The organism is Kiloniella litopenaei (assembly GCF_000982415.1).
Classification (GTDB): domain Bacteria; phylum Pseudomonadota; class Alphaproteobacteria; order Kiloniellales; family Kiloniellaceae; genus Kiloniella; species Kiloniella litopenaei.
The window spans coordinates 1-57,671 of the sequence record NZ_LANI01000031.1; the positions used below are offsets into that span (position 1 = coordinate 1).

Below are 57,671 nucleotides of genomic sequence, written 5' to 3' on the forward strand. Positions count from 1 at the left end.
CCCTGATTTGTACCGGGACAAAAAGACGATAAATATCGCCGTCACCCTGTTCAAACGCTTCTCCTTTTTCAACAAGACCAACGGCTTTTTCCAGTACTTCATTTTTGTTTTCATCATCAACAAGTGGTTTTCCGAGTAACTCAGGGTCACTATGAGCCACCCACTGGCCATTGTTAGAAACAAGATTAACCGTGCCTGTTTCAAAAGGTGTCAATTTGTTAAAAGAAGCCGCCATGTCGTTCAAATTCATGTCGACGCCAACAACACCTAAAAAATTGTTATTATTATCCAGTATCGGATAAACAAATGACGTCAAGGTTACGATATTACCTTCGATATCATAACCAATGGGATCAACGATAACCGGTTGCTTCGTTCGTTTGGGAAGATAATACCAGTCTGTTTCCGGGCTGGTTTGGTCTTCGTCATAAGCTGTAATAATAGAAGGTAAAACACCCTTACCAAAATTATAATAGTATGTCAGATATCGTCCACTGGGGTTATCACCCGTAACATAGTCACTGTCCTTGCCATCCAGTGCATTTTTCTCATATCCCGCCCAGGCACCGGCCAGTACAGGGTTCGTAGACAACGTTTGCCTTAAAACTTCGTCATAGGCAGCTCGATCCGTTATTCCTTTTTCCCTTAAACTAATAAAGCTCTGGGTTAGTGTATGCGCAACTGTCATACCAATATCCAGTTGCCGCTGTACTTCTTTTGCTTCCATTTGACCGATTGCTCTTGCTTGATCAAGTGTCAGGTTCCGAACTGTATTTTCCGTTGTTCTAGCCATGAAAAAAATACTAACGACCAAGCAAAAAACGACAATCAATGCGCTATATAGCGTTAATTTTGCACTCAGAGATAACTTATTCAGCATATGGTTGGTTCCATTATCAAAAGGCAGGACATCAAACGCCGCCAAAACAAGAAAAAGATAAAATTTTCCCAATACTTCAATTAAAGAGCGATTTTTGAAAAATATATTCTTAGTATTAAAAAGCCGTAAATTATATTATTTATTTTTACTGTAAATTTGACGTAAATACTGAAATTAACTTCGGAAGTGGAATGGTTTCTGAATAGAGACTATTAATTTTTTCAATGTAATTATTTTTTTGCTCAATCGTTTTTAGGGATTTAAATTAACTCCTATCCTTCAAAATCCCAGGTGCGAAATGAGTAAAAAAATTCCGGATACCAAGAAAAATGGTATTAGTCGTCTTATCGACCTAATGCGTGACTTGCGAGACCCTGACGGCGGGTGCCCTTGGGATATCGAGCAAAACTTTCGTTCAATAGCTCCCTATACAATTGAAGAAGCCTATGAAGTAGCTGATGCAATTGAGAGAAATGATCACGCTTCGCTAAAAGACGAGCTTGGGGACCTTTTATTACAGGTCGTCTATCATTCCCAAATTGCAAAAGATGAAAACCTTTTTGATTTTGAAGATGTCGCCCAAGCAATAACCGAAAAAATGATCAGTCGTCATCCTCATGTTTATGGCGATATAAACCACAATGATATCGAAGAACAAAAACTGGCCTGGGAGGATTTGAAAACAAAAGAACGAGAAAAAAAGCAGGGTAAAAAAGAAACAAGCGTTCTAGATGGCATTACCCACGGATTACCCGCAGCAACACGTGCTATAAAGCTTCAAAAAAGAGCCGCAAAAGTCGGATTTGATTGGCCGGATATCAATCCGGTTATTGAAAAAATACATGAAGAAATCGAAGAATTGAAAGACGTTTTATCTTCAAAAGAGATAACCGACATTGACCGAGCAGAAGACGAACTTGGAGATGTACTTTTTTCTGTTGTCAACCTGGCAAGACATTTGGAAATAGACCCAGAACAAGCCCTTAGACGGACCAACCAAAAATTTGAAAATCGATTTCGTTATGTAGAGAAAACAATTAAAAGTCGTGGCTTAGATATTAACGAAACATCACTGGAATATATGGAAAACATATGGATAGAAAGTAAGAAAGTTTAGAATTCACCAAATTGATCAATTCTTAAAATATACTTTAATCAAGCGCCCTGTCTTTCTATATCATCCATCGATAATTCATGTATCTGGTATTTCTTGTTATTGTACCTATCATGATAATAAGCGGCATCATAGTCATATACAGATAAACTTAGAATAACCTTACCGCTTTTAGCTTCGTCGTATAACGGCAAGATAAACCGCCAAGAATATAACTCTTCTATAGGATGTTCTAAGTGCGCAGTTACACATAAAGCTCTTTGAATTTTGAATGCCTGATCCCAATGATTTCGTATCTTACAAGCCAGATCTTTCTCGTAAACCTCTGATAGCATAGAATTTTTTAAATGAGTGGGATGTGAGATGTTAACCATCTCACCAGCAAGACGACAAACATAATCACCTTTTTGAGGATCATATACAAACATGGCTAAAGATGAGAGAGATTTGGGGAACTTAAAAACATCCAAATCCTTCATAGAGGGTAAAGTTCCCTTAAATAAGTAATAATCGCTCCACCAGCCCAAAACACCTTTACTGATCGGGCATTTTAGAGCTTTGAACAATGCCTTGTTATTTTTTGATGTATCAGACAAGTAAGACAAACCACATTAAAATCGGTAGCGAAATAATAGATAGGGTTGTAGAGATAACAACCAAACTGGCAACTTCTTCTGGTTCTCTTTCATATAGCTGGGAAAAGAGATAGCAAAAAACAGCAACAGGCAATGCGCACTGTAAAATAACCACCCCCGCTGCGGTTCCTTCCAAACCCAATAGCCAGACTATGCTCAAACCAACAAGAAAACCGCCCCCCAGCCTAAAAATTGCCAGGGCAAAACTTCTGCCGAGATTAACAACCTTCAAGCTCGCCAAAGAGACACCCAAAGTAATGAGCATCAAAGGAATGGTTAAATCCCCGATAAGTTTTGTCGTATTTAAAATCCATTCAGGGACGCCAAGATCCGCAACCAATACAATTGTCGCAATAATTGTAGCGGGAATGATCGGCATCCCGACAAGCGATTTAGCAGAGAATTCACCAGATACAAAAGCAACACCAATGGTCAGCTGTATAACAACATAAACCGCAAAGAACCCAATCGCTAATGCAAGCCCCTCTTCGCCAAAAGCCAACAAACAAAGTGGCAAGCCAATATTACCAACGTTCGGCCATGTTAGTGATTGCAAATAAGTACGTTGTGAGAGGCCCATAAGCGCCAGAAAAATACTACCTGCGACGGCAAAAACAATATTAGCCAGGGTTGCAGCCCCCCCAATCGCAAGAAGGGCATCCATAGAAAGGTCAACAGTCGCTAATGTATAAAACACTAACGCAGGGGTGCTGAAATAGGTCACGAGGAAAGTCACCATAGGCGTATCAAATTTACGCCCGGCTTTTGCCCAGATAAAACCTATCGCAATACAAATTAAGACGGGAGAGATAATCCCAAGAATTTCAGCTATCATATTTTTTGGAATCTTATTACGAATGGAACTACACAATTCCAATAAAATCCAACCATGTCAAAGAAAAGCCGGATTTCACACCCGGCTTTAATATAAATGCTACTCAATTATGAAAACAGCGTTCTTGAATCACGGGGAGCCTGATCCCTCTCGTTCATACCATAATCCCGAATAACAGAAGCGACTCTTAACCTGTAGTCAGAAAAAACACCTGCTCTCCCTTTCATTTGGGTTTGACGATGATCTGATAAATTACGCCACTGCTTAATCGCTGACTCATTTTGCCAGAATGATAGTGAAAGTATTTTGTCCTCATCCACCAAAGACTGGAAACGTTCAATTGAAATAAATCCATCAATTTCACTTAGCTTTTCTTTCAAATCTGCTGCCAAAGAGAGGTAATAATCTTTTTGCCCTTTCGCAGGGATCACTTCAAAAATCACAGCAATCATGACGCAACAAAATCAGCATGTGGCAAAGAAGCATTTTTTAAGAAAAGACGATCTTCTTTAAGGATAAATTTCTCCTTTTGAGCAAACTCATAATTTTCTTTTCCAAGCGGGTGAGCCATTAATCTCGCACGATATGTTTCATACGCGGCCATACTCTCAATATTATAGATTCCATAGGCCGTTGTTGTAGAACCTTCATGTGGAGAAAAATAGCCAACAAGGTCAGCTCCGCATTCTGGAATAACCTGTCCCCAGTTTTGGGCATAAGTATCAAATAGATCTTTTTTGTACGGATCAATTTGGTAGGTAATAATACACGTAATCATTTTAACCTCTTATCATTAAGACAAGAGAGTATTACCACCTTCTAGTGTTAAAACGTTTCGCTTCAGGACGAAGTGTGCTTATGGATTATAGCTAAAAATCGCGATTAAGGCCTGATCAATCTGTGATGAATTTCATTCCACAGCTCTTCATTTGATGCCAGTAACAATCCCTGTTTATTGTAGGCACTATAATTATAGGCTGTACGATCAAGACAGGCCCCATACCCACCCGCTTCACGATGAATGATCTCACCCGGCAGATGATCCCAGGGCATTAGTCGGGTAAAAAGAGCAAATTGGGTTTTAGCTGTTGCCAAGCGTTCATAATCAGCCCCGGCGCAGCGCAGTGTTTTTACTGTATTAAGCTTTGATCTATTTTTTTCTAATGATTTTCTTATAACCGGGTCCTGATCTTCTGAACCATGAAGCGTTCCTACACTCTGATCCAAGGAATTAATAGCACCGGTTATATTCAACTTTTTACCATTCAAAAAAGCACCCTCGCCGCTTCGGGCTTCGAGCATATCTTTATGAACCGGACCAAATATCCAACCAGCTACCGTCTTCCCTTGATAAAGTAAAGCCAACATCGTTTTAAAAATACCCCGACCACGTGCAAAATTATTTGTACCGTCGATGGGGTCTATAACCCATGTTAGCTCACGCTCATCCAACTTTTGTAACAAACCTGGGCTGCGTGCGACTTTTTCCTCGCCTATTACCTGGCTGCCAGGAAATAAATTAACGAGACGCTTTTCAATTAGTTCTTCGGTTTCAGTATCCGCAATTGTAACCGTTTCTCCACCTTCTTTATACGAAACGTCACCTTCGGATAAATTCTGAAACCTTGGAAGAATTGTCTGTTCAGCAACTTCATTAAGAAGCACTGCCACTTTGTCTAAATTTGAAAACATTACGCGCCTAACAGACTGGTTCTAAAAGAAATAACGCATATTATTGATAGCTTGAGACAATAATATCAATACGGTCCAGATGCCGTGTTTTTTCTTCATCCGTTAGAAACGATCCTTCGATAGAGTTACGACATAACACCGCGATATCATCTTTGCTCAATTCCAAGGCTTCAGTAACTGACATAAAGTTCGCCGTCATATAACCGCCAAAATAAGCAGGATCATCAGAATTGACCGTGACTTTCAAACCAGCCGCCATCATTTTCCTAAGCGGGTGCTCTTTCATATCGGTCACACCACAAAGTTTAAGATTTGAAAGCGGACATACTGTAAAAGCAATCCCAGATTTTGCCAATTCCTGAGTTAAATCAGCATCCTCTATTGTTCGGTTACCGTGATCTAGGCGATCAATCATTAAAAGCTCAATAGCCTCGCGAACATATTCAGCAGGTCCCTCTTCCCCTGCATGAGCCACCAATTTGAGATCTAAATCACGAGCCGCATTAAAAACCCGCTCAAACTTTGAGGGAGGATGCCCCATTTCACTGGAATCAAGGCCAACCCCAATAATGCGCCCATCAAACCATGGTTTAGCTTCTTCAAGTGTTGCGAAAGCTTCTTCTTCGCTCAAATGACGCAGGAAAGACATAATAAGTTCAGAGCTAACACCCAACTTTTCCTGACCATCATCCAGGGCACGTAAAATACCATTTGTCACAGTAGAAAATGCGACACCACGGCTTGTATGACCTTGAGGGTCATAAAAAACCTCAACGTGAACGACACCTTCTTTGGCGATCTTTTCCAAATAAGCAAAGGTTAGGTCATAAAAATCCTGTTCCATTTGAAGAACATTCATTCCCTGATAATAGATATCCAGAAAATCTTGTAAGTTAGAAAAATTATAAGCATCTTTTATTTCATCAACGGACTGATAGGGCAGTTTAATATTATTCCTTGTTGCCAATTTCATCATCATTTCAGGCTCCAACGAACCTTCGAGGTGAAGATGCAGCTCGGCTTTTGGTAAAGCATTGATAAAATTTTTGAGATCACCCATATATTTCTTCCAAGTAATTTTTTATATAATGCGTTAACTCTAATGCCTTATCCCTTCTTTGAAAATAGAGCGATAGAGATTTTTCTATCTTTCCTTTAAAGCCATTATTCCGTTTATGAAAAACTGAGATTTCTTATGGAAACACAAACAACTATCTGTGATTGGGCTGAAAAAACCTTTGGCCCCGTTAAGAATGCTAACGATCTCCTTAAAAGAGCGATGTTAGAAACAACAGAACTATCAGAAGCTATTGCAGAAAATAATATCAAGGAAATAGGGAAAGAGACTGCAGACGTCGTTATCTTACTATACCGCCTACTGGATCAATACGGGTTGGACATGAACAAGGAAATTAACGAAAAAATGGCAATAAATCGCGCCCGAAAGTGGAAATCAAAAGGCGACGGTACCGGAAGTCACATTAAATAATTCAATGCCCCAACAAACTTTCTATTTTCAAAATTATTTTAAGACGGGACAACTTGAGCATAAAAAAAAGGGAGCCAAACGGCTCCCTTTCTTGATAGCAAACGGATGTTTGGCTGGCTTAGAAGCCCATGCCACCCATGCCGCCCATACCACCCATGCCGCCCATGTCAGGCATTGCAGGAGCAGCTGATTTGTCTTCTGGCTGATCAGCAACCATAGCTTCTGTTGTAATCATCAGACCTGAAACAGAACCGGCATCCTGAAGAGCTGTACGAACAACTTTAACCGGATCGATGATACCAGCAGCAAAGAGATCTTTGTATTCACCAGTCTGTGCATCGAAACCAAAGCCAGCTTCGTTTTTCTCTGTGATTTTACCGACAACGATGGAACCTTCGTAACCAGCGTTTTCAGCGATCTGACGGATCGGAGCTTCAAGTGCACGACGAACAACGTTGATACCAACGTTCTGGTCGTTGTTTTCACCTTCAAGATCTTTAAGAGCAGCAACAGCAGAAAGAAGTGCAGTACCACCACCGGATACGATACCTTCTTCAACAGCAGCGCGAGTAGCGTTCATAGCATCTTCAACGCGATCTTTACGCTCTTTAACTTCTACTTCAGTAGCACCACCAACGCGCAGAACAGCTACACCGCCAGCAAGCTTGGCGAGACGCTCTTGAAGTTTTTCACGATCGTAGTCAGAAGAAGTTTCTTCAGCCTGAGCACGGATCTGAGCGCAACGACCTTCGATCTGATCGCGGTCACCAGCACCGTCAACAACAACAGTCTCTTCTTTAGAGATGTTAACGCGCTTAGCAGTACCGAGCATGTCAAGAGTAACGTTCTCAAGCTTGATGCCAAGATCTTCAGAAACAACAGTACCACCAGTAAGGATAGCAATGTCTTCCAGCATAGCTTTACGACGATCACCGAAACCAGGAGCTTTAACAGCAGCGATTTTCAGACCACCGCGAAGTTTGTTCACAACGAGAGTTGCAAGCGCTTCGCCTTCAACATCTTCAGCAATGATCAGAAGCGGACGACCGGACTGAACAGCAGCTTCGAGAAGTGGAAGCATTGGCTGAAGGTTAGTCAGTTTAGCTTCGTGAAGAAGAATGTATGGAGCTTCCAGATCAGCAACCATTTTCTCTGCGTTTGTTACGAAGTATGGAGAAAGGTAACCGCGGTCAAACTGCATACCCTCAACAACGTCGAGTTCAGTTGCAAGTGACTTGGCTTCTTCAACAGTGATAACGCCTTCTTTACCAACACGCTCCATAGCTTCAGCAATCATGTTGCCGATTTCAGCTTCGCCGTTAGCAGAGATTGTACCAACCTGAGCAACTTCTTCAGTTGTAGAGATCTGTTTCGCAGAAGCTTTAAGAGCTTCAACAGCTGTTGAAACAGCCAGATCCATACCACGCTTAACGTCCATTGGGTTCATACCAGCAGCAACAGCTTTTGCGCCTTCACGAACTAGCCCCTGTGTCAGAACAGTCGCAGTTGTTGTACCATCACCAGCTACATCGTTGGTTTTGGAAGCAACTTCGCGAACCATCTGTGCGCCCATGTTTTCAAACTTATCAGAAAGTTCGATTTCTTTCGCAACAGAAACACCATCTTTAGTGATGCGTGGCGCACCAAAAGATTTGTCCAGAACAACGTTACGACCTTTTGGGCCGAGAGTAACTTTTACAGCATTTGCAAGTACATCTACGCCACGCAGCATTTTATCGCGAGCGTCAGTACCAAATTTTACGTCTTTAGCAGCCATAATTCATAATTTCCTTTAATTCAGGGACCAGTAATATTGAAGCTTGTTTAAAGCTAATATTATTGAAGAATGCCCATAATGTCGGACTCACGCATGATCAGCAGAGTTTTGCCGTCAAGCTTCACTTCGGTGCCGGACCACTTGCCATAAAGAACAGTGTCGCCTTCTTTAACATCGAGAGGAACAACTTTGCCATCATCGGAACGAGCGCCACTACCTACGGCAGTAACTTTACCCTGCATTGGTTTTTCTTTGGCAGTGTCGGGAATGATGATACCACCAGCAGTTTTTTCTTCCTGGTCAAGCGGCTCAATAACAACACGATCGTGAAGAGGTTTGAAGCTCATAGATCAACTCCATCAGAGTATATTAATACAAAAAATATCGGGCACTAAAGGTGAGAGATTTTCCTATTGTTAGCACTCTCACCAATTGAGTGCTAAAAGCCATATAGATTGCAGGTACTAGGATGTCAACCAGTGGAGAAAAATAATTGGGATAATTTTATACTTCCGGCTCTTCTTCCAGTGGATTTATGGCAAACTTGCTTATGAATTTATCAGCATCGGCTTGAAGAATAGAAAGAGAAACCCAAACCCCCTCTTCATGGTGGTCCTGTTCAAGAACTTTGGCATTGTCGTGCAACCAAGACAATGCAGCACCATTTTCATAGGGAATTTCAAATTCATAGACAAGGTTTTGGGCGTCAAGAAGCTGTTCCACCATATGAAGGAACTCGGAACATCCTTCCCCGGTAATTGCAGAACAAAGAAGCGTTGTATCCTGATGACCCGATTGTATTTCCAAAGAAGATTTTATTTCATCAGAAAGTAAATCAGATTTATTCCAGACTTCGATCATATTTTTTTGAATATCCGGGTCCAGTTCCAGATCATTCAAAACAGCCTTCACATCATCTTTTTGAGCTTCGGTATCCTCATGCGAAACATCTCTGACGTGAACCAGGACGTTTGCCTCTCGCACCTCTTCTAGCGTTGCACGGAAAGACGCAATCAGATCTGTCGGCAATTCAGAAATAAACCCAACAGTATCTGATAGGATGATCTCACGCCCGGATGGCAAATTAACCCGCCGCATGGTCGGATCCAAAGTTGCGAACAACAGATCTTCGGCAAAAACTTTTGATTCAGTTAGCCGATTGAAAAGTGTTGATTTTCCCGCATTCGTATATCCAACCAAAGAAACGATTGGAAATGGTACTTTACGACGTGCTGAGCGATGAAGCTCACGCGTTTTTTTGACCATTTCGAGGTCGCTTTTCAGACGAACGATCTTTTCATCAATCAAGCGCCGGTCAATCTCAATCTGCCGCTCACCTGGGCCACCCATGAACCCTGCACCACCACGTTGACGCTCAAGGTGCGTCCATGACCGTACCAATCTAGAACGCTGGTAACTTAGCTGCGCAAGATCAACTTGTAATTTTCCTTCTTTGGTGCGCGCGCGTTCACCAAAAATCTCAAGGATAAGTCCTGTACGGTCAATAACTTTAGCTTCCCAACCCTTTTCTAGGTTACGCTGTTGCACAGGCGTCAAAGCAGTATCGACAATCACAACCTCAACTTCATTTTCGTGTATGTAGTCGTGATACTTGTCGATAATACCCGAACCAAACAAAGTAGATGGCTTTGGTCGCGCCACTGTAATCACTTCGTGGCGAATAATTTCCAGATCAATGGCCAAAGCCAAGCCATACGCTTCTTCCAACCGAGCTTCGGAAGAACGCGTTGACTGAGAACCTTTTTTCAATTCCGGGTGAAGTACAATGGCGCGGACCTGCTTTTTACGGTCCACGCCATCATCAATAATTTTTGAGCCCATATAAATCAGCAAAACCCGTCAAGGTTATTATGCTGCTCCGCCTTCGTCATCTTTACCTGGATCAAACAACTGAACTGGCGTCGCAGGCATAATTGTAGAAATTGCGTGTTTGTATACGAGTTGTGCATGTGCATCACGGCGAAGCAATACAGAGAAATTATCAAACCAAGAGATAATGCCTTGTAGCTTTACACCATTTACCAGAAAGACCGTTACCGGGACTTTGTTTTTGCGAATCGTATTCAGGAATACATCCTGTACATTCTGTGATTTTTCCGCGGCCATCGCGTTTAATCCCCTTATTAGTTTTTATTGCGTGTTTTTATTGGTTGGTATCGTTAGCTTTTGGGGTTATGTCCAAAAATCGGACAATTGAGATTCTTTATCACTATGCTGAGGAAATACAACCCCCCTTCAACAAAGGACTTAAAAATCTGTCATCTTTTTGACGACAAAAAGGTTTGCATTTCGCTGCAAGATCTAAAATGCAGCGCAGGTTTACAGTCGATAAATTCATCATTCTTAGGGGGTTCTGGACGAATTAACACCGGATAGCAGGTACTATTATGAGCACATTGAAGATCAATATCCGTATCTCCGACAAACCACACATGTTTATCAGAAATAATACCGCTATCCATTAAAGCCAAATCCATAACCATAGGATCAGGCTTGTCTTTTTCAGCATCATTTGCACCGATTATGTTCTGGAAAAAAATATCCCACCCCAGCTTTGATACTTCCTTGCGAAGGATATATCCTTTTTTATTGCTTACAATGGAAAGATAAATCCCTTTAGAGACCAAGAACTCCAGAAGTTCTTTTGCATGGGGCAAAGGAGTTAAAACATCAAGATGACGTGCCTCATAGGTATCATAAAAAACCCTGGTTGCAGCTTCCGTTTTATCACCGAAAATTTTTGGAAAACTCTCCCGCGCCGATGCACGCACCCTGTCTTTCGCTTCTTCAAGGGTCCAGGGAATCATGCCCATTTCCTCAAACGTTACGGACAAGGCATGATGGATCGAAATCCAGCTATCAATAAGTGTATTATCCCAATCAAATACGATGGCTTTGGGCAGAGAAGATGTCATATGTTTTCAATATCTCAAATCAAGTAATATAATTCAGGAGGGAAGCCCCCTAGAAAAACTCTAGCTTAACAGCAAACAGCTTTTCGATCTTTTTCACGGCTTCCGCAGCTGAGAAAATCACAACAAGATCATGGGATCTGACGATAGTTCCCCCTCTTGGAATAATAACCTCACCATCCCTGACAATCGCCCCGACAATAACACCGGGCGGAAGCTTTGCTTCGCGAATAGGCACTCCGACAAGGCTTGATGTCTCAAGTGCCTCAGCTTCAATAACTTCACCGAGACCATCTGCAATTGTGTGTACGGAACGGATACGGCCCCTTCTAACATGTTGCAAGATATTAGACACCGTGATGCTACGAGGATTAACAACAGTATCAATACCCAGGGTACTGATAAGCGGCGCATAGGATGTTGTATTGATCAAGGTAACGGCGCGCTTACAACCGTGCCGTTTTGCCAGTAAAGAGGTAAGTATATTCACCTCATCATCATTGGTTACGGCCACAATTGTTTCTGTGGTTGATATATTCGCTTCGTTCAAAATCTCTGCATCAAGAGAATCACCATGAATTACCACAGTTCGTTTCAATGATTTAGCAACAAATTCCGCCCGTTTTTTATCAAGTTCGATAAGCTTAAGTTTAACTTGCGGGTGGTTTTCTTCTACAGACTTTGCAAGGTAAAGCCCAATATTACCACCGCCAATAATAACGACTCTTCTAGCTTCGGATTCAGAGTGCCCAAAGGCATCCATCGCCCTGCTCAAATGGTCATGATCCAGGACAAGATACACATCATCGTCAGGCCGGAGTTCGTCATCAGGTGTTGGAACAAAGCCTTTACCCTGTCGAAAAATCCCGACAACCACAACATTCAAGGTTGGAAAAAGCTCTGTCAATTGGCGCAGAGGTGTATGAACTATCGGCGTATTTTCTGTACAGTGTACGCCAATCAGACTCACTTTACCGTCGGCCAGAGGATAAACATCAAACGCTCCCGGAATTTGAAGACGTTTTTCAATAGCGGCAGCAACTTCAATTTCGGGTGAAATGATCACATCAATAGGCATATGATCACGCGTAAAAAGATCTGACCACATCGGGTCCAGATAATTTTGCTCACGAATACGCGCGATCTTGGTTGGCACATCAAACATCGAATGACAGATCTGACATGCAACCATGTTGACTTCGTCGGCATGCGTAACAGCAATAATCATATCTGCTTCGGATGCGCCGGCTTTTTCGAGAACATTTGGGTGCGAGGCAAAACCAACAACACCCTTAACGTCCAGTGAATCTGTGATTTTATTTACCAGACCAGGATCACGGTCAATAACAGTGATATCGGCATTCTCACTTGCAAGATAGCGGGCAATATTAAATCCCACCTGACCAGCACCACATATAACTACTTTCATGACAGGATCCTAAATCCGTATTTTTTAATTTCGGTCTGTTGAAATACCAAGGGTTCTCAACTTGCGATGTAAAGCTGATCGTTCCATACCAATAAATGTAGAGGTTTTCGAGATATTTCCGCCAAATCTCATAATTTGAGCCTCAAGATACCTTTTTTCGAACAATTCTCGCGCATCCCTTAAGGACAGAGACATCAAATCTTCTTGCCCGGCAGAGCCAGATGAAACAGACGGAGATATAGATCCGATATCAGGTGGCATCATTTCGGCCGAGATTACTTCATCCCCCTCACCTGGTGCCATAATTAATAGCCAGTCAATAACATTGCGAAGCTGTCGAACATTACCCGGCCATTCATACGCCTGAAGGGATGCCATTGCATCTTGTGCCAAAGGGCGAGCAGGAATACCGTTGGTTTTAGCTGATAAATCCATAAAGTATTCTATCAAATCCGGGATATCATCCCGGCGATCAACCAATGCAGGAACGACAAGAGGGACAACATTCAAACGATAAAAGAGATCTTCCCTAAACTCACCAGCCGCAATCAAGGCCTGTAGATCTTTATTGGTAGAGGCAATAACCCTAACATCAACTTCTACCTCTACATCTCCACCGACTCTGGTAAAGGATTGCTCTTGCAAAACACGAACTATTTTCCCCTGTGTTTCAAGGGGCATGTCTGCAACTTCATCAAGTAAAAGGGTTCCACCGTGTGCTTGTTCAAATGTACCAATCCGTATAGATGTTTCCCCATCCTCATCTTTACTTTCAGTACCAAACAACTCACTTTCCAAACGATCTGGATGCATCGTCGCACAGTTCAGTGCTACAAACGCCCCATTGCTTCTGGTGGATTGCTGGTGAAGTTGACGGGCGACAACTTCTTTTCCTGCCCCCGCAGGCCCAGTTATCAAAACACGGCTTCCGGTTGGGGCGACCTTATCCAATGCTTGCTGAAGCTGAACCACCGGGGCAGAATTACCAATCAAAGACGACTGAACAGCAGCACTTACTTTCAAACGCTCATTTTCTCGTCGTAATTCTGATAACTCTATTGCCCTGTTGATAATCAAAAGCAGGCGATCTGATTTAAACGGCTTTTCAACAAAATCAAACGCACCAATTTTGATCGCACTTACCGCAGTTTCGATTGTTCCATGTCCAGACATCATGACAACAGGTAAATCGTTATAATCGTGTTTAATAGCCTCTAATATTCCAATACCATCAAGCTCAGAGTTATTCAGCCATATATCAAGTACAACCAGACTGGGACGTCGGGCATGAATTGTCGCAAGGGCCTCTTGACTGTTGGCGGCCTCTCGAACGATATAGCCCTCGTCTTCCAGAATACCACTTAGTGCCATTCTGATATCAGCTTCGTCATCAATAATGAGAATTTCGCGGGTCATCTAATCAATCTGCTTAAATTTGTTAAAATATTCTATTAACCGTTAATCGGGAATACCAAGTGCACACGGGCACCAATTATTTCACCAGTTTGATCCAAATTATCTTCGAGAACAAGAGAGCCGCCATGATCTTCCATAATTTTCTTAACAATCGCCAGCCCTAAACCTGTTCCTTTTTCTCGGTTCGTTACATATGGCTCTGTAAGTTTTTCACGATTTCCCGCGGGTAATCCCTTTCCTGTATCTTGGATAATAACCGAGATTTCTGTTTCTGACTTTTCAAGAAACACCTTAATTATTGCAGCGGTATCCTTATTGCCTTGCTCAAGCTTTCCTTCGATTGATTCCCCAGCGTTTAACAACAGGTTCGTCAAGACACGATTGATTTGTTCAGGATCACAGGAAAGTTTTATATTCTCATCAGGAACAATGGTTTCAAACTTAATCCCTTGTTGGGCTGTATCCTGTAAAAAAACGGCTTCCTTTATAAGCTTGTTCAAATCCGTTTCTTTCATTTTTGGAACAGGCATTCTCGCAAAAGAAGAAAACTCATTTACCATTGTTCCAATATCCGTTACGTGCCGGATGATCGTGTCGATACAAAGCTCAAATGTCTTGGTATCCCCCTCAATCTCTTTGAGATACTTTCGCTTTAGTCGTTCAGCAGAAAGTTGAATGGGTGTTAGCGGGTTTTTTATTTCATGAGCAATACGTCTGGCAACATCTGACCACGCAGCTTTACGTTGGGCCGAAACCAATTCAGTAATGTCATCAAAGGTAATAACAAAGCCAATAATTTCAAAATCATCGCCAAGCTCTGCGACTGTTCGTAACAACAATGTACGTTGGACACCATTTTCCTGTGTGTAGGGTATGTGCTTTTCGACAGGGCGAAGTGGTCTGGATTTAGCTTCCTCAACAAACTCGGCGACTTCTGGCATTACCTTAGAAATGTGTTGCCCCCGAAGCTCTTGAAATTGCTCTGCAAAAAAAGATGATGCTGACCTGTTGGGCAATGTAATTTCTGCTTTCGCATTTAAACCAATTACACCAGCGGTAACACCCCCCAAGACAGCTTCGATAAATCTTGTACGTTCGTCCAATTGCGCATTCGTACTCATTAATTCTTGTTGTTGACGCTGCAATTCCCCCGTCATCAAGTTGAAGGTGCGAGACAAGCGCCCAATTTCATCGTCTGATTTATTGGAAATAACCCGTGTCTCCAGATCACCTTCGCGCACCTTTTCTGCCGCAGCAATTAAATTCCCAATAGGCCCCGTAAGGTTATTTGAAAAAGTCAAACCAACCCAAACTGATGCCAACAAAATCATTAAAGCAACAATTGCAAAGATCATTGCGAAGGTAAGCACAAAACCAGATCGTTGCCCTTCCAGATCAGTGTAAAGCGCAACGGCACTTTTTGCGCGATCTATATGTTTCAAGATATTTGGGTCAATGGGACGGCCAACAATAAGGAATGATCCATCAAATCCGCCGAGATACACAAGCGCCCGGACGCGATCATTATTTTCCCCAGACAGGATAACGACCTCACCAGTAATCGCATTATTTATTGCAAAATCAGGTATTTCAGGCGCAAAGTTAAGCAAAAAACTAAAGGCCGCTTTTCCCTGAACCTGCCCTGATTGATCAAAAACAACAGCCTCGGTCAAATTGAGGCGGTTAGCTCTGTCAGTCAAAAAAGCATCAAACTGATCTTCATTCTGTATCAATAAATTCAAGGATTGCCCAAGGTCGTTTGAAATAGACAAAGCATCTGCAACAATACCTTGCTGATGCTCATTGAGATAGGATTCAGCAACTGCGTATGATTCCTTAACCGCCGTACTCACTTTCTCATTAAACCAACCCTTTAAGCCAAATTCAAAGAAACCGACAGAAACCACAGCAACAATGATGGTAGGCGTTACGGCAACTAAACTGAACAATCCCACCAATCGGGAATGCAATTTCGCCCCTGCAAGCCCACGCTTTCGCTCTAGCCACAACAAAACAAGTCGTCTGACAACAATCGCCAACAGCGCCATTAACAGGATAAAATCAGCCGTCAACAAAAACAAAATAAGCTGGGGATCATTGGCTTGGGAAAGATCACCTGAAAGAGCAGAGAATGTTGTAATACCGCTAATACTTGCAGCAACCAGCAAAATAATCGCCAATTTTCTCTCTAGACCAACACGTTTGGCCCAAAGAGACGCATTTAACCAAAACCCATTATTCTCTGGTCCATTACTCGTTGTCCCACTATTCGCTGGCCCACTATTCATTGACATTGTCTCTTTTTGAAGTGCAGAACTCCGATCACTTTGTGTCTGTTCAATCATGCCTTACCGCCCTTGATCACTGACACTTCAAGTTCCTTTATCTTTTTCCGCAAAGTATTTCTATTCAATCCCAAAAGTTTGGACGCTTGAATTTGATTACCATTTGTTGAAGCTAAAGATAGCTCGATCAGAGGTTTTTCAATCTCTTTTAAAATGCGATCATACAGTCCAGTCGCAGGCAGTTCAGGGAAATGAGCCGCAAAATATTCACTGAGATGCCGTTCCACGGCCTCACCCAAGGATTCATTCAGCGCCGGAACAACAGGAGAACTGACCATGTTTTCTTCTGTACTCGTCCCCATGGAAATAAGGTTGAGTTCATGTTCGACGATATCCTGTGAAATAACATCCTGGCTATAGAGAACAGTTAATCGCCGAACAACGTTTTCCAATTCGCGAATATTTCCCGACCAGTAATTATTTCTTAAAGAGGCCATAGCCCCCTGATCAATGACCTTTCCTGGTAAACCTTCTTGTTCGCATAGTCGAAGAAAATGAGATACCAGCTCAGGTATATCCTCTGAACGCTCTCTGAGTGGTGGCAACCTCAACGGCACCACACTTAGTCGGTAATATAAATCTTCTCTAAAGCTGCCCTGTTCAACCATTTGCGCAAGATCTCTATGGGTCGCTGTGATTATACGAACATCAGCTTTGATGGGAACCCGCCCACCGACTGTGGTAAATTCATTTTCCTGCAAGACACGTAAAAGTCTTGTTTGAGCTTCCAGAGGCATGTCACCAATTTCATCAAGAAATAATGTTCCGCCAGCGGCTTGCTCAAAGCGCCCGGAATATCTTGCGGTCGCCCCTGTAAAAGCTCCTTTTTCATGACCAAAAAGCTCGCTTTCAATTAATTCTTTTGGAATAGCCGCCATATTCACGGCAACAAAAGGGCCTTCTTTTCTCTTGCCATAATCATGAAGTGCCCGTGATATCAGCTCTTTGCCCGTCCCTGATTCACCTGTCACCATCACGGTTAGATCCGTTGCCATCAATCGGGCCATCACTCGATAGATTTCCTGCATCGCTACGGAACGACCAATCAACGGCAACTGTTCTTCGGCTGCTTCCTCTACCTCTTCAACAACATCAACCGGCTCTGAAAGTGCTCGCTTAACAGTTAAGGATAACTCTTTCAAATCAAATGGTTTTGGCAGGTATTCAAACGCACCGCGCTCGGTAGCTTTAACCGCAGTTAACAATGTATTTTGCGCCGACATCACAATGATTCGTAGGTCCGGACGAATCTTTTTGATCCGCGGAATGAGGTCCAATCCATTTTCGTCTGGCATGACAACATCAGTTATAACCAGGTCACCTTCGCCCTTAGCAACCCATTGCCATAATGATGCTGCACTGCTTGCCGCTTGAACACGATAGCCTTCCCGCCCCAATGCGTGCGTTAAAACAGTTCTGATTGCCTGATCGTCATCGGCAATCAAGATTGTCGCATCACTCATGAAGCATCCCTCAGATTTTTATTTAATCGCGCTTTACTTTGATCTCGTAGATCTTTTGGTACCAATGGCAAACTGGTCGAAAATTTTGTTAACCGGGGCATGCTTTCCAGCTCTATGACACCACCGTGCTCTTCGATAACCTTAGAAACAAGCGCCAAGCCAAGCCCCTTCCCTCCGGACTTCGTCGAAACAAAAGGGTCGAAAAGATGTTCATGAAGGTCAGCAGAGATGCCTGGCCCGTTATCTTCAACAGTAACCAGCAGAGGAAGATCCATCCGTTCATTCCCCCCTTGCAATCGCATTCTTACGCCCTGTTGATAACTGGTCGTTAAGGTGACCTCTCCCCCTTCTTTACCCAGTGCCTCAACGGCATTTTTCACAAGGTTAAGAAAAGCCTGGATCAAAAGATCCCTGTTACCATAAACTTCTGGAAGCGAAGGGTCGTATTTTTCGGTAAATTTTATATTCTGCCCAAATCCGGTTTCGGCCAGAAGCCTGACATGCGCTAAGACTTCGTGAATATTAACGGCTTCTCTTTCCATTGGCCGTGTATCAGAAAACATTTCGATACGATCGACCAAGGTCACGATACGATCTGCCTCATCACAAATAAGCTTGGTGAGTTGCCTATCATCTTCCCCAGCACTTAGTTCCAATAGCTGGGCCGCGCCCCTAATTCCAGATAGCGGATTTTTCACCTCATGGGCTAACATGGCCCCCATGGCTGTGATTGATCTTGCAGCATTGCGATGAACAAGTTGATGGTCAATTTTACGGGCAATTGACTGCTGTTGAAGCGTTACAACGCTAAAGCCAGGCCGGTCATGCATCGGGGAAATAACAACAGTAACTAAATGTGTTCCAATTCTAGGCGTTTCCAATCGCACGCCATATTCAGCAACTGAACTTTCTTCCCTTTGAGTCTGTTCAATCAAGTGAACAATCTGAGAATCTTCTGAGAAGTGTGTACCTAAAAGGCTCCCGACCAGAACCACTTTGCTTGATTGCAGGAACTGTTCAGCTGACTGATTAACAAACACAATCGCCTTGTCTGGCCCCACAACAAAAACCGGGTCAGTTAATGAATTCAAGACGCTCAGAGATGCTGAATTTTCATCAAGAGACAACGGACCATATCTATCCGATGCAACGGTCAAGTTTTGTCCGTTATCATTACTTAAGGAGTTTTTTGTCATGCTGCTTTATCAATGTGAGGCTGAAAATATTCTCCCAACATTCTGATCACAACATCGGGTTCATTTACCTTGTTGATTTCTGCCCTAAATGAAGCTGAATCAGGAAGCCCCTTACAGTACCAAGCCAGATGCTTTCGCGCGATGGCGACGCCTTTACGCTCTCCATAATGAGATAACATAGCTTCATAGTGTTCACAGATAAGCTCAAAAATCTCTTTCAGCTCAGGCTCATCTACATATGTCCCATCTCTGAGATACTGACTAACTTCTCTTAGCAACCACGGCTTGCCATAACATCCCCGACCAATCATCACGCCATCCGCGCCAGATACTTTCATCGCTTGCTTGGCATCTTCGGGGGTTAGGATATCACCATTGATGATTACAGGTACATTTACCGCTTCTTTGACGGCACGAACAGCTTCCCAGTCAGCTTCGCCTTTATACATTTGATTTCTTGTGCGCCCGTGAACGGTAATCATTTGAATACCAACGTTCTCTGCACGTTTTGCCAACTCTGGCGCATTACGGTTTGTATCGTCCCAGCCAAGACGCATTTTGACGGTAACAGGAACATCCACCGCTTTGACAGTTGCATCCATAATATCCTCGGCCAACACTTCATCTTTCATAAGCGCAGACCCGGCGTACTTTGAAACAATTTTTTTCACCGGACACCCAAAGTTAATATCGATAATGGCAGCACCACGATCAACATTCATCTTTGCAGCCTCGGCCATAATACTTGGATCACAACCAGCCAGCTGCACTGCCATTGGAAACTCTTCAGCGCAGTTGGTACTTAGCTTAAGGGACTCTCTGCTCTCTTGCAGCATTGCCTTGCTGGCAATCATTTCCGAAATCACCAACCCCGCACCATAGCGTTTAACCAAACGTCGATAGGGCATATCAGTAACGCCAGACATCGGGGCTAATAAAACCGGATCCTCTATCTTAATAGGACCAATTGAAATGCTCATTCGTTGTGCACCATTCGCAACCGCCTAAGTTTTAGGCAAAACAAGAAAAACTGCTTATACAGCCTTTCCCGGCTTATGCGAAGGGGAATGTGCAAAAAACTTACTGAAAAATCTAATTTTCAGGCCAACAAGACGTCAGTTACAAACTTCACGCCCGGGTAAGCAAGGGTCAATAATAAATAAACAGCTAGAACAAACCGAACCGCATTCTGCCCCCGTATCCCAATAAATTTATGTAATATCAAAAGAACGGCAATAACAACAAATGCAACCAAGGCAAGAAGTGATTTATGATCAAAATCCAGTAGATGACCTGACGCAGAATACTGACGAGCAAACCCGGTTAATATCCCCAATCCCAAGACAGCTTCTGCCATTGTTAGCAAACTGACCTGAAATCGATCGGCATCATAAACCGATGGCAATTTGATTAGAAATGGGCTTTCGACCTTCTTTAATTTCAAGGCTCGTTCTCGTAATTGCACAGACACTGCGGAAATGGCGGCCAATGTACACAACGCATAAGTCAAGATGGATGCTAAAATATGCAAGACCAACCAGTTATCCATACTTTCTATCGGAGTAGCAGTCGCTGATTGCCCCTCCCAAGCAACGGCAAAAACACCAAGTAGAAACAAATAAGGCGCAAGGAGCAACGCAAGTTTTTCAAACTCTTTAACAAGTAAAGAGAAACACAAAAACAACAAAAGGCTTAATGATATCGTTATCCAAAGCGATATACTTACCCCCCCATCCCAATGCCCCATAAGGTGGATCATCGTGGTGAAGCTGGCACCAAACATTGCAATCAACAAAGCCCCCCTCATCAGAAGAGACGAGCTGTCCGTCTTTGATACCCAGGGTATTAATATCGCGGGCAACATCAGAACAAGTGCAAGCATTCCCCAAAAAACGGTCATAATCTTACCTTCTTACTAGACATCTGATTAGCCTTTGTTACATATCATTTTGTTACTACTGTAAATTAGCCTAGATTGGCAAGAATCGAAATCAGGAGAATAGGTTTATGTCCGGTACCTGGGCAATCATTGTCGCTGCGGGCAGAGGCAGCCGTATAGGATCTGACCTCCCCAAGCAGTATCATAGGCTAAGTGATACCAGTATTCTTGCCCTGACACTCGATAATTTTTCTAAACACCCATGTGTAGATGGCATCCTTGTTGTCATTCACGCCGATGACGAAGAGCTTTTTCAGCGTGAATGCAGTGAATTTGCTGATAAAGTTCTCACGACCCACGGCGGTGCAACACGCCAGGAATCAGTTTTAAATGGTTTACTAGCCTTGGAAAGCACCCGCCCTGATATTGTTCTTGTCCATGATGCCGCACGTCCCTTTACCAATCACGATGTCATCACCAATCTTATTCATGCAGGCACATCTGGAAAAGCAGCAATCGCTGCTTCCCCCGTTGTGGACAGCCTTAAGCAGGCTGCAGATAACATCATTTTAAAAAATGTCGATCGAAACGGGCTTTGGCACGCACAAACACCGCAGGCATTTCCCTTTGATATTATACGTAATGCGCATCTTGCTATAAAAGATCTTTCAAAATACACGGATGATGCCGCAGTTGCAGAAGCAAACGGGCATCAGATATCTATTGTAACGTCCGGCAAAGAGAATTTTAAAATTACAACACCGGAAGATTTGGTTCAGGCAACCATGATCGTCAACAACCGACAAACTAAAGAGTATAAAATGCCCAAAGAGCATCAAATGGAAAGCAGAACCGGCTTCGGATATGATGTCCACTGCTTTGAAGAAGGCGATCATGTCACACTTTGCGGGGTTGATATTCCGCATACAAAAAAACTCAAGGGCCATTCTGATGCTGATGTTGGTCTGCACGCATTAACCGATGCGATCCTTGGCGCACTATGCGAAGGTGATATTGGAACTCACTTCCCCCCGAGCGATCCGCAATGGAAAGGTGCCCTGTCAGACCAGTTTCTGATCTTTGCGCGCGACCGAGTTCTTGCAAGGCAAGGGAAAATAATACATGTCGATGTAACGCTTGTTTGTGAACAACCCAAAATCGGCCCAAACAGAGAATTAATGGTTGCAAAAATGGCTAACATTCTGGATATCAGCCCCAACCGCGTCAGCATAAAGGCCACCACATCGGAAAAGCTTGGCTTTACAGGGCGAGAAGAAGGTATTGCGGCACAGGCAGTTGCGACCATTCAACTTCCTTCAACTGACTAAATAAGCCAAGCCAAAAAATACAGGCAAAACAACTTCGTAAAGACAAACATATGTCTCAGACAAAACTCTCATTTTTCCACCCAGCTTCTCTCATCTCCACATGGTTTGGTTCCGGGCTTATTAAGTTTGCCCCGGGCACTTGGGGATCACTGGCTGCCCTTCCTTTTGCCTGGGTTATTTCAAGCTACACAGGCTCAATCGGTTTAATCATCGCCTCCCTTATTGCATATGGTGTTGGCATATGGGCAAGTGGTCAATATTCCACAGCACTTGGGAAAGAAGATCCCGGGGCTGTTGTTATTGACGAAGTGGCAGGCCAATGGCTAGCTCTCGCTTTTGTGCCGTTAAATCCAACACTTTACCTAATCAGCTTTCTGATCTTCCGTTTCTTCGACATCGTCAAAGTATTTCCGGCTAACTGGCTAGACCGAAATATCAAGGGTGGGCTCGGTATTATGTCGGACGATATGGTTGCCGGATTATATGCCCTGATAACATTTTACCTTCTATATGAATTTATCCCCTATACTAGTGAGATTCTACAACGTATTTAGGAGGCCATAATGTCTCTAACAACAGAGATTGAAACACTTGCGGAAGAGGTTCTTGACCTCTGTCGAGTAAAAGGCCTGCAAATTGCCACTGCAGAATCCTGTACCGGAGGGTTAATTGTTGGGGCTTTAACTGAAATCTCAGGGTCTTCAGATGTTGTGGACAGAGGTTTTGTGACCTATTCGAACGAAGCCAAACATGAAATGCTTGGCGTACGCATAGAGCAAATATCCATGCATGGTGCTGTCAGTTCACCCGTCGCGTCATCAATGGCCGAAGGTGCGATGAAGTTTTCCAATGCCCAACTAACGGTGTCAGTAACAGGTATCGCAGGTCCAGGCGGCGGCACATCACAAAAACCTGTCGGAACAGTATTCATTGGTACAGCAATGGAAAATGACCGCACGCTTTATCAAAGTTACCACTTTGACGGGGACCGAGCAGCTATTCGAGAACAAACCGTTCATGCTGCGCTTTCATTTTTAAAAAACAGGCTTATATGAATAAAGATACTGACGAACAAACATCGTCACTAACCCCTCGCCCCTCACTCTCGGATATTCCGCTCAGCCAACTTGTCTTGGCATTTATCGTTTTTTTGATCGCGATCAAAGGCATTGCCTATTTTTTATCAGCCTTTTTCTCAACAGCGGAAAACGGTTCATCCGTCTCATTTCCACTTATCTTTTTGGTTCTCATTCAGAACTTACTTATTCTGATTATTGTTCGGCATTTCCTGTTACAAAAATATAGTTTGGGTTGGCACAATCTTGGTTTGGTTCGAACATCGGCAAACTGGTGTTATCGTGCCGCGCTTTTGACGCTGCCGCTGGTTATTATTGTTGGTATTGTAAACTCTACCGTCACACAGCTGATCAGTTCGGACTTTGTTAATCCACAGCTTGAAATGCTGGCCCCTCAAGGATTTAAGTGGGACGCTTATATTCTGACTATGATTGCAACGGGCATTATTGCCCCCTTTGCAGAGGAAATAGTATTCAGGGGTGTTATTCTGGGATGGCTTGACCAGAAACTCGGCAAATATCTCGCGATTTTAATCAGTTCGTTTCTTTTTGGATCAACACACGGTATTCCCGCCTTAATACCGGCCTTAACAGTCGCTGGAATAGCCTTTTCATTAATCGTATACAAAAGCCAGTCTCTTTGGCCTGCAATCATCCTGCATTCGGGCTTTAATATGTTTATGACAACAGCGCTTTACTACGCTCTTTCTCAAGGCGTCAATCTTCCCGGTGCGAGCTAAATTTTTGTTTTTAAAGTTACCAGTAAAGCAACTGAGTACTGGCTTATGGATAGTGTTCTTGCTTAGATCCTTGAGAAGATACTAAATTTTCTCGCCATCATAAGGCTCATACAGGACCGCAGCTCTGGTTTCAAATGCGTGAACCATACGCCTGACAGCTTCATGAAAAAAAGGTTCCATGATCATTTGCAACATTTTTGACTTAAATTCAAAATCCACATGAAAATCGACCAGACAACCTTCGGAATGCTCTTCAAAGACCCAAGTGTTTGTCAGGTATTTAAAGGGACCGTCAACATAGGCTACGTCAATACGAAGCTGCTCCCTGTGAAGATCCACCCGGCTGGTAAACTTCTCCCTGACCATCTTAAAACCGATAATCAGGTCCGCAAATATTCTTGTATCCTGTCGGCGCTTTATGCGCGCGCCCACGCACCAGGGCAAGAAATCTGGATATCGCTCGACATCGGCGACCATTTCAAAAACTTGCTCTGGTTTGAAATTCAGTACTTTTTTTTCAGCGTGAACGGGCATTTCTAATGTCCAAAATCAAGAACGAGACAGCTTTTCTTCTCTGGCTTTTCTCAATTCCTGGAAATCTTCATCAGCATGATAGGATGAACGTGTCAAAGGTGTAGATGCAACATGCAAGAAGCCTTTGTTATAAGCCATCTTCTCATAAAACTTGAATTCTTCCGGATCAACAAAACGATCAACAGGATGATGTTTTGGTGTTGGTTGTAAATACTGACCGATTGTCAGAAAATCTATGTCGGCAGAACGCATATCATCCATAACCTGAAGGACTTCATCTTTACTTTCCCCCAAACCGACCATCAGCCCGGATTTGGTAAAAAGTGTTGGATCAAGTTCTTTAGCGCGGTCCAGAATTTTCAAACTGTGGTAATAGCGGGCACCTGGGCGTACGGATGTATATAAACGCGGAACAGTTTCCAGATTGTGGTTAAACACATCCGGTTTTGCCTTCACAACGACTTCCAACGCGCCATCCTTATGCCTGAAATCAGGTGTCAGAATTTCAATCGTTGTATCCGGCGCATCTTTTCGTGTTGCAGCAATTACTTTTGAGAAATGCTCGGCACCACCATCATCTAGATCGTCACGGTCCACCGATGTAATCACCACATGGCGCAGCTGTAGCTTGGCAACCGCCGCCGCAACGCTATATGGCTCAAGCGGGCTTAACGGATTGGGTTTCCCCGTTGCAATATTACAGAATGAACAGGCGCGGGTACAAATCCCGCCCATAATCATCATGGTGGCGTGTTTTTTAGACCAGCATTCGCCAATGTTGGGGCACGCAGCCTCTTCACACACCGTATGAAGATTGTTATCACGCATTAGTTTGCGCGTTTCCTGATATCCCTTGGATACTGGGGCTTTTACTCTGATCCAGGACGGTTTGCGCTGGATGGGAGAGTCGGGACGTTTGGCCTTTTCAGGGTGCCGCATCTTCGCACGGTCATCCTTTGAGGAAATAATACGCTCTGCACGTTCTTTTCCCTCGAGCTGGGATGTTGTCTGTTCTGAAACCATGGTTTCTGTCATCAACTAACTCCGACCATTTCGTGAACCAATCCTACAATGGAAGAGGTTTACACGCCGTTACTAACAGGAAGGCATAAGTACCTTCCTGTTACATGCTGCAATACATATGGAATTACAACAAAATCTCAAGCACTAAGATTGCCTGCGGCAAAATCACACCTAGAAGTGAATTGCCCGACCATAGGCATCCAGAACGGATTCATGCATCATCTCTGACAAGGTTGGATGCGGGAAGACAGTATGCATAAGCTCTTCTTCCGTTGTCTCAAGCCCCATCGCAACGACAAATCCCTGAATAAGTTCAGTGACTTCCGCGCCAATCATATGCGCGCCAAGCAGTTCACCTGTCTTGGCATCAAAGATTGTTTTAATCAGACCTTCGGCCTCACCAAGTGCAATAGCCTTTCCGTTACCGGCAAAGGGGAAACGGCCGATTTTAACGTCGCGTCCTTCTGCTTTGGCCGTCTGTTCATTCAGACCAACCGATGCAATTTGCGGATGGCAATAAGTACAACCGGGAATCTTGGACTTATCAATCGGATGCGCAGACAAACCTGCAATCTTTTCAATACAAACAACACCTTCGTGTTCAGCCTTGTGCGCAAGCATTGGCGGCCCAGCCACATCACCGATCGCATAAACACCGGGTACATTTGTCCGTGAGAACTCATCCGTAACAATACAGCCACGATCAGTTTTGATACCAAGAGCTTCGAGGCCAAGGTTTTCAATATTACCAACAACCCCAACCGCTGAAATCACACGATCAACGGTGATCTGCTCAGTCTTGCCATTTTTCTCCAGCGTTGCGGTAACCTGGTTGGCTTTCTTATCCAGCTTGCTGACCTTGGTGCCTGTGCGGAACTTCAAGCCATGTTTGCCCAACTGCTTTTGGGCCAGCTTTGAAATCTCATCATCTTCCACAGGCAAAATTTTATCGAAAATCTCAACCACAGTAACGTCTGCGCCAAGTGTGCTGTAAAAATCAGCAAACTCGATACCAATAGCGCCTGAACCAACCACCAGTAACGACTTTGGCATTGTATCGGGACGCAAAGCTTCACGATAGGTCCAAACCAGCTTGCCGTCAGGCTCTAACCCCGGAAGAGTGCGGGCACGTGCCCCCGTCGCAATGATAATATTTTTGGCCGTTAAGGCCGTTTTTTTCTTATCTTTGCCCTCAACGGTCATTTTGCCAGCAGCGGTTAAAGTTCCCGTGCCATCAAAGACCGTTACCTTGTTTTTCTTGAGAAGGTGACCAACGCCGCCATTTAATTGCTTGGAAACACCTTTGGAACGTTCAACGATTTTCTGCAGATCAAAACTGACATTTGACGCAGAAAGACCATAGTCTTCCGCATGCTTCATGTTTCGGTAAATTTCTGCAGAACGCAGAAGTGCTTTCGTTGGAATGCATCCCCAATTCAAACAAATCCCGCCGAGGTGATCTTTCTCAACAACAGCCGTTTTCAGGCCAAGCTGTGCTGAACGGATCGCAGTTACATACCCGCCAGGGCCACCACCGAGAACGATAACATCAAAGTTAGTATCACTCATAGTTTCATTCTCCTAAAGAAGCATGGAGAGAGGTTCTTGGATCAGAGCCTTGAACGCCGCCATATACTCGGCCCCAACCGCACCATCGACGACACGGTGATCAACAGACAGCGTACAGGTCATCACTGTTGCAATTGCCAAGGCACCATCTTTGACAACAGGGCGCTGTTCTCCGGCACCAACCGCAAGAATACATCCCTGTGGCGGGTTGATAATGGCAGAGAAGTCTTTGATACCAAACATACCAAGGTTAGAGATTGAGAAGGTCCCACCCTGATATTCTTCCGGTTTCAGCTTGCCATCGCGTGCACGACCGGCCAGATCTTTCATTTCCTCAGAAATAACACCAAGCCCTTTGTTCTGAGCAGCTTTAATGATTGGCGTAATCAAACCTGATGGCGTTGCGACAGCCACAGAGATATCTGCATTTTTATAGCTAAGAATACCTTCATCACTGAATGATGCGTTTGCAGCCGGAACCTTTTTCAAAGCCAAAGCCGCAGCGCGAATAACAAAATCATTCACGGAAATTTTCACATCTCCGCTTGCATTCAATTCTTTACGGAATGCCAACAACTTATCCATTTCACAATCAACCGTCAGGTAGAAATGTGGAACGGTCTGCTTGGACTCGCTCAGACGATTGGCAATGACACGACGCATGGAGCTCAACGGTTCCAGTTCGTATTGCATACCAAGCATATCCGCAAGTTCTCGTGCATTTGGTCCCGACGCAACAGGCGCAGCCTTAGCCGGAGCCACAGCAGAAGTTGCAGCCGGAGCACCTGCTTTGCCAATACCCTGTTCCAGAGCAGACAAGATATCAGCCTTTACAATGCGTCCATGAGGGCCAGAACCCTTAAGGGCAGAAAGATCAAGATCTTCCTGAGAAGCCATCCGTCTGGCAAGCGGACTTGCAAAAATACGTTCACCACTTGCTGAGACAGGAGCAGGTGCTGCGGAGGATGATTTTGCAGACGATGATTTTGCAGGCGATGATTTTGAAGAGGATGTTTCTTCTGTCGTAGGCTCAGCTGGTTTAGCTTCTTCTTTCTTCGATTCAGCTTGGGCAGCAGGTGCTTCTGATTCCGTAGAAACGTTCTCTAACGCGCTTTCATCTTCGTCTTCTTCCAACAGGATAGCAATCGTGTGATTAACCGCCACCCCTTCTGTGCCGCCGGGAACAAGGATCTTGGCAATCGTACCTTCGTCAACGGCCTCAACTTCCATTGTGGCTTTATCAGTTTCAATTTCAGCAAGCACATCGCCGGAATTCACTGTATCACCTTCGTTCACCAACCAACGGGCCAGTGTGCCTTCTGTCATCGTAGGCGACAGGGCGGGCATAAGAATATTTATAGGCATCGTATTTCTCCCCTGCTCTGCTTATGAGCGATAGCAGACTTCTTTGGCCGAAGTAATAATGTGAGAACTCTGAGGTAGCGCTAGCTGCTCAAGGTTCGCGGCATAAGGCAACGGAACATCGACGCCGGCAACACGCTGAACAGGAGCATCAAGATAATCAAATGCCTGCTCCATAACCATGGCCGAAATCTCAGACCCAACACCAGAGAAAGCCCACCCCTCTTCAACTGTCACCAACCGGTTGGTCTTGCGCACAGAATTAAGGATGGTTTCGGTATCCAGCGGACGAATTGTTCTCAAGTCGATAACTTCGGCCGAAATACCCTCTTTAGCCAGTTCCTCAGCGGCTTCCAAAGCCTTTCCAACCATGATAGAGAAAGTCACAATGGTTACATCCGTTCCCGGGCGAACAATCTTGGCTTTGCCGATTGGCACAGTCCAGTCGTCTGTATCCGGTACGTCAAAGCTTTGTCCGTATAGAAGTTCATTTTCCAGGAAGATCACCGGGTTTGGATCACGGATCGCAGACTTAAGCAGCCCCTTGGCATCAGCTGCAGAATAAGGCGATACAACTTTAAGACCCGGGCAATGGGCATACCAGCTTGCGTAACACTGAGAATGCTGGGCACCAACACGCGCTGCGGCACCGTTAGGACCACGGAAAACAATCGGACTGCTCACCTGACCACCAGACATATAACGTGTTTTTGCAGCAGAGTTGATAATGTGATCAATCGCCTGCATCGCAAAGTTGAACGTCATAAATTCTACAATCGGGTTCAGGCCATAGAATGCAGCACCAACACCGAGACCAGCAAAACCATGTTCTGTAATTGGTGTATCGATGACACGCTTGGCCCCAAACTCGTCAAGCAGCCCCTGACTGATCTTATACGCCCCTTGGTACTGAGCGACTTCTTCGCCCATCAGGAATACTTTTTCATTACGACGCATCTCTTCAGCCATTGCATCACGCAAAGCTTCGCGAACTGTCGTATTTTTAACAGGACCGTCCCATTCGCTCTCTGGCGCAACAGATTCAGCTTTCGGAGCTTCCGGTGCAGAGACGTTAGCCGTCTCGGATGCTACCGCAGCCGGTTGAGCTTCTTCAGCTTGAACAGCTGGTGCAGGTGCAGCTGCGGAATAGTTACTCAAATCCGCATCGCTTTCATCTTCTTCTAAAAGAAGAGCGATTGGTGTGTTCACAGCAACATTATCCGTATCACCGGCGACAAGGATCTTTCCAAGAACCCCGTCATCAACGGCTTCAACTTCCATTGTCGCTTTATCTGTTTCGATCTCGGCCAGAATATCACCTGATGATACGCTGTCGCCTTCATTTTTCATCCAACGCGCAAGTTTACCCTCTGTCATAGTTGGGGAAAGCGCAGGCATAAGAATTTCTATTGGCATATTTTCTTCTCCGGAATGACGGACAGCTTACGCGTCAGCGTACACATCGGTGTAAAGTTCAGAAGGATCTGGCTCGGGGCTAGACTGTGCAAACTCGGCAGATTTGGAAACAATCGCTTTAACATCCTTATCGATCTGTTTCATTCCTGCTTCGTCAATGACGTTCTTTTTAACCATAACCGCGCGCAGACGTTCAATCGGATCACGTTCTTCACGCACCTTTTGAACTTCTTCTTTGGAACGATATTTGGCCGGATCAGACATGGAATGACCGCGATAACGATAGGTCATCATTTCCATAATATAAGGGCCTTTGCCACTTCTGGCATGCTCTACAGCCACCTTAGCAGCTTCGCGCACAGCGACCACATCCATACCATCAACCTGCATGCCCGGAATTCCATAAGCACTGCCACGTTGATAGAGTTCTGTACTATTCGCAGAAGAACGCTCGGTCGAAGTCCCCATGCCATAGCGATTATTTTCGATGACATAAACAACAGGCAGATCCCACAAAGACGCCATATTGAATGATTCGTATACCTGCCCCTGGTTCAATGCGCCATCCCCCAGATAGGCAACATTTACAGCATTTTCTTCCAGATACTTATGAGCAAAAGCAATACCGGTTCCGATTGGAACCTGTGCGCCAACAATACCGTGCCCACCGTAGAAACCTTTTTCTTCGCTGAACATGTGCATGGAACCGCCCTTACCTTTGGAATATCCACCGATACGCCCGGTAAGCTCGGCCATCACACCATCAGGATCCATTCCACAAGCAAGCATATGTCCATGATCACGATAAGACGTCAGGATCGTATCGCGTTCTTCCAGTACTGACTGGATACCAACAACGACAGCTTCCTGCCCGATGTAAAGGTGGCAAAATCCACCAATTAACCCCATGCCATACAATTGTCCGGCTTTTTCTTCAAAGCGCCGGATCAAAAGCATTTCACGGTAAAAATCAAGGATCATTTCATTGTTAACGTCGGATGGAAGCGCAGAAGATGCTGTCCGTTTTTTAGGGGCCCGTTTGGTGGGCGTTTTTTTAGTCGCCATGCGAGGTTTCCCGTTCAAGTTAGTGTTATGCACTAAGGGGGGTTTATGTCTCGCACTTAAAATAAGGGAAAAGTAATTTTATTACAACACATTTTATATTATTGATTTATAACAACTTTTCACTTATTAACCAAAAATAAGTTAACTACCCACAAAAATGCTGCATTGCACAATATTTAGTTAACTTATCTAACGTTGCTGGATAACTAAATATTCGTTTTCACGACCATAGTTAAGCACATCCCGCGCCCGCTCTTCCAAAAGATCGGGATCAAGGTTATCGGGCCGTAAAAGAGCAACTCTGGCCTCGAGTTCCTCACGCTCACTTTGAACACTAAGCATTTCAGTTTGTTTTGCCTGAAGATTTTGAGTAAGATGAATCCATGCCCAAACCCCGCGGTCACCTTCGATGGTGTGATACGCGAAATAAGCCACCAGTGCCGCCCCCAAAACCTGCGGGATCACGATACGGGATCGTTTATGAATCTCTCTAAATAAAGACATTTACTCTAAATCAATTTTCTTTGCATGTAGCGAAAGTAATCTAACAGATAAAATAGTTATTGGGAATAAACAAAGCATTAATGCCCTTGTAATTAGAAAATAATCCAAATTGACAAATGATATGTTATAACATATCAATCACTCAAACGTCTGATTTGAGGTGAAGCAATGAACAAACTAAACGTAACGGTCCTATCCGGTTTTCTTGGAGCTGGCAAAACAACTCTCTTGAACGAAATCCTAAACAACAATGACCTTGAAAGAGCTGCTGTTATCGTTAACGATATGAGCGAGATCAATATTGATTCCGACATACTTCAATATAAAAATGCATCTCTATCACAAACTGATGAAAACCTGGTCGAAATGACAAATGGTTGCATCTGCTGCACCTTAAGAGAAGACTTACTCCAAGAAGTTACCAAACTTGCAACATCAGGAAATTTTGACCACTTAATTATTGAATCATCTGGTATTTCGGAACCCCTCCCCGTCGCAACAACATTTGAATTCAGGGATGAAAACGGCTTTAGCCTTTCTGATATCACCACTTTGGATAATATGGTTACCGTCATTGATGCAGCAAACATCCTTAATGATTATTCTTCATCAGATTTACTCTTGGACAGAGGTGAAGCACTTGGCCCGGAAGACCAGAGGTCTCTCGTCAACCTGCTCGTAGAACAGATCGAATTTGCAGACACAATCATCCTGAACAAAACAGATCTGGTTTCTGAAGATACAGTTGCCGAAATACAAAAAGTAATTAAAGCCCTCAACCCAGATGCAATCTTGGTTAAAAGTGTGCAATCAAAAGTTCCATTAGAACAACTGTTGAGCACAAAACGCTTTAGTTTTGAAAAAGCACATGAACACCCATTGTGGGCAAAAGAGCTTTATGGATATGAAAGCCACACCCCCGAAACCGAGGAATATGGCATTAATAGTTTTGTTTATCGATCCAAGAAACCATTTGTACCTGAAAAAATTGCAAACTTCTTTAAACAGGAACAACCTGGCGTCTTAAGATCAAAAGGCCATTTCTGGCTTTCAAATCGACCTGACCAAGTTGGCGAGATGTCCCAGGCAGGAAAATACACCACTACAGAATTAATTGGTAAATGGTGGTCAGCCGTGTCCAAAAACAGGTGGCCGGATGATCAGGATTTCATCACTCAAATTAAAAAGAACTGGGATAAATCATTTGGTGATCGTCGAAACGAAATCGTTTTTATCGGATCACAAATGAACCAGGAAGAAATAACAAGCCGCCTTAATGACTGCTTGGTCGAAGAGGATGAGTTTCTTCCTGAAATCTGGCAATCAAAACATAAAGATTGCTTCAATCACTGGGCACAATAAGCCTGATCACAACAACATATATAAAAAGATAATTATTAGAATGATAAAAATTCTCTCCGCACTTCTATTAACTCTTCTCCCCGCGACCAGCTTTGCTCACGGTATCTGGATTACGGATCGCTTTGGTGAGCCATCCATTGTTTATGGTCATGGTGCATCTGATGATTCCTATGATGGAAAGAAACTAAAATCTGTCCAGATACACATGCCAGATGGCAGCGTAAATGACGGGAAAACACACAAAACAGACAGCTATATAAACATCAAAATTCCTAAAAAGGCACAGGCCGTAACAGCAACTTTTGATAACGGTTACTGGACAAAAGACACCAAAGGAAAGTGGCATAACCAGAAAAAGTCAGCGGTTGAAAACCCCGTGTCTTCAGGACATTACTTTAAATACACAACACACATCCCACTAGGAGCAAGCGCTCTCGATAAACCTCTGGGGCTTCCACTAGAAATCTTTCCTTTGCAAAACCCCCACGAACTGGAACAGGGGGATAAACTTTCTCTACGGGTTCTTTTAAACCAAAAACCCGTTGAAGGCCTGAAAGTGATTGCTGATTACATCAATGACGAAGCAGCTGATAAAGCGATCACCGATGAAAAAGGGGAAGTAACCATCACAATAAGAAACCAGGAACTGAACGTGATCGCGGTTTCAACAACCAAAGAGTTAGAAGACAAGACCGATGCGGATAAAGAGGGTTATTTCTCTACCCTTTCATTTGCTCTTGAACACAAGCACCACTAGCTTCCGTAACGCTGGCTCTACTTACCAGACTTAAACAGAACTTAACGAAACAGGGGCCTCGGTTTTAACCGAGGCCCCTGAATTTCTATAAATAATCGACCTTAGATAAATTCAAGGATTGATTATTGTTATTAATTACTTACGAAGTACGCTACGTCCAGCATAATGAGCCATTGATCCCAGCTCTTCTTCGATACGGATAAGCTGGTTATATTTGGCAATACGATCAGAACGGGACAGAGAGCCTGTTTTAATCTGCCCACAGTTCGTGGCCACAGCCAAATCAGCGATAGTGCTATCTTCTGTCTCACCGGAACGATGCGACATAACGGCTGTATAGCCAGCTTTATGTGCCATATCTACAGCTTCAAGTGTTTCTGAAAGCGTACCAATCTGATTGACCTTAATCAGGATCGAATTTGCTGTATCGGTTTCCAGACCACGAAGCAGACGTTTTGGGTTGGTTACAAAGAGATCGTCGCCAACCAACTGTACTTTATTGCCGATTGCCTGGGTCAAAGATTTCCAACCATCCCAATCATCTTCGGCCATACCATCTTCGATGGAAAGAATTGGATAGCGATTAACAAGGTCTTCCAGGTAACGAACCATCTCGTCTGCGCCCAGGGATTTACCTTCGCCAGCAAGTTCGTATTTGCCGTCTTTGAAGTACTCGGAAGAAGCACAATCCAGTGCCAACATTACATCGTCACCAAGATTGTATCCCGCGTTATCAACCGCTTTCGTGATAAAATTCAAAGCCTCGTCAGTAGATGCAAGACTTGGTGCAAAACCACCCTCGTCACCAACATTGGTGTTGTGCCCCGCATCGCTCAACGATTTTTTCAATGAATGAAAGATCTCTGCGCCCATGCGAATAGCATCGGAACCGGACGACGCGCCAACAGGCATAACCATAAATTCCTGAATATCAATTGGATTGTCGGCATGCGCACCACCATTGATAATATTCATCATCGGCACAGGAAGCGTTCTTGCAAAAGCCCCCCCAACATAACGGTACAGAGGCAAACCCGCATCTTCGGCAGAAGCTTTTGCAACTGCCAGGCTGACACCCAGAATAGCATTTGCGCCCAGCCGAGATTTGTTTTCAGTACCATCAAGATCAATCATGACCTGATCAATCAAAAGCTGGTCTTCGGCATCAAGGCCAACAAGAGCTTCGAGGAGCTCTTCATTTACAGATTCAACTGCCTTCAGAACCCCCTTGCCAAGATAACGTCCTTTATCCTGATCGCGAAGCTCCACAGCCTCATAAATTCCGGTTGAAGCACCTGATGGCACCGCAGCACGCCCAAAGGCGCCACTTTCCAAAAGAACGTCAACTTCTACGGTAGGGTTGCCACGAGAATCGAGGATCTCACGACCTTGTATGTCGATGATCGCCGTCATTTTATTCTATCTCCGTTAAGAAAGTTGAGGCGCAGAGAGGGGCAGGCCTCGGTATCATAGTTAAGCAATAGACACAGGATGTGCTTTTGCCAGTTTGTCGAGCTCAACCAGAAGCGAAAGAAGTTCTGGTAGCTCTTGAACCCGGATCATGTTTGGCCCATCACATGGGGCATTATCAGGATCCTGGTGTGTCTCCATAAAGAGGCCAGCAACACCAACAGAAACCGCTGCGCGCGCCAGCACAGAAATAAATTCTCTCTGCCCGCCAGATGTCGCGCCCTGACCACCGGGTTGAGCCACTGAATGCGTAGCATCAAAGACAACAGGACATCCAGTTCCCATTGCCATGATAGGTAAGGACCGCATATCAGAAACCAGTGTGTTATATCCGAATGATGCGCCGCGTTCACACACCATTACCTTATCATTCCCTGATTCTATAATCTTTTGTGAAACATTCGCCATATCCCAAGGGGCAAGAAACTGCCCTTTCTTGACATTAATCGCCCGTCCCGTTTTAGCAGCCGCAACGAGCAAATCAGTCTGGCGACACAAAAAGGCTGGAATCTGCAGAACATCAACGACCTGAGCTACGGGTTCACACTGGTGCGCCGCATGAACATCGGTAATAACCGGACATCCAAATTTAGATTTGATTTCTTCAAAAACAGACAAAGCCTCGTCCATGCCAATACCACGAGAAGAGCTAAGGCTGGTTCGGTTTGCTTTATCAAAAGAAGATTTGTAAATCAGGGGAATAGAAAGCTTTTCACAGGCCTTGGTTAACGTCTCGGCCATTTCCAGTGCGTGCGCTCTGCCTTCCATCTGGCAAGGACCTGCAATCAATACGAATGGTAAATCATTACCGAAAGTAATATTACCAACTTTAACGTGTCGAGATTGAAGGTCTGCATGCACTGCCATAAAAATAACTTCCTATTCTACCCTATAAATTTACACCACCTGGTTCGTTTTTCTAGATTTAAACCAAGCGAGACTGTTCTATCGCGGCCTTCACAAAAGAAGTGAAAAGCGGATGCGGATCAAATGGTCTGGATTTCAGTTCTGGATGGAACTGAACACCGATAAACCAAGGATGATCTTCTAACTCAACGATTTCAGGCAGTTTACCATCTGGTGACAATCCAGAGAATTTAAGCCCGGAAGCCTCGAGTTTTTCACGATAGTTAATGTTCACTTCATAACGGTGACGATGACGCTCTTCAACAAGCTCTGCTCCATAGGCTTCGCGAACTTTGGAACCTTCGGAAAGTGTACATGGATAGCTACCCAAACGCATTGTGCCACCAAGGTCACTACCATAAGAACGTTGTTCCAGTTCGTTGCCGCGCGCCCATTCTGTCATGATCCCCACAAGGGGTTCTTCACAGGGACCAAACTCTGAAGAGCTTGCATCCGTTAATCCGGCTAGATTACGCGCCGCATCAAGAACGGCCATCTGCATACCAAAACAAATACCAAAGTACGGCACGTTTGTTTTTCGAGCAAATCCAGCAGCTGCAATTTTCCCTTCGGATCCACGTTCGCCAAAACCGCCAGGCACCAAAATACCATGAACGTTTTCCAGAGCCTCAATAGCCCCTTCGCTTTCAAAGATCTGTGAATCCAGCCAGTTGATCTTAACTTTAACGTTATTGGCAATACCACCGTGAACCAACGCTTCAGCAAGTGATTTGTAGGCATCTAACAAAGAAGTATATTTACCAACAACCCCGATCGTCACTTCACCATCAGGCTCGCGAATTGTTTGCGTCACCTGATCCCAACGGGATAGGTCGAGCTCTTTTTTAGGCTCAATACCAAAATGACGGCAAACTTCTTCGTCCAGTCCCTGTTCATGGTATGCCCGAGGCACTGCATAGATTGTATCAACATCAAGCGCCGGGATAACAGCTGTCTCACGCACATTACAGAACTGGGCAATCTTGCGAAGTGCCCCTTCTGGAATATCCTGCTCGCAACGGCATAGAAGCATATCTGGCTGGATACCAACTGATTGCAGTTCTTTCACAGAATGCTGCGTCGGCTTCGTTTTCAGTTCACCCGCAGCTTTCAGATAAGGAATCAGCGTCAAATGAATAAAGAGACTGCGCTCACGCCCAAGTTCGTTCCCCAACTGACGAATTGCTTCCAGGAAAGGTAGCCCCTCAATATCCCCAACAGTTCCACCGATCTCGCAAAGGATAAAATCTTCATCATCAAGATCTGACATTACAAACTCTTTAATCGCGTTTGTAATATGCGGGATAACCTGAATAGTCGCCCCTAGGTAATCACCCCGGCGCTCTTTCGCCAAAACCTCGGAATAGATTTTCCCGGTTGTTACGTTATCACTTTTTCGGGCGGATACCCCTGTATAGCGCTCGTAGTGCCCAAGATCCAAATCAGTTTCTGCACCATCATCGGTTACAAAAACCTCACCATGTTGATAAGGACTCATCGTGCCAGGATCAACATTGAGATAGGGATCAAGTTTACGAAGGCGGACCTTGTAGCCACGCGCCTGAAGCAGCGCACCAACAGCCGCGGAGGTCAACCCCTTCCCCAAAGAAGAAGTCACACCACCGGTAATAAATATAAAGCGCGTCATGAAACTCGTTGTCACTTAATTCAGTTTCAACAAAACCGGGACCCTGTTGGTCCCGGTCAATGATAGTACGTAACGGAAATAATCCGAAACTTATTCTGAAACCGGAGGAGCAACAGGTTGCTCTGTCTCGGTTTCAATTGCAGGAACAGTGATACCATCTGTAATAGAGCTTGTTGTACGGCCCGTATCTGCAAGGATTGTCAGCAATAAACTAGAAGCGATAAAAGCTGCGGCCAAGATTGCTGTTGTACGGGTTAACAGGTTCGCAGTGCTTTGCCCGGTGAGGAAACCACCGAAGCCGCCTGAACCGCCACCAGCACCGCTTCCCCCCATTCCAAGAGCACCACCTTCGCTTTTCTGCACAAGGACGACACCAATAAGGGACAAAGTAATCAACAAATGAATGACCAGAAGGACGTTGTTCATCGTTAGTAGTCTCTCAAACTTTCCGGGATAAAACTATCCCTATTCAACACTAAACCACACACCCCAAACCTAACCCGGAGTGTGTAGTGTCATGCGCCTATTCAAAACTTAACAGGCTATTTAGCCTTTTCAGATCGATATGACCAGTGTCATCTGGCACCAATCGCCCAAAAATCTTCTACTTTTAAACTCGCACCGCCGACCAAGGCACCGTCAACGTTAGACACAGCAAGCAGTTCAGCCGCATTAGCAGGTTTCACAGATCCACCATAAAGTATCCGAATCTTTTTTGCTCCGTCTTCACCAAAACGGTCATTTAAAAGACCACGAATAAAATTGTGAACCTCCTCAACATCAGCTGGCGTGGCTGTCTTACCTGTGCCAATAGCCCATACAGGCTCATAGGCAAGAACAATGCTATCCGGATCACAATCATCAGGCAGTGATTCTGTAACCTGCGTCTTGATTACGCTCAAAGTATCACCTGATACACGTTCGTCTTCGGTTTCGCCAATGCAGATTATTGGGGTCAGACCTGCTCTCAGTGCAGCAGCACTTTTTGCATTAACATCCGCATTTGTTTCGCCGTGGTCTGTGCGTCTTTCCGAGTGCCCAGTAATGACGTATCCACAACCAATATTCTTGAGCAATTCGGCAGAGGTATCACCGGTGTGGGCTCCGGATACATTCGCATGACAATCCTGGCCACCAACAGCCAGATCAGAGTTTTTTGTCAAAGAGAGAACAGTACCAAGCAAAGCCGCTGGTGGGCACACAACAAAATCAGCAGATACAGAATCCTGGTTCAGTTTCCCCAAAAGCCCCTCCACCAACTCGGTAGCAAAGGATACAGACCCGTTCATCTTCCAGTTACCAGCAATAAGTTTGCCCGCCATATTCGATTCTCCCTGTTAATTACGGGCACATCTATACAGTGTCGTTCACAACAATCCAAGACTGCAGGCCAAGACTGCAGGATTTTTTCAAGTCTGTAGAATTTTTTGCACAATTTTTAATATGATTAAGCAACTTAATCATAACTAAAGAGGATAAAAAACTCACCACACTGCAATGCCGGGGGTAATATCGGGCACATTCTTTAAAAACGCTGTTGCCCAGTCTTTGCTCCATCCCTAAGATGCCCGGCACGATTACATATATGAAATAAACTTAATAAAGATTTCACGGGTAAGTTATGGCTCATAAAAAACCAGGCCTTTTAAAACGTATTGTTGTTTTGGCTCTATTTTGTCTATTGATCCTGAGTTTTGCCGCTTGGGGCATCCAGGATATTTTCCTGAACCTTGGCAATAATCAAACGATTGCAAAAGTTGGTGAGGTTGAAATTACCCAAGCCGAGTTCGCCAATGATTTTTCCCGTGAAACCAATGCACTTTCCCAACAGCTTGGACGTGCACTCGACGCACAAGAGGCGCAACAACTTGGTCTGGATAATCGTGTTATTTCCCGCTTGGTTGCCCGAGCACTTTCACAGGTGCAATCTGACGAGATGGGATTGACTGTCTCTCGAGAGCAGCAACAAAAAGAAATTCAGAAAATTGATGCCTTTAAAAACGAGGCTGGTATTTTTGATGCCGCACGCTTCCAATCAACACTTTATCAGGCTGGCCTTTCAGAAGCTGCGTTTCTTGCTGATCTAAGCAACGACATTGAAAGACAACAACTCAACAATGCTATCACGGGTGCGATCCCTGTGCCGCAAAAAATGGCAGAACGCCTTTACAGTTATCAAACTGAGAAGCGTATTGTTGACTATATCGAAATTCCCTACAGCAGATTTTCTCAGCTGTCAGATCCAACAGATTCAGAGCTTGCCGCCTACTACGAAGAAGAAAAACAAAACTATCTGGCGCCGGAATATAAATCAGTCAGCTACATCTTTCTTGATCCATCAAAAGCCGCCCAGAATGTTGTTCTGACAGATGATCAAATCCAGGAAGAATTTCTGGCACAAAAAGATAGCCTCTCCCTGCCAGATCGCCGCAAGCTTGTTCAAATGCTTCTCAACGATGAAGCCAAAGCAAATGAGACTTATAACAAAATCTTAAACGGTGCAGACTTTGATACCGTAGCAACAGAAGCAACTGGTTCTGCGGGTGTTGATCTTGGTACCATGGAGCGTTCTGATCTATTGCCAGAATTGCAGGATGCTGTCTTTAATCTGGAAAACACAGGCGTTGTCGCCCCTATTAAATCTCCGTTGGGATGGCATATCGTTTCTGTTCTTGAAATTTCTCCTGCCCGGGAAGCTCAGTTTGAGGAAGTAAAAGAGCAGATAAAAAAAGATGCTGCATTGCGCATTGCAACGGATGAGATAATTTCAATTGCGAACCAACTGGATGATGAAATTGCTTCGGGTGCTACGCTTGAAGAAGCCGCAAACAAGCTTGGTCAAGAAATATTAAACTACGAAGCAATTGACGCAGAAGGGCTTGATCGCAATGGATTGCCACAATTTGGTCTCGCCGAAGATGCCAGATTCCGCGCAATAATCGCGCAAACGGAATCAGGTTCAGACAGCTTGCTTACCGAACTTGAAAATGGTGGATACTTCCTGCTTAAAGTTAATTCAGTCACCCCCCCTTCACCTCGCCCACTGGAAGAAGTTAAGGCTCAACTTACAAGCTCTTGGCTTGAAAACAAAAGAAGCGAGGAAGCAAAAGCAGTTGCGGATAAATTAGCCGAAGAAGCTAAAAACGGCACACCTTTGCAAGCTGTGACTGACGAATCAGCTGAGCTTATCAAGTTCGGCGTCGAGATAAATCGTTTTTCAGCAAGCATTGGTGAAGCCCTCGCCCCCGCACTGGTCAGGGATATCTACAAAGCTGAAAAAGGTGATATTCTTACTGGCCAGGCAGATAAAGGGTATCTTGTTGTTAGCCTATCAACAGTCGAACAGCCCGATTTATCGTCTGTAACCGAAGAGATCGAGAGTACCAAGAGCTCTATTGAAAACTCTTACAAAAACGATATTTACACACAGTACATATCTGCTCTTGAAAAAGACTTTGGTGTTGAGATTAATCAAACCTCAATTAACCAGGTTATCACCCCCTATGGCCACTCAAACTAACAATGAAGAATCCCGTTACATTTGAGGCGTTTTCAGAAACCTACAATCAACACAAACCACAGGTCGTGTGGACGACTTTGATTGCAGATCTGGAAACGCCCGTTTCTGCCTTTTTGAAATTGGCAGAACGTCGTGCCAATAGTTTCCTTTTTGAATCTGTCGAAGGTGGAAACACAATTGGACGCTATTCCTTTATCGGCTTTGACCCCGACCTGGTATGGCGCTGTAACGGTTCAAAAGCAGAAATAAACCGACAATATCAGACATCGCCAGATGCTTTTGTTGATGAAAATGACGCTGCTCTGGAAAGCTTACGCAAACTGGTCACTGAATGCAGATTTGATCTTCCCGAAGACTTCCCGCCAATGGCTGCTGGTATTGTTGGTTACATGGGGTACGAAACTGTTCGTCAAATGGAACACCTACCCACGGATAATCCTGATACCCTAGGTTTACCCGAAGGGATGTACCTGCGCCCAACTGTTACAGCCATCTTTGATCGTGTAGAAGATCAGATCCTGGTCACAACAACGGTATGGCCAAAAGATAGCATCAGTGCACGTGATGCTTTTGAAGCGGCACACAATAGATTGGCGGCTGTAACCGCTGACTTCAATGCGCCCCTGCAACACAAACCAGAGGCGTTTGAAGGCGATTTGGTTTTGCCAGAAACAGCATCTAACCTGACCCGGGAAGAGTTCCACGGCATAGTAGATCGCGCCAAAGAATATATTTTGGCTGGTGATATCTTCCAGGTTGTTTTGTCTCAGCGTTTCTCAGTACCCTTTAAGCTTCCGCCCTTTGCTCTCTATAGAGCTTTGCGGAGGTTAAACCCCTCTCCTTTTCTGTTCTTCCTGAACTTTGGTGATTTTTCTGTAGTCGGATCCAGCCCGGAAATTCTTGTTCGCGTCAGAGATGGCAAAGTCACGATCCGTCCGATTGCCGGGACACGCAAACGCGGAGCCAACGCCGCTGAAGACAAGGAACTTGCCGCAGATCTTCTGTCTGATCCCAAAGAACTTGCAGAACATTTAATGCTGCTTGATTTAGGCCGCAACGATGTCGGGCGTGTCGCCGAAGTTGGCAGTATCGAAGTGACCGAGCGCATGATCATTGAACTTTATAGCCACGTCATGCATATCGTCTCAAACGTCGAAGGTACGCTGGATACCGAGCGTGCTGATATGATTGATGCCCTTGCCGCAGGTTTCCCGGCAGGTACCGTATCCGGCGCCCCAAAGGTACGGGCAATGGAAATTATAGATGAACTGGAACCAGAGCGTCGTGGCATCTATGGTGGTGCTGTGGGATATTTTGGTGCCGGTGGCGGTATGGATACCTGTATTGCCTTGCGTACGGCAATCGTCAAAGATCAAACCATGTACATTCAGGCTGGCGCTGGTGTCGTCGCTGATTCTATACCAGAATCAGAGTATCAGGAGTGTCACAACAAAGCCCGGGCTCTTATCCGTTCTGCAGAAGAGGCCGTACGCTTTGCCGCACAAAAGAACAACATGTAAGAGCCCATAAATGTTCTATAAAAAAAGCCGGGAGGAGTTCTTACTCTTTCGGCTTTTTTAATGCCATGATTTGTGAAATGGGCACAATATCAAACCCTCGCGCTTCAGCGTCTTTAATCCACGAATGCAAAACCTCTACAGTAGATTTATGGGGATGACCGATTGCAATAGCGTGGCCATTCTTTTTTGCAATGCGTTCAGCTTGTTTCAGCTGTTTCAAGATTTCCAGTGTGTCTTTGTAATCATTATCGATAAAGACATCCCGTCTAAGAACAGGTACGCCCATTGATGCTGCTACAGAAGCCGCAACACTACGTGGTGAGGTTCTTGAATCCATAAAGAAATGGTCTGTCTGCTCTATTCTAGACATGACAACCTCCATTCCTCGTCTCCACCCCGTAAATTTGCTGCCCATATGATTATTGATCCCGATATACCCATCAAATTGCGCCATTCCCCATTCCAGACGGGCCAGTATTTCTTCATCACTTAATCCGGTTAACAGCGCTTTTGGTCCGGGATCAGCTGAGCCAAGGGGTTCCATAGGAACATGCAACATTAATTCATGCCCCTTTTTACGCGCCTCGGCCGCCATTTCTTTCACATCAGGCGCGTAGGTCATAAAGGCCAAAGTAATTGCCCCGGGCAGCTCTATAGCAAGTTCAGCCCCTCTTTTGTTTACACCCACATCATCCAAGACGACGGCGATCATAGGCCGCGCGGGCTTCACCCATTCTGTGCGCTGTTCAGCCTCATCCAACGTTTTTTGTTTCGGTGGCAACGCAGCAACCTGATCGTCATTAATCAAAAGCTGATCTTTTGATGAGGCTTCAGAAGCACTATCCTGCACCTCAGACAGCTTGGTAGAACCTTTCTCCATAGTTGGCGTTTTTTGGGAGGGAGTTAATTCTGAGGTTTCGACCTGTTTTGTGGGCACAGGACCTTTATCTTCACTAACCGTTACATTTGGCGGCAGGTTGGCACGCTCATTTGCGCGCCCATCTTCCAGAACCGTATCATCAATAGAAATATCACCAAGGTTAATCGGATGTGGCTTGTTCGCCGGGGCAGCTTCCAAGGCTTTCTTTTTTACCTGGGCTTCCGTTAATTGTGGCTGAGGTTCAGGTGGCTTGGAATGATCCCTGTTCTTTTGGAGAATAAGAACAGAAGAAACAGCAAGAGCAATAAAGAAAAGAAATCCAGCAACAATAAACAGACTTCCACGATGGGAAGAACTTTGTTTTTTTGACTTCTTTTCCAAAGTGCTTGTTTTTTGTGTCTTGCGTTTTGCTACCATGAATCCACTCTAATCAGAGCGATCATATGTATATCAGCCTTGCAGGAGTGAACAGAAGAAACTGACAAAACTTGTCACAGTGTCTGATCGCTTCAACCAGATTAATTCAACGATCTTTTTGGGCAAAATCGTTCAGTATAGGGCAATCAGGCCGATGATCCCCCTGACATTTTTCAATCAAGTTGCTCAAGGTATCTTTCATGCTTTGCAGCTCGGTTATCTTGCGATCCATGTCCGCAACATGCTGTTTCGCCAGCGCTTTGACTTGTGAACTCGCTCTGTTGCGATCATTCCATAACGTTAACAAAGCAGACACTTCACTAATGGAAAAGCCGAGACTTCGGGCTCTTTGGATAAACTTGAGCGTTTCAATATCCTTTTCCTGGTAGGCACGATAGCCAGAAGATGTTCTTCCCGCAGGTTCTATCAGACCAATTGATTCGTAGTATCGTATTGTTTTTGCCGGTAGTCCCGAAACTTCAGAAACCTGACCAATTTTCATCATCAATCAATCCGTTTCAAAGAAGAATAAAGTGATAAAGAGCTTGCCATAACCGTAACTGAACTCAGCGCCATCGCCAAACCTGCCAATACAGGACTTAATAAACCAGATGCAGCAAGCGGTAACCCAATAACATTATAGACAAAAGCCCCGATAAGATTGTGTCCAATTTTGGCGTGAATCACCTGCCCCGCTCTGATTGTTTTATACACCAGATAGGGATTGCTCTGAATAAGTGACGCATCCGCAGTATTGATTGCGACATCACTACCATCGCCCATCGCCAGGCCTATATCAGCCCCGGCCAAGGCCGGGGCATCGTTTATCCCATCCCCAACCATGACAACGATTTCACCTTCTTGGTGCAATTTCTGTAAATAAGATAACTTACCTTCTGGAAGAAGGTTTCCTTCTACCTTTTCTATCTCCAGCGCCTCTGCTACTTTCTGCGCAGCGAGCTGATGATCACCACTAAGCATTACGACTGAAACACCTCTGGCTTTCAAAGCTTCAACCGCTTTAAAAGACTGGGGTTTAATTTTATCCTGTAATGCGAAACCACCAATAACAATCGGCGCTTCATCCTTTACTGACGTCGCATTTCTTTGCGCAATCCAAACCAATGACGCACCACATGCGTGATTAGTATCAATAAAGTTTTGGTAACCGCTCAGCATTGCTCCAACTTGTGTCATATAACGCTCACTTCCCAAAAAGTAAGTCGTATCTGTCAACTCAGCCGAAAGACCAAGCCCCGGAACGGCTGTTATTGTTTTAAATTCCTTTGGCTTAGCTTTACCATCAAAATATTCTGCAATTGCCTTTGAAAGTGGATGTGAACTATCTTTTGTTAGCCCAATAACAGTAGATATAATCTCTTTATCATTCTTTTCATCAACAAAAGTTGACGCGATAACTTCTGGGCGACCTTCGGTAAGGGTTCCCGTTTTATCAAAAACCACCGTCGTTGCTTTTGATAGTTTTTCTATAACATCCGCATTTTTGACTAAAATCCCCATACGCGCAGCCTGCCCACTGCCAACCATAATTGCCGTAGGTGTGGCAAGCCCCAAAGCACAAGGACAAGCTATAACAAGAACCGTAACTGCATTTATAATTGCGATTTCAAAGCTGACAGCTCCAAACATCCACCACCCCAGGAATGTCAGCAGGGAAAAAATCAATACTGCGGGGACAAAAACGGCACTGACCTTATCGACTAGTTTTTGTATTCGAGGCTTTGTGTTGCGCGCTGTTTTCACCTGATTAATAATCTGTGATAGACGGGAACTTTTTCCAAGAGTTGTTGGTGAGAGATGTAACAGACCTTCACCGTTCAATGTCCCACCAATAACGAGATCACCAGTATTCTTTATCACTGGCATCGCCTCGCCCGTAATCATAGCCTCGTTAACTTGGCTCGTTCCTTTGCAAATTTCACCATCTACAGGAATAACATCTCCAGGTCTGACAATAACAATATCATCCGACAACACTTTGATTGCTGGAACGGTTAGTTGGTTTTGCCCACGAATAACAGTTGCATTCAAAGGTTGAAGTCGAATAAGAGCTTCAAGCGCCTTGTTTGTCTTGCCTTTGGCTTTCTCTTCTAGCACCTTTCCCAAAAGAACTAACGTGATAACCGCAGCTGATGCTTCGAAGTAAAGCTCGTGCGCAAGGTGAGATGACCAGGACATCCACTCAGAATAATCACCTAACAAGATAAAAACAGATAATCCAAAAGCCGCAGAGGTGCCAATTGCGACAAGAGTATCCATATTACTTTGTCCATATCTAACTGCCTGCCAAATTCCCTTGTAGAAGCGCGCACCTGCATAGAACTGAACGGGTAAAGCCAAAAGAAACTGGATCAGAGGGGGAATTGATAAATTAATACCCAACGGCAGAAAAACCATCTGGCCCACCAAGGGTAACGTTAAAAGTAGCGCAATAACAAATAACCGCTTATCAATAGAAGCTGAATCGAGGTCGCGATCGTTAACCGCGCCACCAACACTAGGCTCTGATGTAAAAAAAGCTTCATAACCTTTGTCGCTTAGGCTTTTTAACAATAAATCCTTATCCACAGTACCAGCATAGGTTACCGTCGCTGTATTACTCATCAAATCCGGGGATGCAGCAATAACGCCCTCAACGGCAGTTAAAGCCCTTTCGACAGAGCGGACACACCCTGCACAAGACATTCCTTTAACTGTTAATTCAATGGCTTCAGACATAATAAATACACACTTTAGGTTTTAGAATACGGTAAATATGAGGCTTACAGTTACGGGAAGGTCAAGATATGTATTATAAAAAAATCAAATCTTAAAATGAATCAGGCTTTTCCTTATTTCTTCGACATAATCTTGCTGTTATAACTTTTTGCAATCTAACTGTAGCAATCAGCGAAAGCCCGTGTGCCGAAATGTTATTACTGATCGATAATTACGACAGCTTTACTTATAACCTATATCATTTTCTTGGAGAGCTAGGCGCGACAATCTCCGTGGAACGCAACGATCAGATTTCTGTTGATGAGGTTTTTGCACTTAATCCAGAACGGATTGTTATCTCTCCCGGTCCCTGTGATCCATCATCTGCGGGTATATGTTTAGAACTAATTGAAAGAGTCGCTGGTAAAATTCCTGTATTGGGCGTTTGCCTTGGGCATCAATCCATAGGGCAAGCGTTCGGTGCCAAGGTAGTGCGCGCCCCAAGCCCGATGCATGGTAAAACCAGCCCCGTAAAACACAACGGGAAAAGTGTTTTTAAGGGGTTGCCAGATCCACTGACCGTTACTCGTTACCATTCATTGACGATTGAACCAGACAGCATGCCTGATTGCCTGGAAGTTACGGCCTGGACTGAAGATGGCGTCATCATGGGACTTCAACACAAAGAACTTCCCTTGCATGGCGTTCAATTCCACCCCGAAAGCATTGCCTCTGAAAAAGGCCATGATCTCTTGAAGAACTTTCTGACGGTATAGAAACATCAACGGTTCAATCCATCAGGATAGATAACAATAAGGAGGCCTGTTCCATGTCAGGGGAACTGAACGACATCAAGTCATTTATCGCCTATGTAGCTGACGGCAACAGTTTAACTGCCGAACAATCGGAAAAAGCCTTTGATCTTCTGATGACAGGTGAAGCCACTTCCGCACAGGTTGCCGGTTTCTTGATGAGCTTGCGTGTCAAAGGCGAGACCGTCGATGAAATAACAGGCGCAGCACGCTCTATGCGCAGCAAAATGCTAACCATTAAAGCCCCAGAAGGTGCCATTGATGTCTGTGGTACCGGGGGTGATGCAAAAGGTACACTCAACGTTTCAACGGCCACAGCTTTTGTTGTCGCAGGTGCCGGAGCCATCGTTGCAAAACACGGGAACAGAGCAGCTTCCTCTAAAAGTGGTGCATCTGATGTTTTAGGGGCATTGGGCATCGGCCTTGAAGCAAATGTTGATGCCGTTGAAAAAGCCTTGGCTGAAAATGGCACAGCTTTTCTAGCAGCCCCGCTATATCATTCTGCCATGCGTCATGTTGGCCCTACACGGGCTGAACTCGGCACCCGAACGATCTTCAATCTTTTAGGTCCTCTCTCAAACCCCGGAAAGGTAACCCGCCAGATTACGGGCGTTTTCGGACGGGAATGGGTTGAACCACTGGCACAGGTATTAAAAGCCATAGGACATGAAAAAGCCTGGGTTGTACATGGTGCTGAAGGCCTGGACGAACTATCAATTTCCGGCCTCAGTTATATTTCTGAGCTGGATCAAGGACAGATCAGGAACTTTGAGATAATTCCTGAAATGGCTGGGTTGGAAAGATCCCCTATAGAAGAGATTATTGGTGGTGATGCAGCTTTTAATGCCAAGGCAATGCGCGAAATGCTTGGTGGTAAAAAGAATGCTTACCGCGATGCTGTTGTCCTGAATTCAGCCGGCGCACTCATCGTCGCAGGATTAACCGATGACCTCAAAGAAGGTGCCGTGATCGCAGCAAAATCAATAGATAGCGGTGCAGCACTCGCAAAGCTTGATGGTTTGGCTTCATATACGAACGAGGAAACAACTCAGTGAGTGATGTTTTAAAACGCATTTGTGATGATAAGCTCGATTTTATCCGGGCTAGAAAAGAAAAAATCTCCCTTTCAGAGTTGGAGGCAAAGGCAGCCGCTCAGGATACACCACGCGGCTTTTACAAAGCCCTGAAGGCCAAGTACGAGCAAGGCAAGTATGGCTTGATCAGCGAGATCAAAAAGGCATCACCAAGCAAAGGCCTTATCCGAGCTGACTTTGATCCAGCATCCCTTGCCAAAGCCTATAAAGCTGGCGGCGCAACTTGCCTCTCTGTTTTGACTGACGAGCCTTATTTTCAAGGAGCAGATCAATATCTGATCGACGCACGTGCTGCTGTTGACCTTCCGGCTCTGCGTAAGGATTTTATGCTTGAACCCTACCAAATTATTGAATCCCGGGCACTTGGCGCGGACTGCATTCTTCTGATTATGGCCGCACTGGAAGATCAGCAAGCAAGCGAACTTGAGAATCTTGCTTTTGATCTGGGCATGGACGTGTTGGTTGAAGTTCATAATGCAGAAGAACTAACCAGAGCTCTTGATACGCTCAAGTCCCCTCTTCTGGGTGTAAATAACAGGAACTTGAAAACACTCGAGGTTGATATTGCGACAACAGAAGAGCTGTCAGAAATGGTTCCTCAGGACAAACTTCTTGTCGCCGAAAGCGGTTTATATAGCCCGGCAGATCTAAAGCGTATGCAAGCAATTGGTGCCACGACCTTTTTGATCGGTGAATCCTTGATGCGGCAAGAAGATGTTACCGCAGCCACAATCAATCTTCTAAAACAGTGAATTTAAGAGAAAAAGTCTGTTTTTTCTCTATCAAATTCTAATCAATAAATAGATAGTCACGGACACAAAAGTTGGATACGACAATGTCATCAGGAAATGAACTTACTCACTTCGATCAAGAAGGCAAAGCTGTCATGGTTGATGTTTCGGACAAAGCCGAAACCACCAGAACAGCAACGGCCAAAGGTCGAGTATTGGTTCAACCTGAAACAATGCAGCTTATTCAACAAGGTGGTTTCAAAAAGGGCGATGTTCTCGCAATCGCCCGCTTGGCGGGTATCATGGGGGCAAAAAAAACACCCGACCTGATTCCTTTGTGTCACCCCCTGATGCTCACATCTGTGAAAGTTGACTTTACCCTCGATCCTGAGAACAACGCCATTGAAGTTATCGGAACATGTAAACTCGCGGGGCAAACCGGGGTCGAGATGGAAGCCTTGACCGCGGTATCAATCGCCGCTTTGACGATTTATGATATGTGTAAAGCAGTCGATAAAGGTATTCAGATAACAGATATTAGATTGGTCAAAAAAACTGGCGGCAAATCAGGCACCTACGAGGCAGAGTAATGATACAGGTTGAAGAAGCTTTAGAACGGGTCCTCGCTGGTTTTACAGAACTTGCTCCAGAAACCGTCTCTCTGCACGATGCTCTGGGACGGGTCCTCGCCAAAGATGTTAAAGCCAGATTGACACAGCCACCAAACGATGTTTCCGCCATGGATGGCTTTGCCGTAAAATCCGCTGATATTCAAACTGTCCCCGTTACCCTCAAGATCAGGGGCGAAGCCCCGGCTGGGGGAAGCTATGAAGCACAACTACAGGATGGGGAAGCAGTTCGCATTTTTACCGGTGGCCCGGTTCCCCTTGGTGCTGATTGTATTGTCATTCAGGAAAATACCGACCACGACGATACAAATGTCACCGTTAAACAAAGTGAAGCACCTGGCCGTTATATTCGCCCCGCCGGGCTGGATTTTAGCGAAGGACAAATCGGCCTTGAAAAAGGAACGACACTCACAGCTCGAGATCTCGCCCTTGCAGCGGCAATGAACCATCCCTGGCTTGAGGTATATCGAAAACCGAAAGTCGCGATACTGGCCACTGGTAACGAGGTTGTCCTGCCCGGCGTAACACCGGGACCAAACCAGATCATTAGCTCCAACACAACAGCCCTGATGTCATTTGTTCGCGAATGTGGTGGAGAACCGATCTCGCTCGGCATTGCCCCTGACGACAAAGAAGCCCTTTCCGCAATGGCCAAGGGAGCTGAAGGGGCAGATCTGTTGCTAACGACGGGTGGTGCGTCTGTAGGTGATCATGACCTTGTACGCTCTGTACTTGGGGAACAGGGTCTCGAAATTGATTTCTGGCGGATAGCGATGCGCCCGGGGAAACCCCTGATATTTGGCAAGCTTGGGCGCACTCCCATGATCGGTCTTCCGGGGAACCCAGTATCAACCTTGGTCTGTGCCTACATTTTTGCTCGCCCGGCCCTGTGGAAAATGACCGGTAGAAACCCTGATACTTTACAAATAGAAAAAGCCGTCCTCACCAGCGATCTTGGAGAAAACGATAAACGGCAGGATTATTTAAGAGCCAGACTATCAACCAATTCATCCGGCCAACTGGAAGCAACTCCCTTTGATCGACAGGACAGTGCAATGTTAAATCTGCTCCGCAAAGCAGATTGTCTTGTGATCCGTGCGCCCTTTGCTGTGCCCGCAGCTAAAGGTACAGAGGTAGAGATAATTCGGCTTTAAGTACAAGAAACAGCGTAAAACTGCTTGACCTGAAACGAGAACCAAAGTAGAACAAAAAATATGTTTTTGTTTTGTTCTACAGAAATTCAAGTCTGTATTTCGGGGGAATTTTAATGCTGACCAAGAAACAACGTGAGCTATTGCTTTACATTCGGGATCATTTGACCCGAACCGGGGTTTCACCGTCTTTTGACGAGATGAAGGATGCATTGGAATTAAAGTCAAAATCCGGTATTCATCGCCTGATTACAGCCTTGGAAGAACGTGGTTTTATTCGCAGGCTTGCGCACAGGGCACGTGCTGTTGAAATACTGAGACTACCTGAAGATCTGGGGCCAGTACCTCAACAACAGGAACATGATGCTCTGAACCATAAAAACAATCCTCTGCTCAACAAAAACATCGAAGCAGCCAACCAGTCATCTGATGAAACTGTTCAACTACCTCTCTATGGGAAAATCGCAGCCGGTACACCTATTGAAGCCCTGAGTGACCCAGCTAACTATGTTGATGTCCCTCTGAACCTTTTGGGTAATGGTGATCACTACGCACTTACCGTCGAAGGAGATTCCATGATTGAGGCAGGTATCCTTGATGGCGATACCGTACTCATCAAAAGATGCGACACCGTCGAAAATGGTCAGATCGGTGTAGCTTTTGTAGATAATGCAGAAGCCACCCTCAAACATGTCAGACGTCAAAGTGGCAAAATTGAGTTGGAACCAGCGAATGCCGCCTATGAAACCAAAACCTACGAAGCTGGTAGAGTTCAAGTTCAAGGCAAACTCGTCGGCCTACTAAGAATTTATAATTAACAATCTGTTACAGGTAGTTTATAACAAATAGCTTAAGTATTAATCACCTCTATTCCATGGGCGATCGCCAACAAATTCACTGACCCTGTGTATCGTCAGCATCTCCCCTGTAAGAAATATGCTATGCACGCCACCTTTTCTCAATTTCCAATAGCCTAGCGTGGGATAATCGTCGCCCACCCTACTCCTGTTATTGCACCACCCGGGAACTTGGTGTTTTGGCGCAATAAGAAACAGTCCCTGATTACAGTCCTCTGGAAAAGCCGTACCGTCTTTTATTAAAGAAACCACCATTCCCTGCAATGTTAGGTGACAGGATTCTGCGTCACATTTCAGGTAATCACGGGATAACTCATCCCAGGATTTCAAATGGTTCAAAGCAAGATCCTGCTTCCAGATCCGTGAAACAAATCTCGAGCGCTTTGTACTATTAAGATACAGTGTATCATTTATGGTAATGCCAACTAACTGATTTTTCGGGTCAACTAAAATATCAGGTTTTTCTATAAACACATTGATATGAATAACAAATAACAAAACAGGAACACCCCCATACCACCTGAGTTTTGTTTTAATAAGGCACAGCCAAATACCACCAAATGTTACAATCGCCAGCACAGAAACAGGAAAAGCAGCTAACCGCCATTCTCCATAAGGAATATGAGCAACCATCCGCGCTACCCACAACAAGAACTCAAACGCCTGTCCCAACACCTGAATAATTAATCCTTCTGCCCCTAAAGGCAGCAGGACATAACAAATTAAAACCAATGGCATTAAGACCAAGGCCGTAAAGGGAACGGCTACCAGGTTTGCAAGAATCCCGAACAAAGGCAGGCTGTGAAAATGATAGAGAACAAAGGGTGCGGTCGCTAACGAAGCAACAAGAGAGCAATAACAGGTTAACTTTATGTTGTGTAAGAGTTTCCCAATAAATTTCTGCTCAGGCTTTTTCTGGGAATAGCGTTCAAAAAAAGCAACAAGTGCCAACACAGCAGAAAATGACATCTGAAAACTGGCTGAAATCAAAACTTCCGGATAGATCAATAACAAGAATACCGCCGCCACAGAAACAGTTCTAATGGAAAGCGCCTTACGATCCAGCACGACAGCTGTCAAACTCACGGCGACCATGATAAATGCCCGTTGAGCTGACAGCGGATGATTGATCAACAACAAATAGAAAAAACAAAAAACAATCGCGGCCACTGCCGCAATCTTTTTAATTGGAAAGTTCAACGCGACACGAGGAAACAAAGCTAAAATAAAGCGAATAACAAAAAAAAGAATTCCAGCCATTAAGCCCATATGCAACCCGGAAATGGCGAGAAGATGAGCCAAACCTGCATCGCGGATTTCTTCTTTGGTTCCTTTCGAAAGGCCCCCCTTTTGTCCTGTTAAAAATGTCACAACGAGATCCTTTTGATCTCCGTCCAGATGTTTACCTACTTTTCTGACAATTGAATTTCGAACTTCTGCCGCCTTCATTCCTATGTAATTATCGATATATTGCTTGTCGTTCGGTGGTTGCTCTTCAGCAACCTTTACCTTGCCAAGAATATATCCAATTGCACCGATCTTCTGATAATAAGCATGCCTTGCATAGTTAAATCCACCGGGAATATTGGGGCGCGATGGTGGTTGAATAACAGCAAGAACCCGCACCCGCATGCCTACGCGGATGTTTTCCTGTTCCAGGTTCGACTTCAAGCGGATGATATCGGGCGTACTGAGCCACTTGAAAGCTTTTCCGGTCAAATTATCCAGTAAATACCTCTGCCCCGGTGAACTTGGTTCTATTTGAATAATCCGCCCTTCGAAGTAGCTGGGACCAAATTCTCGTTCAACAATGGGCGCGGCCACGCTATCGGTTCTGTAGGCTGCAGATGCAAACCCGGTGGAAGCTAGGGCAGCAGCAATCAAAAAGTACTTTACCAGTACATATGTAGCTTCAGACAAACCATGTAACGTAGCAGCTGAATGAAAGAAAATTCCCCCTAGAACCATCCCCCATAATCCTAGAGAAGTCACAAACGACAACGTTAGGCTTGGTTCAAAGGGCAGTGAAAAATAAAGGCCAATTCCCACCCCGATAAAGACAGGAAACCAGTTGGCAAAAGCACCTTGCTCGTTGGTAAAAACCTTTGACGACACAAAACAATCCCTCCTTTTGTCAGTTTATTACAACAAAAGGGAAAAACATCATCTTTTTTCAACTCACTCGAATTATTGTCCGTCTTTTATCTGTATCAATCTTGGTATTATGTAGAAAAACCATAACAATAATATGGTAAAGCACTACAATTAGGCTCTACCTATTTGCGAGATAGGTAACAATGTGCTACATCTCCGGCGAAACAAAGTCTTTGGTATACAGGTAGAGAGTTTACCCAAACTTCACAGGCACCGGATACCCCTCGCTAAGACTAACACCCAAAACCTCTGGATTATCGGAAGATCGTCATGAGCCATCCCACGAAACAGGTCGTGACCCGTTTTGCACCTTCACCTACTGGATTTCTTCATATTGGTGGCGCACGTACAGCCCTCTTTAATTGGCTTTTTGCCAAACACCATGGTGGTAAATATTTACTGCGGATTGAAGATACTGACCGCAAACGTTCAACGCCCGAGGCCATCGAGGCTATTATTGATGGCCTGGACTGGTTGGGACTGAAACATGATGATGAAATTACCTATCAATTTGCCCGCGCAGAAAGACACCAGCAAGTTGCTCAGAAACTCTTGTCCGAAGGCAAAGCCTATTATTGTTATTGTAGCCCGGAAGAACTGACCGAAATGCGCGAAACAGCGCGTGCCGAAGGTCGTCCAATGAAATACGATGGTCGTTGGCGTGATCGCCCTGCTTCAGACGCTCCCGAAGGTGTTAAACCTGTCGTGCGCCTGAAAATGCCGCAGGAAGGCGAAACGCTTATTAAAGACCTTGTTCAAGGTGACGTCACAGTAGCCAACAGCCAACTTGATGATATGGTTCTGCTAAGAGCTGATGGCACCCCCACTTATATGCTGTCTGTTGTTGTTGATGACCATGACATGGGAATCACACACATTATCCGCGGCGATGATCACCTAACAAATGCTTTCAGGCAAACACAGCTTTTCAAAGCGATGGACTGGGAACTGCCTAATTTTGCCCATATCCCCCTCATCCACGGTGCAGACGGTGCTAAACTTTCAAAACGCCACGGCGCTCTGGGTGTAGAGGCCTACCGCGATGAAATGGGATACTTGCCCGAAGCCTTGCGAAATTACTTACTTCGTTTGGGCTGGGGACATGGCGACGAGGAAGTAATCTCGACTGAACAGGCCATTAAATGGTTTGATATAGACGGCGTTGGTAAATCACCATCTCGCTTTGACTTTGCCAAGCTTGAGAATTTGAACGGCATCTATATCCGCAATTCAGATGATAGCTATCTGGCAAATATTATCTCTCCCCTCATTTGCGAGAAAGAAGGGGTTACAGTATCGGCAGGACAAAAAGCTGTTCTGATCAAAGGAATGTCTGGCCTGAAAGAACGAGCAAAAACAATTATCGATCTTGCAGAAAGTGCAGCTTTTTACGTTAAAAGCCGCCCCTTGCAACTGAACGATAAAGCCAAAAAACTTCTGTCAGACGAAGGCAAAGAAAACCTGAAGAATCTTTTACCTGCCCTGCAAAACCTAGCAACTTGGGAAGAAAACCTTCTGGAAAATACAGTGAAAAGCTTCGCTGAAGAAAATGAATTAAAGCTTGGCAAGGTTGCCCAGCCATTACGCGCTGCACTCAGTGGATCCAATGTTTCCCCGGGGATCTTTGAAGTCATGGCAATTCTTGGCAAAGACGAATCAATTAACAGAATTACGGATCAAATTTGAGGAAATAATTATTCAAAAATATTGCAGCGCACAATTTGATCTTAAGTAGCAAAAGTATTATGCTGCTGCGCAACAAACCAGAATAATAACAAAGAGCAGAGGTTCCAAATATGTCAGATACCGACAACAAAAATAGCGTTACCGTTACGGACAACCGCACCGGACACAGTTGGGATATGCCAATCCTTGAGGGCACTTGTGGACCGAATGTTATCGATGTTAGAAAACTTTACAGTGAATCTGGTTGTTTTACCTATGACCCCGGCTTCACTTCAACGGGTAGTTGTGATTCCTCCATCACTTACATTGATGGAGATAAAGGTATATTGCGCCACAGAGGATACTCCATTGAAGATCTAGCCTCTAAAAGCGATTACATGGAAACATGCTATCTTCTTTTGAATGGTGAATTACCAACAAAAGCAGAATCAGACGAATTCAAAAATCAGATTACCTACCACACAATGCTGCACGAGCAGATGTTGAATTTCTATCGCGGTTTCCGTCGTGATTCACATCCAATGTCAATCATGGTTGGTGTTGTAGGTGCTCTATCGGCGTTCTATCACGATTCAACAGATATTCGTGACCCGCAACAGCGTTTGATCGCATCACACCGTCTTATAGCCAAGATGCCAACCATTGCGGCTTATGCTTATAAATATTCCATTGGTCAGCCTTTTGTCTATCCAAAGAACGATCTTAGCTATGCAGAAAACTTCCTTCATATGACCTTCTCGGTTCCTTGTGAAGAGTACAAAGCAAGCCCGGCCCTTGTTCGTGCAATGGATCGCATCTTTATTCTTCATGCTGATCACGAACAAAATGCTTCAACATCTACTGTTCGTATTGCAGGTTCAAGTGGCGCAAATCCATTTGCATGTATTGCAGCAGGTATCGCATCTCTCTGGGGACCAGCACATGGTGGTGCAAACGAAGCCGTCTTGAACATGCTTCAGCAGATTGGGCATAAAGATAACATCCCCAAATTTATTGAACGCGCGAAAGACAAAAACGATCCATTCCGTTTGATGGGCTTTGGTCACCGCGTATACAAAAACTACGACCCTCGTGCATCGGTCATGCGTGAATCCTGTCACGAAGTTCTTGAAGAGCTCGGTATCAACGATCCACTCCTTGAACTGGCGATGGAACTTGAGAAAGTAGCAGTATCCGATCCATACTTTGCCGAAAAGAAGCTATTCCCGAATGTTGACTTCTATTCCGGTATCATCCTACGTGCCATGAACTTCCCGACATCTATGTTTACAGTTCTTTTCGCCTTGGCAAGAACCGTAGGTTGGGTTGCGCAGTGGAAAGAGATGATTGAAGATCCTGGACACAAAATCAGCAGACCCCGCCAACTTTATCTTGGCTCCGATGCAAGGGACTTTATTCCCGTAGATAAGCGGTAATTGATTAGACATAGAAACAAAGATCATTTGTAATATCAGTCAAAACTTTTGATCTTTTACTCTAAAAGCCAGCTGTAAAAATTCAGCTGGCTTTTTTGTATTCAAAATAAATGCTTTGAGATTAAAGAACTTGTTCTAAAGAATAACTGGATAATTTTATGCACCTCATAAATTACCTGATAATTGATATTCCAACAGTAATCTTTACAGCATTCGCCTTACAAAGGCCTCTAATGACACAAAC

Annotated in this window: 53 protein-coding genes; 18 read left to right on the top strand and 35 right to left on the bottom strand. The window is 44.6% G+C overall.

What is annotated here, in order from left to right; genetic code table 11:
• Positions 1–793: PDC sensor domain-containing protein (locus tag WH95_RS17905; RefSeq protein WP_204247835.1), on the bottom strand; the 793-nt coding region annotated here is incomplete at its 3' end.
• 385 nt (positions 794–1,178) lie between these two features.
• Here WH95_RS17905 and mazG point away from each other — a divergent pair.
• Complete coding sequence (gene mazG / locus WH95_RS17910) at positions 1,179–1,997, top strand: nucleoside triphosphate pyrophosphohydrolase (RefSeq protein WP_046509747.1); 819 nt, start codon at positions 1,179–1,181, stop codon at positions 1,995–1,997.
• Positions 1,998–2,035: 38 nt separating this feature from the next.
• Here the strand turns inward: mazG and WH95_RS17915 are convergent, their stop codons facing one another.
• The 6 genes from WH95_RS17915 to WH95_RS17940 all read right to left on the bottom strand — a co-directional run bounded on the left by WH95_RS17915 (position 2,036) and on the right by WH95_RS17940 (position 6,216).
• Positions 2,036–2,590: a hypothetical protein gene (locus WH95_RS17915; RefSeq protein ID WP_157846004.1), complete on the bottom strand. Its 555-nt coding sequence runs from the start codon at positions 2,588–2,590 to the stop codon at positions 2,036–2,038.
• Positions 2,583–3,464, bottom strand: coding sequence for an AEC family transporter (locus WH95_RS17920; RefSeq protein ID WP_046509749.1), 882 nt, complete (start codon positions 3,462–3,464; stop codon positions 2,583–2,585). Before WH95_RS17920 ends, WH95_RS17915 begins: the two co-directional genes overlap by 8 nt.
• A gap of 107 nt (positions 3,465–3,571) precedes the next feature.
• On the bottom strand, positions 3,572–3,916 hold the full coding sequence (locus WH95_RS17925; protein WP_046509750.1) for an antibiotic biosynthesis monooxygenase family protein: 345 nt from the start codon (positions 3,914–3,916) through the stop codon (positions 3,572–3,574).
• Complete coding sequence (locus WH95_RS17930) at positions 3,913–4,242, bottom strand: NIPSNAP family protein (RefSeq protein ID WP_046509751.1); 330 nt, start codon at positions 4,240–4,242, stop codon at positions 3,913–3,915. The genes WH95_RS17925 and WH95_RS17930 overlap by 4 nt, the downstream gene beginning before the upstream one ends.
• Positions 4,243–4,346: 104 nt before the next feature.
• Complete coding sequence (locus WH95_RS17935) at positions 4,347–5,156, bottom strand: inositol monophosphatase family protein (protein ID WP_046509752.1); 810 nt, start codon at positions 5,154–5,156, stop codon at positions 4,347–4,349.
• Between the two features lie 40 nt (positions 5,157–5,196).
• Entirely contained in the window at positions 5,197–6,216 is a 1,020-nt protein-coding gene (locus WH95_RS17940) for an adenosine deaminase (RefSeq protein ID WP_046509753.1), read from the bottom strand.
• 135 nt (positions 6,217–6,351) lie between these two features.
• On the opposite strand from WH95_RS17940, the gene WH95_RS17945 reads away from it, so the two are divergent.
• A complete protein-coding gene (locus WH95_RS17945) occupies positions 6,352–6,645 on the top strand; it encodes a dATP/dGTP pyrophosphohydrolase domain-containing protein (RefSeq protein WP_046509754.1) in 294 nt (97 codons plus the stop codon).
• Between the two features lie 118 nt (positions 6,646–6,763).
• Here the strand turns inward: WH95_RS17945 and groL are convergent, their stop codons facing one another.
• From groL to ccsA, 12 genes are all read right to left on the bottom strand, one after another.
• Positions 6,764–8,422 (bottom strand): chaperonin GroEL, encoded by a 1,659-nt coding sequence (groL, locus tag WH95_RS17950; RefSeq protein WP_046509755.1) that lies wholly within the window; start codon positions 8,420–8,422, stop codon positions 6,764–6,766.
• Positions 8,423–8,481: 59 nt separating this feature from the next.
• Complete coding sequence (groES, locus tag WH95_RS17955) at positions 8,482–8,769, bottom strand: co-chaperone GroES (protein WP_046509756.1); 288 nt, start codon at positions 8,767–8,769, stop codon at positions 8,482–8,484.
• A 157-nt stretch (positions 8,770–8,926) separates the two neighbouring features.
• Positions 8,927–10,264, bottom strand: a complete 1,338-nt coding sequence (gene hflX, locus WH95_RS17960) for a GTPase HflX (protein WP_046509757.1) — start codon at positions 10,262–10,264, stop codon at positions 8,927–8,929.
• A gap of 27 nt (positions 10,265–10,291) precedes the next feature.
• Complete coding sequence (gene hfq / locus WH95_RS17965; RefSeq protein ID WP_046509758.1) at positions 10,292–10,549, bottom strand: RNA chaperone Hfq; 258 nt, start codon at positions 10,547–10,549, stop codon at positions 10,292–10,294.
• A 152-nt stretch (positions 10,550–10,701) separates the two neighbouring features.
• Positions 10,702–11,358 carry an HAD family hydrolase gene (locus tag WH95_RS17970; RefSeq protein ID WP_046509759.1) on the bottom strand — a complete coding sequence of 219 codons (657 nt, stop codon included), beginning with the start codon at positions 11,356–11,358 and terminating at the stop codon, positions 10,702–10,704.
• Between the two features lie 49 nt (positions 11,359–11,407).
• A complete protein-coding gene (gene trkA, locus WH95_RS17975; RefSeq protein WP_046509760.1) occupies positions 11,408–12,784 on the bottom strand; it encodes a Trk system potassium transporter TrkA in 1,377 nt (458 codons plus the stop codon).
• A 24-nt stretch (positions 12,785–12,808) separates the two neighbouring features.
• Complete coding sequence (gene ntrX / locus WH95_RS17980) at positions 12,809–14,200, bottom strand: nitrogen assimilation response regulator NtrX (protein ID WP_046509761.1); 1,392 nt, start codon at positions 14,198–14,200, stop codon at positions 12,809–12,811.
• 35 nt (positions 14,201–14,235) lie between these two features.
• Positions 14,236–16,545, bottom strand: coding sequence for a sensor histidine kinase NtrY-like (locus WH95_RS17985; RefSeq protein ID WP_052742135.1), 2,310 nt, complete (start codon positions 16,543–16,545; stop codon positions 14,236–14,238).
• Complete coding sequence (ntrC, locus tag WH95_RS17990; RefSeq protein ID WP_046509762.1) at positions 16,542–18,008, bottom strand: nitrogen regulation protein NR(I); 1,467 nt, start codon at positions 18,006–18,008, stop codon at positions 16,542–16,544. The genes WH95_RS17985 and ntrC overlap by 4 nt, the downstream gene beginning before the upstream one ends.
• The gene (locus WH95_RS17995) at positions 18,005–19,204 is read right to left on the bottom strand and encodes a two-component system sensor histidine kinase NtrB (protein WP_046509763.1); all 1,200 of its coding nucleotides are present in this window, start codon (positions 19,202–19,204) and stop codon (positions 18,005–18,007) included. Before WH95_RS17995 ends, ntrC begins: the two co-directional genes overlap by 4 nt.
• A complete protein-coding gene (dusB, locus tag WH95_RS18000) occupies positions 19,201–20,184 on the bottom strand; it encodes a tRNA dihydrouridine synthase DusB (RefSeq protein WP_046509764.1) in 984 nt (327 codons plus the stop codon). Before dusB ends, WH95_RS17995 begins: the two co-directional genes overlap by 4 nt.
• 119 nt (positions 20,185–20,303) lie before the next feature.
• On the bottom strand, positions 20,304–21,104 hold the full coding sequence (ccsA, locus tag WH95_RS18005; protein WP_046509765.1) for a cytochrome c biogenesis protein CcsA: 801 nt from the start codon (positions 21,102–21,104) through the stop codon (positions 20,304–20,306).
• A 107-nt stretch (positions 21,105–21,211) separates the two neighbouring features.
• Here ccsA and WH95_RS18010 point away from each other — a divergent pair, with 107 nt between their 5' ends.
• Genes WH95_RS18010 through WH95_RS18025 form a run of 4 tightly spaced genes read left to right on the top strand, consistent with a single transcriptional unit; the run spans position 21,212 to position 24,227 of the window.
• The gene (locus WH95_RS18010) at positions 21,212–22,411 is read left to right on the top strand and encodes a bifunctional 2-C-methyl-D-erythritol 4-phosphate cytidylyltransferase/2-C-methyl-D-erythritol 2,4-cyclodiphosphate synthase (protein WP_046509766.1); all 1,200 of its coding nucleotides are present in this window, start codon (positions 21,212–21,214) and stop codon (positions 22,409–22,411) included.
• 50 nt (positions 22,412–22,461) lie between these two features.
• Positions 22,462–22,965 carry a phosphatidylglycerophosphatase A family protein gene (locus WH95_RS18015; protein ID WP_046509767.1) on the top strand — a complete coding sequence of 168 codons (504 nt, stop codon included), beginning with the start codon at positions 22,462–22,464 and terminating at the stop codon, positions 22,963–22,965.
• A 9-nt stretch (positions 22,966–22,974) separates the two neighbouring features.
• Positions 22,975–23,466 (top strand): CinA family protein, encoded by a 492-nt coding sequence (locus WH95_RS18020; RefSeq protein ID WP_046509768.1) that lies wholly within the window; start codon positions 22,975–22,977, stop codon positions 23,464–23,466.
• Positions 23,463–24,227: a CPBP family intramembrane glutamic endopeptidase gene (locus WH95_RS18025; protein WP_046509769.1), complete on the top strand. Its 765-nt coding sequence runs from the start codon at positions 23,463–23,465 to the stop codon at positions 24,225–24,227. Before WH95_RS18020 ends, WH95_RS18025 begins: the two co-directional genes overlap by 4 nt.
• Positions 24,228–24,308: 81 nt before the next feature.
• Here the strand turns inward: WH95_RS18025 and WH95_RS18030 are convergent, their stop codons facing one another.
• The 7 genes from WH95_RS18030 to WH95_RS18060 all read right to left on the bottom strand — a co-directional run bounded on the left by WH95_RS18030 (position 24,309) and on the right by WH95_RS18060 (position 31,700).
• On the bottom strand, positions 24,309–24,761 hold the full coding sequence (locus tag WH95_RS18030; protein ID WP_046509770.1) for a type II toxin-antitoxin system RatA family toxin: 453 nt from the start codon (positions 24,759–24,761) through the stop codon (positions 24,309–24,311).
• Positions 24,762–24,776: 15 nt separating this feature from the next.
• Complete coding sequence (lipA, locus tag WH95_RS18035; RefSeq protein ID WP_113772049.1) at positions 24,777–25,796, bottom strand: lipoyl synthase; 1,020 nt, start codon at positions 25,794–25,796, stop codon at positions 24,777–24,779.
• A 159-nt stretch (positions 25,797–25,955) separates the two neighbouring features.
• The gene (gene lpdA, locus WH95_RS18040) at positions 25,956–27,353 is read right to left on the bottom strand and encodes a dihydrolipoyl dehydrogenase (RefSeq protein ID WP_046509771.1); all 1,398 of its coding nucleotides are present in this window, start codon (positions 27,351–27,353) and stop codon (positions 25,956–25,958) included.
• Between the two features lie 12 nt (positions 27,354–27,365).
• Positions 27,366–28,718 (bottom strand): pyruvate dehydrogenase complex dihydrolipoamide acetyltransferase, encoded by a 1,353-nt coding sequence (locus WH95_RS18045; RefSeq protein ID WP_046509772.1) that lies wholly within the window; start codon positions 28,716–28,718, stop codon positions 27,366–27,368.
• Positions 28,719–28,739: 21 nt separating this feature from the next.
• A complete protein-coding gene (locus WH95_RS18050; RefSeq protein ID WP_046509774.1) occupies positions 28,740–30,131 on the bottom strand; it encodes a pyruvate dehydrogenase complex E1 component subunit beta in 1,392 nt (463 codons plus the stop codon).
• Positions 30,132–30,158: 27 nt separating this feature from the next.
• Complete coding sequence (gene pdhA, locus WH95_RS18055) at positions 30,159–31,196, bottom strand: pyruvate dehydrogenase (acetyl-transferring) E1 component subunit alpha (RefSeq protein ID WP_046509775.1); 1,038 nt, start codon at positions 31,194–31,196, stop codon at positions 30,159–30,161.
• Between the two features lie 189 nt (positions 31,197–31,385).
• Positions 31,386–31,700 (bottom strand): FtsB family cell division protein, encoded by a 315-nt coding sequence (locus WH95_RS18060; protein WP_046509776.1) that lies wholly within the window; start codon positions 31,698–31,700, stop codon positions 31,386–31,388.
• A 168-nt stretch (positions 31,701–31,868) separates the two neighbouring features.
• Between WH95_RS18060 and WH95_RS18065 the strand changes: the two genes are divergently transcribed.
• Both WH95_RS18065 and WH95_RS18070 read left to right on the top strand, forming a co-directional pair.
• Positions 31,869–33,062, top strand: coding sequence for a GTP-binding protein (locus WH95_RS18065; protein WP_046509778.1), 1,194 nt, complete (start codon positions 31,869–31,871; stop codon positions 33,060–33,062).
• A gap of 40 nt (positions 33,063–33,102) precedes the next feature.
• Positions 33,103–33,819 carry a DUF4198 domain-containing protein gene (locus WH95_RS18070; protein WP_046509780.1) on the top strand — a complete coding sequence of 239 codons (717 nt, stop codon included), beginning with the start codon at positions 33,103–33,105 and terminating at the stop codon, positions 33,817–33,819.
• 135 nt (positions 33,820–33,954) lie between these two features.
• On the opposite strand, the gene eno is transcribed toward WH95_RS18070, so the two are convergent.
• The 5 genes from eno to tpiA all read right to left on the bottom strand — a co-directional run bounded on the left by eno (position 33,955) and on the right by tpiA (position 39,165).
• Positions 33,955–35,232 carry a phosphopyruvate hydratase gene (gene eno, locus WH95_RS18075; RefSeq protein WP_046509781.1) on the bottom strand — a complete coding sequence of 426 codons (1,278 nt, stop codon included), beginning with the start codon at positions 35,230–35,232 and terminating at the stop codon, positions 33,955–33,957.
• 60 nt (positions 35,233–35,292) lie between these two features.
• Positions 35,293–36,156 (bottom strand): 3-deoxy-8-phosphooctulonate synthase, encoded by an 864-nt coding sequence (gene kdsA / locus WH95_RS18080; RefSeq protein ID WP_046509782.1) that lies wholly within the window; start codon positions 36,154–36,156, stop codon positions 35,293–35,295.
• A 58-nt stretch (positions 36,157–36,214) separates the two neighbouring features.
• The gene (locus WH95_RS18085) at positions 36,215–37,843 is read right to left on the bottom strand and encodes a CTP synthase (protein WP_046509811.1); all 1,629 of its coding nucleotides are present in this window, start codon (positions 37,841–37,843) and stop codon (positions 36,215–36,217) included.
• A 90-nt stretch (positions 37,844–37,933) separates the two neighbouring features.
• Positions 37,934–38,269: a preprotein translocase subunit SecG gene (gene secG / locus WH95_RS18090; protein ID WP_046509783.1), complete on the bottom strand. Its 336-nt coding sequence runs from the start codon at positions 38,267–38,269 to the stop codon at positions 37,934–37,936.
• Positions 38,270–38,418: 149 nt separating this feature from the next.
• Positions 38,419–39,165: a triose-phosphate isomerase gene (gene tpiA, locus WH95_RS18095; protein WP_046509784.1), complete on the bottom strand. Its 747-nt coding sequence runs from the start codon at positions 39,163–39,165 to the stop codon at positions 38,419–38,421.
• Positions 39,166–39,464: 299 nt separating this feature from the next.
• On the opposite strand from tpiA, the gene WH95_RS18100 reads away from it, so the two are divergent.
• Both WH95_RS18100 and trpE read left to right on the top strand, forming a co-directional pair.
• On the top strand, positions 39,465–41,363 hold the full coding sequence (locus WH95_RS18100) for a SurA N-terminal domain-containing protein (protein WP_046509785.1): 1,899 nt from the start codon (positions 39,465–39,467) through the stop codon (positions 41,361–41,363).
• Positions 41,364–41,365: 2 nt separating this feature from the next.
• Positions 41,366–42,883, top strand: a complete 1,518-nt coding sequence (gene trpE, locus WH95_RS18105) for an anthranilate synthase component I (RefSeq protein ID WP_046509786.1) — start codon at positions 41,366–41,368, stop codon at positions 42,881–42,883.
• A gap of 40 nt (positions 42,884–42,923) precedes the next feature.
• Here trpE and WH95_RS20785 read toward each other — a convergent pair whose 3' ends face one another.
• From WH95_RS20785 to WH95_RS18120, 3 genes are all read right to left on the bottom strand, one after another.
• Complete coding sequence (locus WH95_RS20785; protein WP_052742136.1) at positions 42,924–44,180, bottom strand: divergent polysaccharide deacetylase family protein; 1,257 nt, start codon at positions 44,178–44,180, stop codon at positions 42,924–42,926.
• Between the two features lie 106 nt (positions 44,181–44,286).
• Positions 44,287–44,685, bottom strand: a complete 399-nt coding sequence (cueR, locus tag WH95_RS18115; RefSeq protein ID WP_455349856.1) for a Cu(I)-responsive transcriptional regulator — start codon at positions 44,683–44,685, stop codon at positions 44,287–44,289.
• Complete coding sequence (locus WH95_RS18120) at positions 44,685–46,919, bottom strand: heavy metal translocating P-type ATPase (protein WP_046509787.1); 2,235 nt, start codon at positions 46,917–46,919, stop codon at positions 44,685–44,687. The genes cueR and WH95_RS18120 overlap by 1 nt, the downstream gene beginning before the upstream one ends.
• Before the next feature lie 191 nt (positions 46,920–47,110).
• Between WH95_RS18120 and WH95_RS18125 the strand changes: the two genes are divergently transcribed.
• The 6 genes from WH95_RS18125 (at position 47,111) to lexA (ending at position 52,133) form a co-directional block, all read left to right on the top strand.
• On the top strand, positions 47,111–47,674 hold the full coding sequence (locus WH95_RS18125) for an anthranilate synthase component II (RefSeq protein WP_046509788.1): 564 nt from the start codon (positions 47,111–47,113) through the stop codon (positions 47,672–47,674).
• A gap of 53 nt (positions 47,675–47,727) precedes the next feature.
• Positions 47,728–48,765, top strand: a complete 1,038-nt coding sequence (trpD, locus tag WH95_RS18130) for an anthranilate phosphoribosyltransferase (RefSeq protein WP_204247836.1) — start codon at positions 47,728–47,730, stop codon at positions 48,763–48,765.
• Positions 48,762–49,556, top strand: a complete 795-nt coding sequence (gene trpC / locus WH95_RS18135) for an indole-3-glycerol phosphate synthase TrpC (protein ID WP_046509789.1) — start codon at positions 48,762–48,764, stop codon at positions 49,554–49,556. The genes trpD and trpC overlap by 4 nt, the downstream gene beginning before the upstream one ends.
• Positions 49,557–49,639: 83 nt before the next feature.
• A complete protein-coding gene (gene moaC, locus WH95_RS18140) occupies positions 49,640–50,125 on the top strand; it encodes a cyclic pyranopterin monophosphate synthase MoaC (RefSeq protein ID WP_046509790.1) in 486 nt (161 codons plus the stop codon).
• On the top strand, positions 50,125–51,318 hold the full coding sequence (locus tag WH95_RS18145; protein WP_046509791.1) for a molybdopterin molybdotransferase MoeA: 1,194 nt from the start codon (positions 50,125–50,127) through the stop codon (positions 51,316–51,318). Before moaC ends, WH95_RS18145 begins: the two co-directional genes overlap by 1 nt.
• Positions 51,319–51,431: 113 nt before the next feature.
• Entirely contained in the window at positions 51,432–52,133 is a 702-nt protein-coding gene (gene lexA / locus WH95_RS18150; RefSeq protein ID WP_046509792.1) for a transcriptional repressor LexA, read from the top strand.
• Positions 52,134–52,172: 39 nt separating this feature from the next.
• Here lexA and WH95_RS18155 read toward each other — a convergent pair whose 3' ends face one another.
• A complete protein-coding gene (locus WH95_RS18155; RefSeq protein WP_046509793.1) occupies positions 52,173–54,287 on the bottom strand; it encodes a ComEC/Rec2 family competence protein in 2,115 nt (704 codons plus the stop codon).
• A 309-nt stretch (positions 54,288–54,596) separates the two neighbouring features.
• Between WH95_RS18155 and gltX the strand changes: the two genes are divergently transcribed.
• Both gltX and WH95_RS18165 read left to right on the top strand, forming a co-directional pair.
• A complete protein-coding gene (gene gltX, locus WH95_RS18160; protein ID WP_046509795.1) occupies positions 54,597–56,012 on the top strand; it encodes a glutamate--tRNA ligase in 1,416 nt (471 codons plus the stop codon).
• Between the two features lie 110 nt (positions 56,013–56,122).
• Positions 56,123–57,427: a citrate synthase gene (locus WH95_RS18165; protein WP_046509796.1), complete on the top strand. Its 1,305-nt coding sequence runs from the start codon at positions 56,123–56,125 to the stop codon at positions 57,425–57,427.
• Positions 57,428–57,671: the final 244 nt, after the last annotated feature.

Bases quoted from the DNA above. Each gene is read 5' to 3' on its own strand.
- mazG (WP_046509747.1), top strand. From the start codon at position 1,179: ATGAGTAAAAAAATTCCGGATACCAAGAAAAATGGTATTAGTCGTCTT.
- WH95_RS17920 (WP_046509749.1), bottom strand. From the start codon at position 3,464: ATGATAGCTGAAATTCTTGGGATTATCTCTCCCGTCTTAATTTGTATT.
- WH95_RS17925 (WP_046509750.1), bottom strand. From the start codon at position 3,916: ATGATTGCTGTGATTTTTGAAGTGATCCCTGCGAAAGGGCAAAAAGAT.
- WH95_RS17930 (WP_046509751.1), bottom strand. From the start codon at position 4,242: ATGATTACGTGTATTATTACCTACCAAATTGATCCGTACAAAAAAGAT.
- WH95_RS17935 (WP_046509752.1), bottom strand. From the start codon at position 5,156: ATGTTTTCAAATTTAGACAAAGTGGCAGTGCTTCTTAATGAAGTTGCT.
- WH95_RS17940 (WP_046509753.1), bottom strand. From the start codon at position 6,216: ATGGGTGATCTCAAAAATTTTATCAATGCTTTACCAAAAGCCGAGCTG.
- WH95_RS17945 (WP_046509754.1), top strand. From the start codon at position 6,352: ATGGAAACACAAACAACTATCTGTGATTGGGCTGAAAAAACCTTTGGC.
- groL (WP_046509755.1), bottom strand. From the start codon at position 8,422: ATGGCTGCTAAAGACGTAAAATTTGGTACTGACGCTCGCGATAAAATG.
- groES (WP_046509756.1), bottom strand. From the start codon at position 8,769: ATGAGCTTCAAACCTCTTCACGATCGTGTTGTTATTGAGCCGCTTGAC.
- hflX (WP_046509757.1), bottom strand. From the start codon at position 10,264: ATGGGCTCAAAAATTATTGATGATGGCGTGGACCGTAAAAAGCAGGTC.
- hfq (WP_046509758.1), bottom strand. From the start codon at position 10,549: ATGGCCGCGGAAAAATCACAGAATGTACAGGATGTATTCCTGAATACG.
- WH95_RS17970 (WP_046509759.1), bottom strand. From the start codon at position 11,358: ATGACATCTTCTCTGCCCAAAGCCATCGTATTTGATTGGGATAATACA.
- trkA (WP_046509760.1), bottom strand. From the start codon at position 12,784: ATGAAAGTAGTTATATGTGGTGCTGGTCAGGTGGGATTTAATATTGCC.
- ntrX (WP_046509761.1), bottom strand. From the start codon at position 14,200: ATGACCCGCGAAATTCTCATTATTGATGACGAAGCTGATATCAGAATG.
- WH95_RS17985 (WP_052742135.1), bottom strand. From the start codon at position 16,545: ATGATTGAACAGACACAAAGTGATCGGAGTTCTGCACTTCAAAAAGAG.
- ntrC (WP_046509762.1), bottom strand. From the start codon at position 18,008: ATGAGTGATGCGACAATCTTGATTGCCGATGACGATCAGGCAATCAGA.
- WH95_RS17995 (WP_046509763.1), bottom strand. From the start codon at position 19,204: ATGACAAAAAACTCCTTAAGTAATGATAACGGACAAAACTTGACCGTT.
- dusB (WP_046509764.1), bottom strand. From the start codon at position 20,184: ATGAGCATTTCAATTGGTCCTATTAAGATAGAGGATCCGGTTTTATTA.
- ccsA (WP_046509765.1), bottom strand. From the start codon at position 21,104: ATGACCGTTTTTTGGGGAATGCTTGCACTTGTTCTGATGTTGCCCGCG.
- WH95_RS18010 (WP_046509766.1), top strand. From the start codon at position 21,212: ATGTCCGGTACCTGGGCAATCATTGTCGCTGCGGGCAGAGGCAGCCGT.
- WH95_RS18015 (WP_046509767.1), top strand. From the start codon at position 22,462: ATGTCTCAGACAAAACTCTCATTTTTCCACCCAGCTTCTCTCATCTCC.
- WH95_RS18020 (WP_046509768.1), top strand. From the start codon at position 22,975: ATGTCTCTAACAACAGAGATTGAAACACTTGCGGAAGAGGTTCTTGAC.
- WH95_RS18025 (WP_046509769.1), top strand. From the start codon at position 23,463: ATGAATAAAGATACTGACGAACAAACATCGTCACTAACCCCTCGCCCC.
- WH95_RS18030 (WP_046509770.1), bottom strand. From the start codon at position 24,761: ATGCCCGTTCACGCTGAAAAAAAAGTACTGAATTTCAAACCAGAGCAA.
- lipA (WP_113772049.1), bottom strand. From the start codon at position 25,796: ATGACAGAAACCATGGTTTCAGAACAGACAACATCCCAGCTCGAGGGA.
- lpdA (WP_046509771.1), bottom strand. From the start codon at position 27,353: ATGAGTGATACTAACTTTGATGTTATCGTTCTCGGTGGTGGCCCTGGC.
- WH95_RS18045 (WP_046509772.1), bottom strand. From the start codon at position 28,718: ATGCCTATAAATATTCTTATGCCCGCCCTGTCGCCTACGATGACAGAA.
- WH95_RS18050 (WP_046509774.1), bottom strand. From the start codon at position 30,131: ATGCCAATAGAAATTCTTATGCCTGCGCTTTCCCCAACTATGACAGAG.
- pdhA (WP_046509775.1), bottom strand. From the start codon at position 31,196: ATGGCGACTAAAAAAACGCCCACCAAACGGGCCCCTAAAAAACGGACA.
- WH95_RS18060 (WP_046509776.1), bottom strand. From the start codon at position 31,700: ATGTCTTTATTTAGAGAGATTCATAAACGATCCCGTATCGTGATCCCG.
- WH95_RS18065 (WP_046509778.1), top strand. From the start codon at position 31,869: ATGAACAAACTAAACGTAACGGTCCTATCCGGTTTTCTTGGAGCTGGC.
- WH95_RS18070 (WP_046509780.1), top strand. From the start codon at position 33,103: ATGATAAAAATTCTCTCCGCACTTCTATTAACTCTTCTCCCCGCGACC.
- eno (WP_046509781.1), bottom strand. From the start codon at position 35,232: ATGACGGCGATCATCGACATACAAGGTCGTGAGATCCTCGATTCTCGT.
- kdsA (WP_046509782.1), bottom strand. From the start codon at position 36,156: ATGGCAGTGCATGCAGACCTTCAATCTCGACACGTTAAAGTTGGTAAT.
- WH95_RS18085 (WP_046509811.1), bottom strand. From the start codon at position 37,843: ATGACGCGCTTTATATTTATTACCGGTGGTGTGACTTCTTCTTTGGGG.
- secG (WP_046509783.1), bottom strand. From the start codon at position 38,269: ATGAACAACGTCCTTCTGGTCATTCATTTGTTGATTACTTTGTCCCTT.
- tpiA (WP_046509784.1), bottom strand. From the start codon at position 39,165: ATGGCGGGCAAACTTATTGCTGGTAACTGGAAGATGAACGGGTCTGTA.
- WH95_RS18100 (WP_046509785.1), top strand. From the start codon at position 39,465: ATGGCTCATAAAAAACCAGGCCTTTTAAAACGTATTGTTGTTTTGGCT.
- trpE (WP_046509786.1), top strand. From the start codon at position 41,366: ATGAAGAATCCCGTTACATTTGAGGCGTTTTCAGAAACCTACAATCAA.
- WH95_RS20785 (WP_052742136.1), bottom strand. From the start codon at position 44,180: ATGGTAGCAAAACGCAAGACACAAAAAACAAGCACTTTGGAAAAGAAG.
- cueR (WP_455349856.1), bottom strand. From the start codon at position 44,685: ATGATGAAAATTGGTCAGGTTTCTGAAGTTTCGGGACTACCGGCAAAA.
- WH95_RS18120 (WP_046509787.1), bottom strand. From the start codon at position 46,919: ATGTCTGAAGCCATTGAATTAACAGTTAAAGGAATGTCTTGTGCAGGG.
- WH95_RS18125 (WP_046509788.1), top strand. From the start codon at position 47,111: ATGTTATTACTGATCGATAATTACGACAGCTTTACTTATAACCTATAT.
- trpD (WP_204247836.1), top strand. From the start codon at position 47,728: ATGTCAGGGGAACTGAACGACATCAAGTCATTTATCGCCTATGTAGCT.
- moaC (WP_046509790.1), top strand. From the start codon at position 49,640: ATGTCATCAGGAAATGAACTTACTCACTTCGATCAAGAAGGCAAAGCT.
- WH95_RS18145 (WP_046509791.1), top strand. From the start codon at position 50,125: ATGATACAGGTTGAAGAAGCTTTAGAACGGGTCCTCGCTGGTTTTACA.
- lexA (WP_046509792.1), top strand. From the start codon at position 51,432: ATGCTGACCAAGAAACAACGTGAGCTATTGCTTTACATTCGGGATCAT.
- gltX (WP_046509795.1), top strand. From the start codon at position 54,597: ATGAGCCATCCCACGAAACAGGTCGTGACCCGTTTTGCACCTTCACCT.
- WH95_RS18165 (WP_046509796.1), top strand. From the start codon at position 56,123: ATGTCAGATACCGACAACAAAAATAGCGTTACCGTTACGGACAACCGC.